Origin of the sequence: Psychromarinibacter sediminicola, from assembly GCF_029168335.1 — a bacterium.
Taxonomy (GTDB): domain Bacteria; phylum Pseudomonadota; class Alphaproteobacteria; order Rhodobacterales; family Rhodobacteraceae; genus Psychromarinibacter; species Psychromarinibacter sediminicola.
In genome coordinates, this window is the sequence record NZ_JARGYC010000001.1 from 1 (window position 1) to 56,821 (window position 56,821).

The window sequence follows — 56,821 nt, forward strand, 5'->3', positions numbered from 1 at the left end:
ATCGGCGAACTCATCGACTGCTTCACGCACCAGGAATGCGAAAACTACTTCGCCGCCTGCGGATACGATGCAGATTGATCGGAAAACGCTCTAACCGTGTTCGGGGCAGGGTGGCGCGGCAAAGCGCGGGATCCGCGATGTGAAGCGCCTGAGCGGCCGCGCGGCGTTCATCGAGGAGGGACGAAGGCTCCAGGCTGTCGAGAACGGGAGGCTTTTCATTGTCGTCAGCACCGCCGAACCCGTCTGAAACCGTCGCCTGAGCGCCGCGCACGGACCCTCGACGGGTCTTGCGTGGTCAGAGGGCGTCAGCGGCGATCCCGGCGAAGCGGGTCAGCAGGATGCGGGCGGCGGTGCGGACGCGGGGCACGAAGCCGCCCTTCGGCACGGCGCGGTCGGTGACCAGCGGGACCACCGCCTCGGGCATGTCTGGCAGCCGGATCACCAGCTGGCCCACCGCCTGACCCTCTTCCAGCGGCGCCTGCAGCGGCGCGCGGTAGCGGAGCTCGCCCTCGATGTCGCCCTGTACCAGCGCCGGCACCAGAAGCGAGACGTCGTCGGCCACGGTCAGGCCGACCTGCTCGATCTCGCCCAGCCAGACCGGCGCCGAGGTCAGCACGCGGCCCTTCTCGGCCAGCGTCTTCTGGACGAACTGGCGGAAGGCCCAGCTGACCATGCGCTCGGCCTCCTCGGCGCGGGCCTCTTCCGAATCCATCCCCGTCAGGACGAAGACGATGCGGCGGTCGCCCTGCAGCGCCGAGCCGACGAGGCCGTAGCCCGCCTCGGAGGTATGGCCGGTCTTCAGCCCGTCGGCGCCGATCCCCAGCTTCAGCAGCGGATTGCGGTTGAACCGGTTCTGCGGCGCGCGGCCGTCCCAGGCGAATTCCTTCATCCCGAAATAGCCGTAATATTCGGGGAATTCCTCGATCAGCCGCGCGGCGAGGTGGCCGAGATCGCGCATCGACATGCGCTGGTTCGGGTCGGGCCAACCGCTGGCATTGGCGAAGGTCGAGTTGTCCAGCCCCAGCGCGCGGGCCCGCTCGTTCATCATCCGGGCGAAGGCCTCTTCGGTCCCCGCCAGCCCCTCGGCCACCACGACGCAGGCATCGTTGCCCGACAGCACGACGATGCCCTTGATCAGCTCTTCGACCGTCGGCCGGTCGGTCTCGTTCAGGAACATGGTCGAGCCGCCCATGTTCTTGGCCTTGGTCGAGACGCGGAACTGGGTGTCGAGCGTCACGCGGCCGTCGCGCAGCGCCTCGAACAGCATGTTGAGCGTCATCAGCTTCGACATCGACGCCGGCGGCAGCGGCACGTCGGCGCGCTTTTCCATCAGCACCGTGTCGGTGGTCATGTCATAGACAAAGGCCGCCTCCGCCCGCGTCTCGAAAGCGCGGGCGGGCAGGGCGGCGGCCAGGATCAGGGCGAGCGTTGCGAGCAGACGGGCAGGGCGCATGGGCGGATTCGGCCTTGTTCTCTGGGTGTCAGTTCCTCACGAAGTAGGCATCGGAATACCCGAGCTTCTTCACCTTGGCTAGCAGCGACCGGCGGTCGGACACGGACGGCGCCGGGCCGGCGAGAACCCGCCAGTAGGTCTTGCCGTTGCTTTCCTCCTTGCGGATCGTCGGCAGGATGCCGGCGTTGCGCAGCGCCGTGCCGTTGCGGTCGGCGTTGTCCTGGACGCTGAACAGGCCGATCTGGATGAAGGGCTTCTCCAGCGCGGAGGCCGGGCGCTTGGGTGGTGCGGCGGGGGCGGCGGGGGCGGCGCTGTCGGCCGGCGCGGAGGTCGGCTCGACCTCGGTCAGCGGCGCCTCTCCCTCGACTTCGGTCAGCGCGGCGGCGGCCAGGGCGGTGGGATCGCCGGCTGTCTCCGGCTTGGGCGCGGCCGGATCGCCCAGCGTCGCCGTCTCGATCGCTTCCGGCGCTTCGAGGTCGGTCGTCTCGGGCTCCGCCGGCGTCTCGGGCGAGATCGGCACTTCCTGCCGGCGCAGGGCGGTCACGTTCAGCTCCGACGGCGCGCCTGCCAGCATGCCCAGCGCCGCCGCCGCGTCGGAGGAGACCTGGAAGGCCGGGCCGGGATTCTCGCGCTCGCGCTTGAACAGGGCGCCGATGACGAACTTGTCGTTCTCGGCGTTGCGGATGATCACCCGCTCGGGTTCGGCCACGTCCGGATGCGCGACCCAGACGCCGCCCAGCGACGGCCGCCCGTCCCACAGCCCCTTGTCGGAGACCTGGAACACCTCGGGCGCCTCGACGTCGCGCTCGACGAGCTTGGTGGTGGATGTGTCGGCGTCCGAGGTCACCTCTGCATCCGCACCGGATTTCTTCTTGAAAAGCGAGAAGTCCTTGCCTTCGCCGCAGCCCGCCAGAATCGCCGCGCTGCACAGCATCAAGGCCCATCGCCCTGTCTGCGTCCTTGCCATGTCTGCCCCATACCTTGGCGGTTTTTACCGCGTTATGCCTGCTCGCACCCCGGCCGCGGGCATGCGGCCGGAATAGAGGAATCGTAGCGGCAATTTCGCCACATGGGAAGTGTCAAGGCGGACCGCGCCGAATTCGGCGGGCCGTTGTGGCCTTGGCGCCGGCCTTGCACTTGTCCCGGGGGAGGCGATAGGCAGACTTGGCGCGGAGAAGTGGCAGAGCGGTCGAATGCGGCGGTCTTGAAAACCGTTGAGGGTGAAAGCCCTCCGTGGGTTCGAATCCCACCTTCTCCGCCACGGGCGTAAGGCATTGATAAATATCAACTTTCTTGGGGAAATTGGTCTGGAGGTTCCCGTGCCTTCTCCGGTTTCCCAGTAACTGGAGACCCATTGCGGCGACGCACTGGGCCGGATTTCGGTTACGATGGCATCTCGACAGGGTGTTCGTGTGGATCGGTGGCGAGAGGCATTACCTCTGACGAGCTGTCGACCACGAGGGCGAGATCCTAAAGAGCTTCGTGACGAAAACGCGCGACAAGACGGCGGCGCTGAGGTTTCTCAGGATGTCAAACGAGCGCTGCGGTCGGTTGGACTCCATCGTGACCGGCTGATTCCAGTGCGGCGGCGCGGCAGTCCAAGCTGAAGCTTCAGAAAGGTTCTCGATCTAACGTCGGTTCGACGTTCCACGCATCCCTCGAAAGACGAGCATCAAGGCCAGCGTCGTGATGATCAGTCCGACAAGGTCGCCAATGGCATAGGTCGAGAGCACCGCGAAGGAGAACCCGGGAAGAAACGTCCCGGAGAATACGATGGACTGGCCGACCGAGTTGATTACCGAGGCCAGGATGCCGACGAGAAGCAGCCATTTCCAGTGCACCTGAAACGTCTGGCCGGCATAAAGGTTCTTTCCGAAAAGCCTGAACATCTCGAAGGCGGCAATCGCCGAGGCCGCCCCGACCGCGATCGACACGAGGATCACCGCATCCATGGCACTGCTTGTCTCGGCCGGGGTGAAGATGACCTCTGACAGGAAGGCGCCGATACAGAGCGGAACGAACGCCACGCGGCCAAGCAGCCATGTCGCCAGCACCCGAACGCCATGGGGCAGGTAGACCAGGCTGGCGAACGCCGTGATGTCCGGGATGATGCGCGCCTGCAGCGGTGTGATCAGCATGGCGGTCAGGCCGTGGGCCAGGATGTAGGCCAAGATCAGCACGATGAAGCTCGGTAGATAGGTCAGGTTGAACTCGTCCCCTGTTTCTTCGTATCGCGTTGAACGGTTTTCGGAACGCGGTCCGGACAGCGGAACGTCTATTGTAGCTCCTGCGGGTTCTTGCCGATCAGATCGCTCCGCACGACGTAGGATCGCGCCTTGGTTTCCGCGGCCCGTTCCAGCAGGCCGTGGCCGAGAAGCGTGCGAATGGCGCGGTAGAAGGTCGCCTGCGCCACGGATTGCACGAGCGTATGGTTGCGAATCTGCTCCGAGCTGATGACGTCCCCCGGACGCTTACAGATGCTGTGGGCCGCCAGCAGCACGTCACGTTCGGTCCGGCTTAGTTCCCCGAGGCCCACGTCCCGTTCAAGCTGTCTAAGCATTTCGCGTAGCTCGAAAATTGAACCCAGTTTGTCCATTTCCTGTTTATTCCATCGCTCTGCGCGTTCCGTCAATTGGGGGAGGAAGACGATCCACGGAGCAAATTATCATAATGATAAATTCTTGGCGTCCAAGTCGCCCCGTGGTAACGTCCCCAAGGCGCCGTTCGTGAGTGGTGGTGCCGCCTTGTATTTCGATCAGCTTTCGCCTTGGCGGCTACGGTCGCCAAGGCTTTTTCGTGCTTACAGGACTATGTTGCTTGACGCCAGCTTGCGATGTGGCGCGGTGCGGCGGCGAATAGACAACGCGACCCTCCCACCGCCTCGGTCCCCACCCGGTTTACGTGACAGTGCCCCTCTGTGAGGGGTCTCTTCTGTCAGATTCCGCCCCTCGCGTCGCAGCCCCCGCCATCAGGCGTCGAGATCGCCATCGAGCACCGAGGGGCTGTCGGCCATCTGAGCCAGTTTCACCTGCATCAGCAGCGACATCTCGTCGTAGTTTGTCCATTCGTCGACGATGCGGCCGTCCCGAACGTGGAGATGGGTCATGCCCATGACCTGCACCCGCTTGCCCGTCGGAGCGCCCAGCTCCTCCAGAACGCCCCAGCCGAGGTGGTGCCCCTCGACGATCCAGCGGATCGCGACCTTGGTGCCGCCCTCCTCGCAGGGGACCGAGCAGATGTGCTGCGGCATGAAGAAGCCGTCCGGGATCGAGGCGTAAAGGCCGACGGTCTGGTGCGTCACGGCGCCATGGCCGTAGAGCTCTTTCATCAGGGGCCCGTGATACTGAACCGTGGGGGCGTAGACCTCCTTGATCTTGCCGAACATCCGCTTGTTGTGGATCTCGTGCAGCCAGATCAGCACCTCGCGTTCCAGGTCGTTGTTGGCGATGGCGGTGTCCGGTTCGCTCTCCGGCGGGTACTGGCCGATCAAGCGGCGGTTCTCGCCCATGTCCACGGCCAGGAGCCCCTTGTCGAAATAGCTCCTGGCCAGGGACTCGGCGAAGGCCTGCGGGTCCAGGCCGATCTGTTTGACCTGCGCCATCGTGTCGACCACCAGCCACTCGCGGTAGATCATGTTCTCGTAGATCATGCAGTCGGCGATGGTGCGGGCGACGAAGGTGCGGCCGGTGGGCTTGCCGTAGATGCCCGGCTGCGTGTGGCGGCCGGTGCCGGTGACGAGGTGCGAGGTGTAGAAGCCATCCTCCTCGTTGCCGTTCCAGATCACCTGGGTGGCCATGCCGCGGCGTTCGGGCAGCATGAACATGCGCTGGATCGTGTTCTGGACGACTTCCTCGCGCGTGTAGGTCGTGCCGAGCGCGCTGTAGACCACGCAGTCATGCGTGTAGTGCGTATAGATCAGGCCGACATCGCGCTCGTCCCAGATGCGGTGGGTGCAGCGGATGATGTAATCCACGATGTCGGTGTAGATCGGGTCGAAGCCCTTCATCGGCTGAACCCGTTCGCGGTTTTCCGGAACGAGGTCGACGAAGTCGCGCCGTTCGGCCTGCAGGACCTTGCCCGCTGCGCCCTTGGACGTCCCGTTGCCCGTGCCGTTGGTTCCCTGATCCTTCGCAGCCATGATGCTTTCCCGATAATTGACGTTGCTGGCGCCCATCCTGACGCAGATAGCATACGTTTGCAAGATGGGCCGCGAAGGCCTCGCTTCAGCCGCGTGTCGCGAGCAATGCGCGCATACGTCCAAGCACGTCCACCCCCATCTGCAGAAGCAGATCCAGGATGTCGAGCGGCACCCAGTTCTCGCGAATAAGCCCCTCGTGGTGGAGGTAGAAATCCATCACGCGCATGGTCACGGGGCGATTCGTCGGGCCGATTCCAAGGAAGTCGGGGCCGGTGTGCATGGCGAAGACGCTCGGCCAGCCGGCGGTGACGGAATAGGGGCCGTCCCCCACCCGGACGTAATGGCCGCCGCCATGTTTCTCTTTCAACTCGGCGACCTCGTCCCACTGGCCGCCGCCCTTGCGCCCGGGAAAGGCGGTGCGGAAGGGCAGCTGATGGTGATCGACGAAGCCGGAAAGCCCGCGCGCCGTGCCGATGCCGGAGGGGCCGTACCACATCATCTTCGGGTGCCAGTGGTCCTTCTGGGGCATGTTCAGCAGGCCTTCGCGACCGCCTTCGGCCTCGTCGCCATAGGCGCCGAGCGTTGCCTGCATGGCCAGGGTCTGCGCGAGGCTGGCCCGCGATTGCGCAGGATCCTGCGGCGTAAGCACGACGCCATCTTGGGTGATCGGGCCGGGCCACATGCCCTCGGCGCCGAGGCTGGGCGCGAGCGGCCAGTGCCCGGCCTGCCGAATCACGTCGAGGATGTCCCATAGGCAGTTGGTCTGGACGATTCGCCCGTCGCGGACCTCGTGCACCTCGCCGTAGCGGATGTATGTGGCGCGGCCCGTGGCCGGGATGCCCAACCAGTCGCCGTGGAAGGTGCCGCAGTAGTGCCCCATCGTGGCGACGTAGCGGCGGCCCTCATAACTGCCGCCGACGACGATGAGGTCGCGCCGCTCGAGATCGGGGAAGGCGGCGAGGGCGGGGCCGTAGAGCGCGTCGGCGAGGAATTCCAGGCCCTTGCCTTCGTTGACCGGGTGGGCGGCGCGCACCTCGACCTGCGGGTCGTAGAGGTCGGCTGCGTGGCGCTCGAACCCCGTCGCGCCGGCATCGCAGAGCGTGGCCAGGCCGCTGTAGAGTCTCTTCTTGGTCTCGATCATGGGAGCGCTCCGGTTTTGGGGAGTCATGCGCTTCCGACAAAAATATTGCAAGCGTATTCAATACGGCCTATGGTTTGCCCAGGTTTGGCGGCCGCTGCGGCCGGCAGACGAACGAAAACAAGCGTTGCCGCCCGGACGGACAGGGTCATGGCGCACGCACTTCAGCGGAGGAATTCCGGAATGAAATTCACCACCATGACATCCGCGACCGCGGCGATGATCGTTTCGGCGGGGGCCGCTTCGGCCGCTTGCGGTATCGAGAGCGGCTCGGTCCGTATTCTCTCCAACGACTTCGCGGCGCTGCACGCCGTGGCCGATTTCGCCGCGAAATGCGAAAGTGACGGGGTCGAGGTCACGCGCAACGCGACCGAGGAGCACAAGTCGATCCAGGTGCCGGCGCTGACGATCGACCCGGCGACCTACACCGTGGCCGTCATCGCGACGAACTCGATCGTGCCGCTTCTGAACAACAACCTGATCCGCCCGCTCGACGACTACATCGCCGAGTACGGCGAGCAGCTGCAGCCGAGCCAGCTCATCAAGGTGGGCGGCGAAACGATGGCGATCGCCTTCATGGCCAACGCCCAGCATCTCGTCTACCGCGAGGATCTCCTGGCGGAGAACGACATCGCGGTTCCGACGGACTATGACGAGCTTCTGGCCGCCGCCGAAACGCTGCGCGCCAACGGCGTTATGGAATACCCGATCGCGTCGAACTTCATGCCGGGCTGGAACATCGCCGCGGAATTCGTGAACGCCTATCTCTCCACCGGCGCGGATTTCTTCGAGCCGGGCACGGCGGAGCTGGCGATCCAGAACGAGCACGGCATGGAAGTGCTCGAGACGCTCAAGGCGATGACCGAATACATGAACCCCGAGTGGGTGACCTACGACTCCAACTCCGTCCTGCCGATCTACGAGGCCGGCGACATCGCCTTCTCGATCACCTGGGGGTCGCGTGCGGGCGCCTATCTCGACGAGGAGGGCCCGGCGCCCGCGATAGCGGCCAATTCCGGCGTCGCCGCGGCACTCGCCGTGGGCGACAGTGACATCCCCGGCGCTGCGCTTTGGTGGGACGGCTTCACCATCGCGTCGAACATCTCGGACGAGGATGCCGAGGCCTCCTTCCAGGCGATGATGAACGGCGTTTCTCCGGAAATGATGGCCGAGCACCCGACCGAGGCCGTGTGGTTGATCGAGGGCTACGAGCCGACCGAGGCCGCCGAGGGCGTGATCGCCAACCTGCAGGGCGGGGCGCGTCCCTACCCGATGCTGCCCTATATGGGCCTGCTGCACACCGCCCTCGGGGATAACCTGACCGAGTACCTGCAGGGCGACGAGAGCGCGGAACAGGCGCTGGCCGACGTAGCCGCGGCCTACGAGACCGCTGCGCGCGAAGCCGGGTTCCTCAACTGACCTGATCTCCGGGGGGAGCCGTGCCCCCCGGACCGTCCGCCCGCCGAGACATCAGACCGCGCCGGGACACCTCTCGCGCCGCGGAAGGGGGAGAGACATGCCGCACAAGACCTTTCTGGCCTTCATCTGGCCGTCACTCTTCGCGATGATCCTCTTCATCGCGATCCCGATCGTCTCGGTTGGTTTCCAGTCGCTCTATGTCGAGCACGAGCAGATCATGATCGAGGCCGAGAACTGCGGCCCCTTCGGCTGCAACTCCGAGGTTCGCGTCGATCGCGAGGCGATGGAGCAACTCCGCGAAGAGCAGCCCGCCGGCCGGTTCCACGGTCTCGGCACCTACACGAACCCCAGCCACCTGGCGATAGACGACATCCGCGAAATCGTCGCCACGTCCGAGAATTTCGGCGAGATCCGCAACCGGATCATGAACCTGCCGTTCTACAAGGCCCTGATCTTCACGCTGGCCTATACCTTCATCGTCACGCCGCTGGTGATCGTGCTGGGCTTCATCATCGCGGTGGTGGTCAATTCGATCCCGAATGTCCTGAAGGGGCCGGTGATCTTCTTCTCGCTCCTGCCGATGATCGTGACGCCGCTGGTGGGCTCGCTGGTGCTGTTCTGGATGATCAACTCCCGCGGCATCCTGGGCGCGGCGCTCCAGTCGATCTTCGGCGACCCGACGCTGTCGCTCACGGCCTCGCCCGCGCTGACCTGGGTCACGCTTTTCGTCTACGGGGTCTGGCATTCCGCGCCCTTCGCGTTCGTCGTGTTCTACGCCGGCCTGCAGACCGTACCACGGGATACGCTGGAATCGGCCATGGTGGACGGGGCGAACCGACTGGAGCGGATCCGCTTCGTCGTGATCCCCTACCTTCTGCCGCTGGCCACGTTCATCGGGCTGATGCAGCTGATGGACAATTTCCGGATCTTCGAACCGATCATCGGCTTCTCGGCCGCGGCCAGCGCCACCTCGCTGAGCTATCTGATCTACAACGACCTGCGCCTGTCGGACACGCCGTTGTTCGGCTCGGCGGCGGCGACCTCGATGCTCACGATCGTCGGGGTGCTGATCCTTCTCACACCGGTGCTGCGCCGCAACTGGCGCGAGTTCAACCGCAAGCCGAGCTGAGGGGAGCAGGCCATGTCCAATCCGGCAACGAAGAAACCGATGCCGCTGGTCGCCCTGTCGATCGCGTTCATCGTCATCTGGCTCATGATCGCGGCCTTTCCGTTCCTCTGGACGATGTGGGGCTCGTTCAAGGTGGAGGGGGACTTCTTTTCCCGCGCCGACTGGATGAACGCGATCACCGGACCGGCGACGCAGCTGCAGACCGGCGGGCGTTTCACGCTCGAGGGCTATTATGGCGCCTGGGTGGAGCAGGCGTTCTGGCGCAACGCGCTGAACACGCTGATCGTGGTTGTCTTCACGGTCCTGATCTCGCTCACGCTGGGCACGCTGGGCGGATACGCTCTGGCGCGGTCGGGGTTCAAATACACGTTCTGGATTCTGATGGCGGCGCTGGTGTTCCGCGCCATGCCGCATGTCACGCTCGTGTCGGGCTACCTGCTGCCCTTCTTCGAGCTGAACATCTGGGGTCACCTGACCACGACGATCGTCGTCCTGGTGGCGATCAACCAGCCCTTCACCCTGTGGATGCTGCACAGCTTCTTCCTGTCGATCCCCAAGGATCTCGATGAGGCGGCGATGGTCGACGGATGCACGCGGTTCCAGGCGTTCCGGTTGGCGGTGATTCCGGTGATGTGGCCGGGAGTGATCACCACGGGGCTGTTCAGCTTCTTGCTGGCCTATAACGACTTCACGGTGACCGCGATGCTGCTGTCGGAGGAGAACACCACCATGGTGCCCCAGATCGACAGCTTCCTTGGGTCGACGCAGGAAAAGGGCAAGGTGATGTACGCGGTCGCCGCGGTGGTCTCTGCGATCCTGCCGCTCTTCCTGCTCATTCTGTTCTTCCAACGCCAGATCGTGTCCGGCCTGACCGCCGGCGCGGTGAAGGGATAAGGGGCCGGTTCGATGTCCAGACTGCAACTCAAGAACGTCAGCAAGCGCTGGGGCTCCTTCGTCGGGGTAGACAATTTCGACCTCGACATCGCGGATCAGGAATTTCTCGTGCTGCTGGGGCCGTCAGGCTGCGGCAAGTCCACCACGATGCGGATGATCGCGGGGCTGGAATCGGTCACGGAGGGCGAGATCTGGCTCGGCGAGAAGATGGTCAACAAGCTCGACCCGAAGGACCGCGACATCTCGATGGTGTTCCAGTCCTACGGTCTCTACCCGAACCTCACGGTCTACGAAAACATCCGTTTCCCGTTGCGGGTGCGGAAGGTGCCCAAGGAACAGCATCGCGAGATGGTCATGAAGGCCATCGAGATGGTGGAGCTCGAAGAGTTCATGGACCGACGCCCCGCCGAACTGTCTGGCGGTCAGCGCCAGCGCGTCGCGCTCGGCCGGGCCATCGTGCGCAAGCCGACGGTGTTCCTGATGGACGAGCCGCTGTCGAACCTCGACGCCAAACTCCGCGTCTCGACCCGGGCGCAGATCAAGAACCTGCAGTCCAAGTTGAAGGTCACGACGGTCTACGTGACGCATGATCAGATCGAGGCGATGACCCTGGCCGAGCGGGTGGTGGTGATGAACAGCGGCCGGATCCAGCAGGTCGGCACGCCCACGGATATCTACAACGACCCCGCCAACACCTTCGTGGCAAGCTTCATCGGGTCGCCGGCGATGAACCTGGTGGAAGGCAAGCTGCAGGACGGCCTTTTCAAGGGGCCGGGCATCCGTGTCGAGGGGCTGCCGAAGCACGCCTCCGGCAATGTCACGCTCGGTTTCCGGGCCGAGGACGCCGAGATCGTGCCGTCGGGCGGCCAGATCGCCGCGCCGATGTATTCCATCGAGCTGCTCGGCGAGGCCTCGATGATCACCTGGCGGATCGGCGCCGGCCTGGTCTCGGTCAAGACCAACAAGGACTACCGCGCCGAGATCGGCGATGTCGTCGAGGCCCGGATCCCGGCCGAGATCTGCCACCTTTTCGATACCGCGAGCGGAGAAAGGATCAAGACTTGATGAGCCCGCAGGAGAAGGCCGAGGCAACCCGGGCGGTCGTGCGGCGCATGGAAGAGGCGCTGGCGGCCAACTCGAACGATATGGCCGACCATTTCCATGAGGATTTCCGCTGGATGGGCAACTACGGGTGCGGCACCAAGCCGGATCTCGCCGCGTTCCGCCGCAACTGGCAGTTGCCGCTTCGCGCCGCCTTCACCGAACGCGACTACAAGACCGAGCAGTTCGTCTGCGAAGGCGACTGGGCGTCCTGTTTCGGCCATATCGAGGCGACGCATTCGGGGCCTTTCATGGGTATCGCGGCGACCGGGAAGCGGGTGCGCATTCCCTACATGGATTTCTGGAAGATCGAGGACGGGCGCATCCGGGACAACTGGGTCTCGGTCGATTTCGCCGCGGTCCTGGCGCAGCTCGGCCGCGATGTGTTCGACGGCCAGGGCTGGGAACACTACGACGACGGAACAGCGGTCCCGCCGCATCCCGAGCGAGGAGAGACGAAATGAGCGTGAGATACCTCAAGCGAGGCAAGCCCGAAGCCGAGCGCGCGGAAGACGACGCCAAGGTGCGGGGCGCCGTCGAAGCCGCGCTCGCCGAGATCGGTGCGCGGGGCGACGCGGCCGTCCGCGAAATGGCGGAGAAGTTCGACGGCTACAGCCGGGAAACCTACCGCCTGAGCGACGGCGAGATCGAGGCGATCATCGCCAAGGTAAGCGATCGCGAGATGGCCGATATCCGCTTCGCGCAGGAGCAGGTCCGCGTCTTCGCCCAGGCGCAGCGGGAGTCGATGAAGGACATCGAGGTCGAAACCCTGCCGGGTGTCGTCCTGGGCCACCGCAACATTCCGGTCCAGTCCGTCGGCTGCTACGTGCCCGGCGGCAAGTTTCCCATGGTCGCCTCGGCCCACATGTCGGTGGCCACGGCCTCTGTCGCCGGGGTGCCGCGCATCATCGCCGCGACGCCCCCCTTCAAGGGCGAGCCCAACCCGGGCGTGATCGCCGCGATGCATCTGGGCGGGGCGCACGAGATCTACGTGCTCGGCGGGATCCAGGCGATCGGCGCCATGGCGCTCGGCACCGAGACGATCGAGCCGGTGCATATGCTGGTCGGGCCGGGCAACGCCTTTGTGGCCGAGGCGAAGCGCCAGCTTTTCGGGCGCGTCGGAATCGACCTGTTCGCCGGGCCGACCGAGACCATGGTCATCGCCGACGAGACCGCGGCGGACGCGGAACTCTGCGCCACCGACCTGCTGGGACAGGCAGAGCATGGCTATAACAGCCCCTGTGTTCTTCTAACGAATTCGGAGCGGCTGGCGAAAGACACCATGGCCGAGGTCGATCGCCTGCTACAGATATTGCCCACCGCCGAGACCGCGCGCGTCAGCTGGGAGGATTTCGGAGAGGTCATCGTCTGCGACAGCTACGACGAGATGCTCGCGGTCGCCGACGACATCGCCTCCGAGCATGTGCAGGTGATGACCGACCGGGACGACTGGTTCCTCGACAACATGACCTGCTACGGTGCCCTGTTCCTCGGCCCGCGCACCAACGTGGCCAACGGCGACAAGGTGATCGGCACGAACCACACTCTGCCCACCAAGAAGGCCGGGCGCTATACGGGCGGTCTGTGGGTCGGTAAATACCTGAAGACGCACAGCTACCAGAAGATTCTCACCGACGAGGCCGCGGCAATGATCGGCGAATACGGATCGCGCCTGTGCCTTCTGGAAGGCTTCGTGGCGCATGCCGAGCAGTGCAACCTGCGGGTGCGCCGCTATGGCGGCGCGAACGTGCCCTATGGCGAGGCGGCGCCCTACCGCGAGGCCGCGACATGAGCCTGCCGCGCACCCCATCCATGCGGCTCGACGGGCGGCGGGCGCTGGTGACCGGCGCGTCCTCCGGCATCGGGCAGGCCTGCGCCGCGGCGCTGGCGCAGGCGGGCGCGCATGTCGTGTGTCTCGCGCGCGGTGCGGAGAAGCTTCAGGCGACGGTGGACCTGATCGCGGAGGAAGGGGGCGCCGCCGAAGCCTGCGTGCTCGACATGAGCGATATCGGCGCGCTGGCGGAGATGCTGGAGACATACGATCCGTTCGACGTGGTCGTGAATTCCGCGGGTCTTGCCCGGCATTCTCCCGCGCTGGAAACCACGCCCGAGGATTTCGATGCGGCAATGGGGCTGAACCTGCGGTCGGCCTACTTCCTGTCCACTGGCGCGGCGCGGCGCATGATCGCTGCGGGCCGCTCCGGCTCGATCATCCATATCGGCAGTCAGATGGGCCATGTCGGAGGCATCGACCGCGCGGTCTATTGCGCCACCAAGCACGGGCTCGAGGGCATGGTGAAATCCATGGCCATCGAGTGGGGCCCGAAGCAGGTGCGGGTGAACACCATCTGCCCGACCTTCATCCGGACGCCTCTGACCGCCGCGACCTTCGACAACCCCGAGCGCGCGGCCTGGGTTGCGGAGAAGATCAAGCTTGGCCGCGTGGGCGAAGTAGAGGACATCATGGGCGCAGTGCTGTACCTCGCCTCGGATGCCGCCGGGCTGGTCACGGGCACGTCGTTACTGATCGACGGGGGCTGGACGGCAGACTGATGGGCAACGACCACGTGACATCCCTGCAGGTCGCCCGCCGCGCCGGCGTCAGCCAGTCCGCGGTCTCGCGCGTCTTCACGCCGGGGGCCAGCGTCTCGGGCAAGACGCGCGAAAAGGTGCTCGCCGCGGCAGAGGAGCTGGGCTACCGGCCCAATGTGCTCGCCCGGGCGATGATCACCGGCAAGAGCCGGATCATCGGCCTCGTGGTCGCCTACCTCGAAAACCAGTTCTATCCCGAGGCGGTCGAGCGCCTTTCGGTCGCGCTGCAGCAGAAGGGCTATCACGTCCTGGTGTTCATGGCCTCGCCCACCAAGGGCGACGTGCAGGACGTGATGCGCGAGATCCTCGACTACCAGGTCGACGGGATCATCCTGGCCTCGGTCTCGATGTCCTCGGTCCTGGCCAGGCGCTGCCACGAGCACGGCATCCCGGTGCTGTTGTTCAACCGCGCGCAGGACGACGACCGGATGTCCTCTGTAACGACGGACAATTATCAGGGCGGGCGTGCCATCGCCGCGCATATCGCGAGCCTTGGCCACACCCGCATCGGCTATATCGCGGGGCTGGAAGAGGCCTCGACACAACGCGATCGCGAGCGCGGCTTTCGCGAGGGGCTGGAGGAGGCCGGACTGTCGCTCGCCGCGCGGGAGCTGGGGAACTTCGAATACGCCAGGGCGCGAGTCGCCGCGCTGGAGATGTTCGCAGGGCCGGCCCGGCCCGAGGCGGTCTTCGTCTGCAACGATCACATGGCCTTCGCGGTGATGGACGTGATCCGCTCGAAGCTCGGTCTGCGTATTCCCGAGGATGTCGCCGTCGCCGCGTTCGACGACACCCCGATTGCCGCATGGCCCGCCTATGATCTGACGAGCTACCGCCAGCCGATCAACCGGATGGTGGCGCAGACCGTGGACGCTCTCTTGCAGCGCATCGAGGACCGGGACGCACCGGCGCGCCGCGTGGTGCTGGAGGGCGAGCTGATCATCCGGGGCTCCACGACGCCCCGCCAGGAGGGCTGAATGCGCGGCTTCGCACCCGAATGGCGGGACGTTCCGCATTTCGTCATCGGGATCACCAAGGAGATCTGGGAAGACCGCAAGATCGGCTCGCTCCGGCGGCGCTATGCCGACGGGCTGGTGGTGCGCTCGCCGGCCTCGGTCGTCGTGGACAATTCCGGCGTGATCGCCGCCACCATGGCCACGCTGGCCGAACTGCCCGACCGGGAGCTTCTGGGCGAAGACGTCATCTGGTGCGAGGATCCCGAGGGAGCGACCGAGACCTCGGACGCATACCTGTCGTCACACCGGCTCCTCTGCACGGCGACCCACACCCATCCCGGCATGTACGGCGCGGCCAGCGGCACGCGGCTGCGCTACCGGATCCTTGCGGACTGCGCGATCCGCGACGACGCCGTCTATGACGAGTGGCTGGTGCGCGACCAGTCGGCGATCGTCCGGCAGATGGGTCTGGGCGTGGTGGACTGGACCCGCGACCTGATCCGGCGCGAGGGCGGGCCGGACGCCTGCGTGAAGCCCCTGACGCCAGACACGGATGTCGCCGGGCCCTATGACCGGCACGGCAACGACAGCGCCTGGGCCCAGCGGCTGTCCGACACGCTCTCGTCGATCATGGCGGCCGATTTCGACGTGATCCCGCGCGCCTATGACCGCGCGGCGGCGCTGCACTACGCCGGCGGGCAAGAGGCCGAGGGCTGGGCCGAGGCGGACAGGTTCTGGATGGGGCTGCGCGCGGCCTTCCCCGGCGCGGAATTCACGATCGAGCATGCCGTGGGGCGCGACGATCCGCTGGTGCCGCCCCGGGCCGCGATAGGCTGGTCGCTGCACGGCACTCATTCCGGCTGGGGCCGCTTCGGCATGCCGACCGGGGCGGAGGTCTATGTCATGGGCATCACCCATGCAGAGTTCGGCCCGTTCGGCGGTGGCGATCCGACGATCCGGCGCGAGTACACGCTCATCGACGAAACGGCGATCTGGAAGCAGATCCTTCTGCAGACGGGACAGCACGAATGAAGGGGTTCTCTCCCAGGTTCAGCGACTTGCCGGACTACATCCTGAAGATCACGCACGAGATCTGGGAAGAGCGCGGCCTCGCCACGCTGCACCATTACTACGGCAAGGACATTCCGATGCGGTTTCCCTCGGGCCTGGTGCGCGGCAATGCCGGGGTGATCGACGGCACGCTGGCAACGCTGGCGGAGTTTCCAGACCGGCAACTTCTGGGCGAAGACGTGATCTGGTCCGAGGACCCGGCGGAGGCGGGGCGCTACCTGTCGTCCCACCGGTTGGTCACCACGGGCACGCATACAGGCCATGGCGCCTTCGGGGCGCCGACCGGCAAACGGTTCGAGATCCGCGCCATCGCCGATTGCGCCGCGAAGGCGGACGTGATCGACGACGAGTGGCTGATCCGCGACGTGGGCGGCATGGCCCGGCAGCTGGGGTGGGAGCCGTCCGACTACGCGCTCTACCAGATCGAGCGCGAAGGCGGCCCCGAGGCCTGCGTGCAGCCGTTCCATCCCGATCATGACATGCAGGGGCCCTACACCGGGCGCGGCAACGACAACGCTTGGGGCGCGAAGCTCGCGGGTATCCTGCGGCGGATCATGGAGAAGAACTTCACCGTGATCCGCGCGGAATACGACCGGGCGGTGCGGACCGAACACTGGGGCAGTCGCGGCGGCTGGTCCTGGGAGTTCGCCGAGACCGACTGGATGCGGCTGCGCTCCTCCTTTCCGACCGCGACCTTCGATATCCACCACGTGATCGGCCGCTCCGATCCCGGCACGCCGACCCGCGCCGCCGTGCGCTGGTCGCTGACGGGGGAACATGCCGGTGCGGGATATTTCGGCGCGCCGACCGGCGCCGAGGTGCATGTGATGGGCATCACCCACGCCGAATGGGGCGAATGGGGGCTGAGGCGGGAATTCACGCTGATCGACGAAGTCGCAGTCTGGAAGCAGATCCTGCTCCGTAAGGGAGGGGTCTGATGGCCCGCATCGCCCGCCTCTGGTCGCCGTATCACGGCTATCTGGCCAGCCGCCGCGCCCGGCGGCTCAACCTGCGCCCGCCCGGGCGCGTCCTCTGCTGAGACGAGAGCAATCTTTCACACGAATTCAGGATCAGACAGATGACACCCCAGGATATGGAACCCCGCATCGTTCGCTATGGCGAGCTGCAACCCTGCAAGACCGCCTTCATCGACGCCCACACGCCGGGCTCGAACCAGAAGGAGAACTTCACGATCATCGGCGGCGGCGTTTCGGAAAGCCCCGACCAGCACGTCCACATCTCCATCCCGCACGGCTTCAACATCGGCGCGGCGGGGCAGCCGCCGAAATGCCGCAACTCGCTGCACGACCACCACACGGCCGAAGTGTTCTTCGTCCTGTCCGGGCGCTGGCGCTTCTTCTGGGGTCGCTGGGGCACGGCGGGCGAGGTCACGCTGGAGCCCGGCGACATCTTCAACATCCCCACCGGGATCTTCCGCGGCTTCGAGAACATCGGCACCGATTACGGGATGATCATGGCGATCCTCGGCGGTGACGATGCCGGGGGCGGCGTGATGTGGGCCCCCCAGGTGATCGAGGAGGCCGCCGATCACGGGCTGGTCCTGGGCGACAACGGCAAGCTCTATGACAGCAAGAAGGGTCAGCACCTGCCCGATGGCGTCAAGCCGATGCCGGTGATGAACGAGGACGAGCTCGCCAAGCGGCCCGAGCCTACGACGGCGGATGTGCTGCCGAACCACGTGGCCCGCTACTGGGACCTGGTGGCGCTGGCGGACCGCAAGCCCGTGACCGTGATCGGCGAGACCGGCCTGCTGCGCGACCGGCCGGGCTTCGAGGTGGATTTCGTCACCCGCGAAAGCGCCACGGAGGAGATGCACAGCTACGATCATCCGTCGGTTCTGATGCCGGTGAAGGGCCACTGGCGCGTGGATTGGGACGGCGGCTCGGTCGTGCTGGCCCCCGGCGACACCATGAGCGTGCCGGAAAACCTGGCCCATTCTGCGGTCCCGTCGATGACGGGCGAGGCGGCGCTGTATCGCGTCGTCGGCACCGACGATCCCGCCGGGGCGACCTGGAGAGGCTGAGACGTCAGCGGGCGCGCGGTGGCGGCCCGCGTCCGCCGCGCCCCGGCAACAGACCGAAAAGGCAGCAATATGACCCGAGTTCTGACCACCCATGTCGGCTCGCTCCCTCGGACGCAGGAAGTGGTCGACTTCATCTTCGCCCGCGAACGCGGCGAGGCGCATGACGCCGACGCCTTCGACGCCTGCATGACCCGCGCGGTCTCGGACACGGTCCGCAAGCAGAAGGAGGCGGGGATCGACATCGTGTCCGATGGCGAAACCTCGAAGATCTCCTACGCGACCTATGTGAAAGACCGCTATACCGGCTTCGACGGGGACAGCCCGCGCAACGCGCCGGCCGATCTCAAGGCCTTCCCGAGCTTTCTCAAACGCATCGCCGACGAGGGCGGGACACCGCAATACGCCCGCCCGATGTGCGTGGGCGAGGTGAAATCCAAGGGGCAGGACGCGCTGCGAAAGGACATCGACAACCTGAAGGCGGCGATGGACGAGCACGGGGTCGAGCGTGGGTTCATGAACGCGGCGAGCCCCGGGGTGATCTCGCTCTTCCTGCAGAACGATCACTACCCGACGCGGGACGCCTATCTCGCCGCCCTGGCCGACGCCATGGCCGAGGAATACCGCACCATCGTCGATGCCGGCCTCGACTTGCAACTCGACTGTCCGGACCTCGCCCTGTCGCGGCACATGCTGTTCACCGATCTCTCGGACGAGGCCTTCGTCAAGGTCGCCGCTGCCCATGTGGAGGCGCTGAACCACGCGCTGGACGGCATACCGGAAGAGAAGGTCCGCATCCACATCTGCTGGGGCAATTACGAGGGACCGCATGTCTGCGACATCCCGATGTCCCGGATGTTCGACACGCTGATGTCGGCCCGCGCGCGCTATGTCCTGTTCGAAACCTCGAACCCGCGGCATGGCCACGAATGGTCCGTGTTCCGCGACCGCAAGGCAGACATTCCCGAGGACAAGGTGCTGGTGCCTGGCGTGGTGGACACGACCACGAATTTCGTCGAGCACCCGGACCTCGTGGCGCAGCGCATCGCGCGCTTCGTCGACATCGTCGGGGCGGATCGCGTGATCGCCGGGTCGGATTGCGGCTTTGGCACCTTCGCGGGCTATGGCGCCGTGGATCCGGACATCGCCTATGCCAAGCTCGCGGCCATGGCCGAGGGAGCGGCGCGGGTGGCATGACGCCGCTTGTCCTTCTCCCGGGCATGATGTGCGACGCGCGGCTCTTCGGGCCGCAGTTCGCCGCGTTCTCCGGGAGCCGGGCCATGCAGTGCGCGCCGATCGGCGGGGCGGCGACCATGACGGAGCTCGCGGCGCAGGTGCTGGCCGACGCCCCGCCGCGCTTTGCGCTGGCGGGGCTGTCCATGGGCGGGATCGTGGCGATGGAGATCGCCGCGCAGGCGCCGGAGCGGCTGGCCGGCCTGGCGCTTCTGGACACGAACCCGTTGGCCGAACGGCCCGAGGTGCAGGCCCGCCGCGCCCCGCAGATGGACAAGGCGCGCGCCGGGGCGCTGCACGCCGTCATGCGCGACGAGATGAAGCCCAACTATCTGACCGAGGGGCCGAACCGCACCGCGATCCTCGACCTCTGCATGGAGATGGCGATGGCGCTGGGCCCCGAGCAATTCGTGAACCAGTCGCTTGCGCTGCGCGACCGGCCGGACCGGCAGGAGACATTGCGGTCGGTGACATGCCCCACGCTGATCCTCTGCGGATGGGACGACGCGCTTTGCCCGGTGGAGCGGCACGCGCTGATGCATGATCTGGTGGCCGATAGCCGCCTGGTCGTGATCGAGAGGGCGGGGCACCTGCCCACGCTGGAACAACCCGAAAAGACCAATGCCGCCCTGGCGGACTGGCTGGAGACAACCGATGAATGACGAGCTTCTGACGCTCCTGCAAAGCGTCGACACGCCCACGATCTGCAACGCCATCGAGACCGCGCAGGGCACGCGCGGCTTCGACGCCTATACCCGCGGCACCGTGCAATGCTCCGACCCCGAAGCGCCTGCGATCGTGGGGTATGCCGTGACTGCGCGGATCGCCGCTCTGGCCCCACCGGAAGACCCGGCCGAGGAGGTCCGGGCCCGCCGCATGGCCTATTACAAGGCGATGGCCGAGGGGACGAAGCCGTCGGTCGCGGTGGTCGAGGACCAGGATTACCCGAACTGCGTGGGCGCATACTGGGGCGAGGTGAACACGAGCGTGCACAAGGGCTTCGGCATGTCCGGAGCGGTGACCAACGGGGTGATGCGGGATCTGGGCGACCTCGCCCCCGGCTTTCCGGTGATCGCGGGGTCGATCGGGCCCAGTCATGCCTTCGTGCATGTCACGGAGATCGATGTCCCGGTCACGCTCTTCGGCCTGACGGTGCGGCCGGGCGACCTGGTACATGCCGACCGGCACGGCGCGGTGGTCATCCCGCCGGAGCTGCTCGAGGCGCTGCCTGCGGCCATCGACAAGATGCGACGCACGGAAGACCTGGTCCTCGGTCCCGCCCGCGAGGACGGCTTCGATTTCGAGACGTTCGAGGCGGCATGGAGCGCTTTCGAGAAGGCCCGTACATGACGGACAGCCCGTGCGACCTGACCCTCGCGGAGGCCGGCAGAGCGCTCCGCAGTGGACGGTTGACCAGCGAAGCACTGACGCGCGCCCATGTCGACCGGATAGAGGCACAGGACGGACGGATCGGCGCCTTCGTCCATGTCGCGGCGGAGGAGGCCCTGGCCGCGGCGCGTGTGGCGGATACGCGGATGCAGGCAGGAACGGATCTCGGACCGCTGCACGGAATTCCTTTCGCGGTGAAGGACGTGATCGACGTCGCCGGCTGGCCGGTTCGCTGGGGCTCGCGCCTGCAGGCGACGCGGCGGGCGCGCGAGACGGCGCCGGCGGTGCAACGCCTGATCGATGGCGGGGCCGTGCCGCTCGGCCTCGTGGCAAGCTATGAGATGGCGACCGTCGGACCCGACGCCGAAAGCCTCTATCCACAGCCGAAGAACCCATGGAACAGGGATCACGTGACGGGCGGTTCTTCCTCCGGGTCGGCGGCCGCGGTGGCGGCAGGGCTGGTGCGGCTGTCCCTTGGCACGGATACCGGCGGATCGGTGCGCAGCCCGGCGTCCTATTGCGGCGTCGTAGGGTTGAAGCCGACCGCAGGTGCAGTGCCGCGGGACGGCGTCATGGAATTGTCGGGGACAATGGATCACGTCGGAGTCGTCGCGCGAACGGCCGCGGACGCAGCCGCCGCGGCGGCCGTGCTGTCGGGGCAGGTGGCCGGGTCGGAGCGCGCGGTCGCCGGGCTGCGTCTCGCCTACGGACGCGGCTGGGCCGAGGACGAGGCGGCCCACGCGGACCTGATGCCGCTGCTCGATGCCGCGGCCTCGGTGCTCAGCCTGTGTGGCGCGACGGTACAGATCCGCGCACTGCCGGACTATGCGGGGATCGAGACGGTCGGCTCGGACATCCTGCTGTCGGAAGGCTTTGCCGCGCATGGGGCCGATGTGGCGGCGGCCGATGCCGAGGCGGTCGGACCGATGGCGCGGGCCAGTATCCTGTCGGGCGGCGAGATCGGAGTGGCGCGGCTGAAGGCGGCGCGCGCGCGGGTCGAAACGCTTCGGACGCAGATCGAGGCGCTGCTGGCCGACCACGATGCGCTGATCCTGCCCACGACGTTGACGCCCGCCCCGGCCTTTTCGGCCTTCCGGGCCGGGGTTCCGGTCTGGACGCCGATGCGTACCATACCCTTCAACCTGACCGGGCATCCGGCGCTTTCCGTGCCGATGGGATATGCCGACGGTCTGCCGATGGGATTGCAGATCGTCGGACGGCATGGCGACGACGCGACGGTGCTGGCGATCGGCGCCGCCTTCGAGGCGGCGACCGATCATTCCGTGCTTCAGCCGGCCTTCGCCTGAAGGCGGTCGAGCCGCAGCTGCGCGGCACGGCGATGCCCGTCGAGCCCCTCGCTGGCGCTCTGGCGCACGGCGGGGGGCGCGACCGCCTTCACGCCCTCGGCATCCATCCACTGATGCGTGACCGTCTTGACGTAGCTGCCGACCCAAAGCCCGCCGGTGTAACGGGCCGCCGCCATGGTGGGCAGCGTGTGGTTCGTGCCGCAGCACTTGTCGGAGTAAACGACGCTGGCCATCTCGCCGATGAACAGAGAACCGTAGTTCCGCAGCTCTCTGGCCGTCGCCTGCGGGTCGGCGGTGTGGACCTGCAGGTGTTCGGCGGCGATATGATCGGAATAGGCGATCATCGCGGTCGTATCCTCGCAGATCGCGATCTCGCCCTTGGCCTCCCAGGCCTCCCGCGCGGTCTCGGCTGTCGCGAGTTCGGTGAGCTGGCGGGCGACCTCTGCCTCGACGGCTTCGGCCAGCTTGGCATCGGTGGTGATCAGGCCGACCCGGGTTTTCACGTCATGCTCGGCCTGAGCAAGCAGGTCGGTCGCGATCATCTCGGCGTCGCCGGTCTGGTCGGCGACAACGTAGATCTCGGACGGACCTGCGAGCTGGTCGATACCGACGGGGCCGAAGACCTGCCGTTTCGCCTCGTTCACGAAGGCATTGCCGGGGCCGACGATCTTGTCCGTCGCCGGCACCGTCTCGGTGCCATAGGCCATGGCTGCGATGGCCTGCGCGCCGCCGATCAGGAAGATCCGGTCGGCGCCGGACAGGTGGCAACCGGCGATCATCGCGCGGTGGGCGTTGGGCGGTAGGCAGGCGATCACCTCGTCCACGCCGGCGACCTTGGCCGGGACGATGGTCATGATCGGCGCGGACAAAAGCGGGTAACGCCCGCCAGGGACGTAGCAGCCCACGCGCCCGATGGGGATGATGCGGTGGCCCAGATGCACGCCGGGGCGGATCTCGACGTCGAGCGGCAGCATCGTCTCAAGCTGCGCCTCGGCAAATCTGCGTACGTTTGCAATCGCGAATTCGGTATCTTCCCGGGTCTGCGGATCGAGCTCTGCCAGGGCAGCTTCGCGCGCCTCCGGTCCGACCTCGAAGGACGTCAGGTCGCTCCGGTCGAACTTCTGCGCGTATTCGGTGACGGCCGCATCGCCGCGCTCCCGCACGGCAGAGAGGATCTCGGATACGGTCTTTTCCAGATTGGAGGCTTCCGCGCCCGCGGTCTCGGACGGGCGGCGGAGATGGCGGACGCCCTGGAAGCTGGCGGCATGGGTAAGCAAGACGATCCCTTTCGGATAGAGCGTTGTCAAACGCGAGTCTTGTAGCAAGCCCAGCCGAAATTGCAAACGTATTCACTTCGGCGGGAAGGTGCGGACGGATCCTGTTTCCAAGGGTTTCATGAGTGACGTGGATCGAAGCAGGTTGCGGCCATGTGTCCGGCGCGGTGCGCTGCTCTCGGTGACCCGACATTGCATGCGGTCCAATGACGGCGACCAATGCAGCTGACCGGTTCGTCTTCCGGCGCCCTCTATGGCTGTCCTGTCTCTGCCGTCACGAAGGGAAACCAGCCCGTTTCACCGACGAGCACGGACGGGGTGCCTGCCCCGTCTCGCATGACAAGCTGGCAATTCTCGATCTCGGTTTCCTCCCAGACCCACCTGTCGCAGAGGCGCGCGTCGACGACGCGGCTTCGTCCCTCTCTCGCGCGCGGCAGCGGACCGAAGGCGCCGTCCTGGAACAGCACGCCGTCGGCCGTGCGCACCTGGGTCCAGTCCTGCAGGACGAGCCATGTCCGGCGACCGGCAATCCGGCGGTCGAACAGGCGCTCCTCGATCTCCGCCCCCGAGAGCGGGACCGCCCGCGCCATGTTCTGCGCGTCCTCCGCCTCGCCGGAGGCCTCGAACAGTCGGTTGCGGAACCGCGCATCGACCGCCGCGTCCGCGAAACGGATCAGGGTCGCGGCCTCTGCCGCGGTCGGCCGCCGCCATGTCGCGGCACGCGGGTTCTCATAGGTCACATCGCCCATCCGCCAGGCGCCGAAGGGGCGGCTTTCCAGGGCCGCGACAAGCTCCCGGAACGCGGCGCGCGACGCCGCTTCGTCCGCGCCGGCGAGGATGGCGGACCGCAGGGCGAGGAGCTGCAGCGGACGGCCCCGCGCTGTCAGGAACGCCGTCTCGACCGCCTCGCGGGCGCGGTCCATCTCATCGTCGGCAAAGGCCGCGAGTCCCAGCGACAGGTATCCGTCCTCCGGCGCGGCCGGCGACAGCACGATCGCCCGGGTCGCAAGACGCCTCGCGGCATCCGTCTCGCCGGTGAGCGCGAGGCTTCGCGACAGAACCGCGAGCGCGCCGACATGAGCGCTGTCCAGGTCGAGTGCCCGCCGGGCGAGATCCTGCGCCGCAAGATGGTCGAGGCGGCGCAGCGCGAGCCTTGACCGTGCGGCCAGGATATCGGGGTGTTCCACATTGGCCGCGGCAAGCTCCCGTTTCAGCCGCAAGTAACCTTCCAGCCAATGCAGCCCCGCGGCGCGGGCGAAATCGTCCGCCCCGAAGGCGACCCGTTCGTAGGCGATGGCCAATCCTGCAACGGGTTCGGGGGCGTCGGGATGCGCCTCGGCCAGCTCGGTCAGCCGTTCGATGGCCTCTGCATTGCCCTCGGGCGCGCCGGAATGCAGCCGGCCGAGGGCGGCCAGATAGGCCGGTACGGCGGCCTCGGGAAGTGCGACCGGCTCGGTCGCGGGCAAGGGTGTCAGCGCGATGCCGATCCCCTCGGAGATCCGGGTGACGGTCGCGTCGCGCACGGCGCGAAGCGCGTCTTCCGATCCGGCGAAGCGGTCGGCCCAGATCTCGCGCCCGCCATCGGTTTCGGTGATCCAGACGTTAAGCACCCACCGGTCCTCGTCGCTCCGCATGCGTCCGCGCAGGACGTGACTGGCGCCGCTCGACGCCTCGTCCCCATCCGCCACGAGGCGCCCGCTTTCGCGCGACAGCACGTCGATGTCGGACCGCCGGACGAGCGCTGTCGAGAGGTCGTCGGAAAACCCGCGCGCAAGGTCCGGCGCCACCCCGTCGCCCGCGTCAAAGGGGCGGACGAGCAGCCGGACGATATCCGGGTCGGGCCGGGGGCCGGGGGCCAGCGTCGCCCACAGGAGCGCCGCGCCGAGAAGGACGGCGCCTGCCATCGCGATGACGACGGGCCGGAGCGCCGGGACAGGCCGGCGGGGGCGGCTGGCGTTCGAGGCCGCGTCGTCGAAGGCGCCGGCGCGGATCCGCGCCGCGAGGTCGGCAAGCGCGTCGGACGGCGCGATGCCGAGATCCGTGGAAAGCAGCGTGGCGAAGGCGTCCGCGGCCTCGATGGCCGCGGCGGGGCGTCCGGCGCGGGCAAGCAGCAGCATCCGGACGCGCAGGGCCGGTTCGTTGTAGGGGTCGATCGACAGGAGCCGGTCGACGAGCGGCATCTCCGCCGCCTCCGGCGCACGCTCCCAGGCCGCCATCAGGGCGGTGCCGCCGTCGACAGCATAGCCCTCAAGCCGCGCGCGTTCGGCCGCGCGCCATTCCGCGTAGCCCTCCTCCGTGTCGATGGAGAGATCGTCGAGGAACGGGCCTTCATACAGGTTCAGGCAACACCTCTGCCCGGCCTCGCCGCCTTCCGTGAATGCTGCTTCGAGCTCCCAGGCGTCGGCCGATAGGAGATCGGCGTCGAGCGCCACGGTGTCGGGCCGGGCCTTGATGAGATCCGGGGCCGTCCCGTTAAGGGCGCGGCGCAGGCTGTAGAGCGCCTGGCTGAGCGAGGCCAGCGACTGGCGCGTATCGACGCGGGACCACAGAAGGTTGGCAAGCTGCTCGCGCCGGAGCGGCTGACCCTTGGCCATGACGAGAACGGCCAGGAGCGCGCGCGCCTTCCGTGTCTCGATGGGGATCGGACGGCGATCGCCGGTGGCAAGCGCGAACGTGCCGAGAAGGGTAGCCTGAAGCCGCGTCATCCCATCGAGCATCCGGCCAAGCCGGAGGCCGGGTCAAGCGGCTGCGTGGGACGGTTCCGACCCCGACGGCGCCCACGACGCCACTTTTGAGAGCGTCTTGAGACCGGATTGGCCCGAATCTGAGAGGCGCCGGGCAAGCAGTCCCCATTGCAACGCAGCGCATGGGAGCCTGTCCGATGACCATTCTCAAATCCAGCCTGATCGCCTTGATCCTCGCCGCCCCCGCGGGCGCGGCCCCGCTGATCGAGGGCCACGAGGCGCCCTACGAGCAACGCATGATCCTCGACACGATGGAGGAACTGAACCTCTGGCTCGACGGCTACACCGACCTGCCGCGGTCGGACGTGCCGCTGGCCCGCGTCGAATTCGTCCAGCCCGGGGCCGACATCCTCTATGACGGGCACATGACCCAGATCGACCAGACCGTGCGGGGCGTTTACGATGCCGACACGGCGACGATCTACCTCGTGCGGCAGTGGTACGGCGTGACCGCCTTCGACCGCAGCGTGCTCCTGCACGAAATGGTGCACCACCGTCAGGCGAACGCGAAGCACTGGTATTGCCCGCAGGCGATGGAGTGGGACGCCTACCTGATCCAGGAGGACTATCTGAACGCGCATGGCGAAACGGGGGATTTCAACTGGGCCTGGGTGCTGCTTGCGTCGAGCTGCGCGGTGCGCGACCATCACCCCGACTGATCACAGGCCAAGCCCCCTGCGCCAGATGGCGAACCGCTCGGTGAGGTCCGGCCCGTGCTCGGCCCAGAATTGCGGATCGAGCACGAGCGCGTTCTCGATCCGGTCTTCGCGCGACGGGATATGCGGCAGAACCGGCACGCCGGTGTGAAACCAGGGTTCTCCCGCCGCGATGATGTCGAGCGCCGACTTCCGCATCGGGCCATAGGGTATCCACCGCGCCTGCGCCGCCTGCTGCTCGGGCTCGGCCACGTGGCGGAGGAAGTCGAGCGCGGCCGCTTCGTTCGGGGCCCCTGCGACGACAACGAACCATTCCTCGTCGAGGATCTGCCCGTCGTAGATGGTGCCGATGCGTGTTTCGCCGGACAGTTCCGCGGCCGCCACACGCCCGTTATAGGCCGTGGTCATTGCGACCTCGCCGTTCTGCAGAAGACGGATGGGCTCCTCTCCGGACGACCACAGATGCAGATCCGCCGCGATGCCGTTCAGCACCGAGAATGCGCGGTCCTGCCCGTCTTCTGTCGCAAGCAGGTCGTACACGTCCTTCGCGGCCACGCCGTCGGCCAGGAGGGCCATCTCCAGGTTAGCCTGCGGAAAGGCGGCGATCGCGCGCGGACCGGGGAATGTATCGGTGTCGAAGAAATCGGCGACCGACGCCGGGGCCTCGTCGGAAAAGCGCGCCGTGTCGTAGGCCGTCACCCAGGACCAGGTGATGTTCGGGCCCACGCAGTCGTTGGGCCGCGGGATCACCAGATCGCCGGCCATCTCCTCGGGAAAGAGGTCGTCGGGAAGACGCAGGAAATACCCCTCGTCACAGCCGATGCGCGCGTCATGGGCAAGCACGTCCACGACGTCCCATGTGATCTCGCCGGCTTCGACCTGCGCGCGGATCTCGTCGAGGCCGCCGCGATACTCGATCCATTCGATCTCGGGCCCGAAGCCGGGGGCGTAGGCGTTCTCCTGGCTCGTCTGGTAGGTGCCGCCCCAGGTGACGACCCTCAGATCGTCGGCCCAGGTCCAGCCAGGCGCCAGCGCGGCGAACAGGAGTGCGGGAGCGAGGCGGGCCCTGTGTCTGCTGTCGGTCATCGTTCGATGTTACGTCCCGCCCGTCGGATCAATCAACCTCCGGCCGTTCGCGGCGCTGCTGAGCCGGTCACGGTCTCCGGCGCCAAACGCCGTCCGTCAGCGTGCAGGAGCGCTGCGAGCATTCGTTCAAACCCGCACCTATTTGTCGCTCTCGGCGGTCGCCTCGCGGCCCGCCTCGGCCTGTTCCGCAGCCCATGCCCCGGCCGCTTCGACGGCCACGGGCGACGCGGTCGGCACCACGCCGAGGTAGCTCTCGGTCTCGCCTGCATGGACCGAGGGACGCCGGGTCATGCGATAGAGCGAATAGAGCGCGATTGCGGCGAATGTCGCCCCCAGGGCAGGCCAGAACGCAAACGGCCCGAACCGCTGCATGGCCCCGCCCGTCACCAGGGGCCCCAGGATCGCGCCGACCCCGAAGGTCAGCACGAGGCCCCCGGACGCGGCCGGCATGTCCTCGGCGGAGAGGGCGTCGTTGGTGTAGGCCAGGAAGAGGGCGTAGAGTGGCGTCGTGACACCGCCTGCGAAGAACGCCGCGGCCATCAGGGCCCACAGAAGGTCTCCGGCCATCCATGCCAGACCGCAGCAGACCGCGCCCAGAACGGCGGAGCCGAAGATCAGCTTGCGCCGGTCCATCCGGTCCGACAGCCATCCGATCGGATATTGCAGGACCAGCGCGCCGGCGAAGAGCATGGCCACGAACAGCGAGATCTGCGCGGCGCTCATCTCGATCTCGGAGCCGAAGACCGCGCCCATGCCCGATTGGGTCGCATAGACACCGCCGAGCAGGAAGATCCCCACCGTGCCCAGAGGCGAGCCGGCAAAGAGCTTTCGCAGCGGCATCGGCCGCGCGACTTCCGCAGCCGGCACCGGAGAGACCGAAAGAAGGATCGGCGCGAAGGAAATCGAGACAAGGATCGACGCGCCGATGAAAAGCGCCGAGGTCGCGGCGTCGCCGAGGTTCAGCAGCGCCTGCGCCCCGATGATGCCCAGGGTCTGAGCGATCATGTAGGCCGCCAGCACCTTGCCACGGGTCTCGTTCGTGGAGGCGTCGTTCAACCAGCTCTCGGCGGTGACGTAGATGCCCGACATGCAGAAGCCCACGAGCAGCCGCAGGAGCGTCCAGGCCCAGGGTTCGGTCACCAGCGGGAAGGCGATGAGCCCCGCCGACATGAAGCTGCCGAGCGCAGCAAAGACCCGCACATGCCCGACCCGCTTGATCATGACCGGGCTGAGCCGCGCCCCGGCGAGAAACCCGGCGAAATAGCCGGAGGTGACGATGGCCAGTTCGGTGGCCGAAAAGCCCTCGATGCCGCCGCGAAGCCCGATCAGCGTGAAATGCATGCCGTTGCCCAGCATGATCAGCACGATACCGAGCAACAGGGGCCAGACCCCCGACAACACCTGGTTCAAGTCGCATCCTCGTCATGTGGGGCGGGACCGCCGCCGTCTTCCTGCATGACAGATGCGCATCTCCCGGCCGCCCGTGTCAATGTTGTCGGGTCGTTTCCGACAAACCGCCGTCGGAGCGACGCAGCGCGTACGGTGCGCGCCGGCGAGCGGGATCGCCCGCTCCTTCGCCTTTGCTATTCGCCGTGCACCGCTGCCTTCGGGCCTTCGGGCTTCGCCCAAAGCGGCCGATCCTCGTCCGCCACGCGGGCCGTCCGGTTGGTCAGGATCTCGCGGATCTCTTCCGGCGAATACCCGAGGTCGCCCAGAACCTCGGCGCTGTGCTCGCCCAGAAGGGGAGGGGCGTCGCGGAGCCCGTCCTGTCGCACCTGCGCCGGCAGCGGCAGGTCGGGGCCGTGAAAGGCATAGTCGCCGAAGTCGAAGTCAGAGCATTTGCCGGCCTCCTGCGCCTGCGGGGCGTCCAGCACGCGGTCCAGCGAAAGCACCTCGTTGAACCCGACGCGGGCCGTGGTCAGCCGCGCGGCCAGGTCGTCGTAGCGGACGGCGCCGACGGCACCGGACACGATCTCTTCCACCTCTGGGCGGGCGCGGCGACGCTGGCGCAGCGTGGCGAGGTCGGGGTCCGCTGCGATGCCGAGCGCCGTGCAGAACCGTCGCCAATGCTCGTCGGTCAGCATGACCAGATAGATCCACCGCCCGTCCGCCGTCTCGTAGGCGCCGTAACCGGGAATGCTAAACTCGGCCGAGGGCTCCTGCTCCGGCCGTCCCAGCAGCTGCGATTTGAGTTGTACGCCCAGCAGGTCGCGCGCGGCGATGTGCAGGCCGGTCTCGTAGAGCCCCAGCTCGATGTTGCGCTTCGCGGGGTCGTCGGAGAGCAGGGCGGACAGAACCGAGATCACCGCGTAGCAGCCGGCGAACTGGTCGTGATAGGACGGCCCGAGCCGCGACGGGCGGCCGTCGACCCGGTTCGAGAACATGACGCCCGTCGCTGCTTCGGCGATGGGGTTCGAGGCGACCTCCTCCGCCATCGGCCCGGCGCCGTAGCCCTTGATGTGGCAGAACACGATCCCGGGATTCGCCGCGCGGCAGTCCTCGTAGGTCGCGCCGAGCTTACGGGCGGCGGAGGGCGACAGGTTCTGCACGACGATATCGGCCTTCGCGACGATTTTGCGGAAGATCTCCTGCCCGGCGTCCGATTGCAGGTCGAGGCACAGGCTCTTCTTGCCGCGGTTGAAGGCGAGGTAGCTGCCGCTCGGCCCGCCGCGCACCAGCTTGCGCGTCGTCTCGCCGCCCGGCGGCTCGATCTTGACGACCTCGGCGCCGAGCTGTTGCAGGATGTGCGTTGCGAAGGGGGCGGCGATCATGCTGCCGAGTTCGATGACCGTCTTGCCGGCCAGCACACCGTTCTGCATCCGAACCTCCTCTGTCTGCCGCGCGTCCCCGCGTGGTCGGAACCGCCCGACTGATGGCAAATCCGCGAGGGTGGGGCAAGCGTAAAATGCATTATATTGCCGCTCATTCGGCCGAGAGGAGGTCAAGCACCTTAGCCGGAGAGCTAATTTTATTGCGAAATTACAAAGGTTCGGGCCATTTGCCGTCGCCCGGTCTCCGATAAAAAATGCATTTTGCATTGACCGGCAGCCGAGATGCCCCTACCGTCCCGGGAAACGCGGAATCTCAAGGGAGGAGAAGAAATGCCATTGGACTATGGAAAGGGGCTCTTCGCGGGCCTGATGCTGTCGGTCGCCGGGCTGGCGAGCCCGGCCGCTGCGCAGGACGTGGGGATCGACCCCGAGAACAAGACCGTCACCATCGGGGCCTTCACGCCCGTCACCGGGCCGGTTCCGTTCTACGCGATCCTGACCCACGCGGCGGAAGCCTATTACCGCAACCTGAACGAAAACGGCGGGATCGACGGCTGGACGATCAACTATGTCACCAAGGACGACGGCTATGACCCGGCGCGCTCGGTGGCGGTGACCCGCCAGATGGTCGACGACGACGGCATCTTCGCCCTGTCCGCGTCCATCGGCACCGCGACCAACGTTGCGGTGATCCCCTATGCCAAGGAAGTCGGCCTGCCCATGGTCGGCCCGATCGGCGGGGCGAGCGCGTTCTTCGTGGAGCCCAACATCTTCCCGCTGCTGCCGGACTACGGCTGGTCCGCGGCGTCGAACCTCGACTACGCGGTGAACGATCTCGGCCTGACCAAGGTCGCGCTGCTGTGGGAGAACGACGAACTCGGCAAGTCGGCCAAGCGGGGCTTCGACGCCTACATGGCCGAGATGGGCATGGAGCCCGCCGCATCGGTGCCGTTCGACGTGAAGACCACCAGTTTCAGCCCGCATATCCGCCGCGTGGCGAATTCGGGCGCCGAGGCGGTGATCCTGTTCGGCTCGAACGCCAACCTGGCGGCCGCGCTGAAGGCGGCCGATCTGCAGGGCGTCGACGTGGAATGGTTCGCGCCGTTCTTCACCGCCGACCCCTCGACGCTGAAGCTCCCGGGTGACCTGCTGGACGGCGTCCACTTCTCGTCCTGGCTGCTGCCGGTGTCGAGCGACGCGCCCGAGGTCGCGGCCTATCGCGACGCGATCGCCGAATACTACCCCGACGACCCCGTCGGCGTGTTCGGGCTGAACGGCTGGAGCAACGCGGCGATCTTCCACAAGGGTTTCGAGGCGCTGCTGGCCTCCGGCGACGAGCTGACGCGCGAGAACCTGGTGAAGGCGCTGGAGACGCTGGAGGATGCCTCGGTCGGCGGCGCGCGTGGCGTGACCTTCGAGCCGGGCGACCATCGCGGCACCCGGCAGGAGGGGATCATCCAGGCGCAGGGCGACGAATTCGTTCTGGTCAAGGAGTTCCGGCCCTACCCCGAAGTCGTCTTTGACGGCGCGAAGACGCAGTAGTCTGATGCCGATCGCGGTGGCCGGAGGAGGAGCCGGCCACCGTTTCCGACGACTGCACCAGAAACTTGGGAGGAAAGATGAGCAGTATTCCGATCAGCGGACCCGCGCGCCTTGACGGTCAGATCGCCCTCATCACGGGCGCGGCCGGCGGCATTGGACGGGCAACGGCCCTGGCGTTCGCCGAGGCGGGGGCCACCGTGATCGCCACTGACATCACCGAGGCGCCGGATTTCGGCACCGCAGACATCCACTACCGCACGTACGACGTCACCTCGCGGGACGAGACGAAGGCGCTGATCGACGCGGTGAAGGCAGAGCACGGCCGCATCGACGCGCTGGTGCTCTGCGCCGGCACGATCTCGCACCGCCCGCTGATCGAGTCGACCGACGACGAATGGCAGCAGATGCTGGACGTGAACCTGATGGGCGTCGTGAACCCGGTGCGCGAGGTCTTTCCGGTCATGGCCGAGCAGGGGATGGGCAAGATCGTCGCCCTGGGCTCGATCGCGTCGAAGATCGGCGGCGTGGCGTCGGGCCCGTCCTATGTCGCCGCGAAAGCGGCGGTCCACGGGCTGATGAAATGGGTCGCCAAGAACGGCGCGGCGCACGGGGTCTATGCCTCGACGGTGGCGCCCGGCCCGGTCGAGACCCCGATGTGGGAGACGGTCACCCAGCGCGCGGCCCCGTCGCCCAACGGCAGTGTCCCGCTCGGCCGTTTCGGCCAGCCCGAGGACATCGCGCAGGCGATCCTGTTCCTCGCCTCTCCGCAATCGCACTGGATAACCGGCACCGTTCTCGACGTGAACGGCGGCATGTTGATGGACTGAGACAATGGCCAAGACAGAGACAATCGGATTCATCGGCCTCGGCGTCATGGGCGGCCCCATGAGCCGGAACATGGCGGTGAAGCATCCCGGCCGCGTGCTGGTGTTCGACCTGTCGGAAGAGGCGCTCGCGGCGCTGTCCGACACCAAGGCGGAGCGCGCGGCCTCGGTCGAGGCGCTGACGGCGGAGGCGGACGTGATCTTCCTGTCGCTGCCGGGCGGCGCGCAGGTCGAGACGGTCGCCGGGCTCATCGCCGACGCGGCGGCGCCGGGCACGGCGGTGGTGGACCTGTCGACCACCCCCGTCGCGACGGCCCGCAAGGTGGGCGAGGCGCTGGCGGCGAAGGAGATCGCCTTCGCCGACGCTCCGGTCGCGCGGACCCGCGAGGCGGCCCAGAAGGGCGCGCTGTCCATCATGGTCGGCGCGACGGAGGAAGTATACGCCCGCATCCGCCCGATGCTGGACTATGTCGCCACCGACGTGACGCATGGCGGCGCGGTCGGTGCAGGCCAGGTGCTGAAACTCGTCAACAACATGCTGGTCTTCGCCAACACGGTCGCGCTGTCCGAGATGATGGTGCTGGGCGAGAAGGCCGGCGTCGATGCCGAGACGCTGCTGGATGCGGTGTCCAAGGGGTCGGGCGACAGCTTTGTCCTGCGCAACCACGGCCGCAAGGCGATGGCCCCGCGCGAGTTCCCGGCCAAGGCGTTCTCGCCGGCCTATGCCGTGAAGGACATCGGCTATGTCTTCGAGCTGGCGGGGCAGCTCGGGCTTGACCTGCCGGCCGCGGAAACCGCCCGCAGCTACTATGCCCGCGCGGTCGAACGCGGCTTCGGCGACCGCTACTTTCCCTGCGTGATCCAGCTGGTGGAGGACGGATCGATGTCCGTTGAGCCGGCATGAGCGACATTCTCCGGGATCTCTTTCCGCTCGTCTGGTCGGGGATGATCACCGGCTGCCTCTATGCGCTGGGGGCGCTGGGGCTGGTGATGATCTTCAAGTGCTCGCGGGTGGTGAATTTCAGCCACGGCAACGTTGCGGGCTTCGCCGCTTTCCTGATCTACGGATTTTCCAGCGGCGTGCTGCTGGAGCTGTCCTGGGGCGCGGCGGTGCTGCTGACCATAATCGCGATCATCGCCATCGCCTTCCTGAGCTATGCCGTCGTGTCGCCGCTGGTGTTCGAGTCCGACCTGACGGCCACCATCGCGACGCTGGGGATCGGCCTGATCGCCCAGGGCGCGACGCTGCTGATCTTCGGGGCCGATATCGTCAGCCTCGACCTGCCGGTGCCACGGTTCAGTACCGCGGTGCTGGGGCTGCGCATTACCGGCTACGATCTGACGGTGCTTGCCGTGGCGGTCGTGACCATCGGGGCGCTGTTCTTCGTGATCGACTTCACCAAGCTCGGCATCGCCTTCCGCGCCATCTCGGAGAACCCGTTCGCGGCGGAAGTCTGCGGCCTGAACCTGCGGTCGGTTCACCTGTTCGCCTGGATCGTCGCGGCGATCCTCGGGGTGGTCGGCGCGCTGTTGATCGTGCCGACGACGTTCCTGAGCGTGACGACCGTGGCGGCCTTCATGCTGCAGGCCTTCGCGGCCGCGGTGATCGGCGGCTTCGCCAGCCTGCCGGGCGCGCTGGTCGGCGGCATCCTGGTGGGGGTGCTGATGAACCTCTTCACCTTCTACGTATCGCCGGAATACTCCAGCACCTTCCTGCTGGGCCTGATCATGCTGGCGCTGAACATCTTCCCGAACGGCATTCTCGCGCGTGTGGAGGGCTTCCGTGTCTGATCAGAACGTATCCCTTCCGCTGTCGCCCGTGGACCAGGCCGGATGGCGTAGCCTGATCTCGGCGCAGGTCGGCACCTGGCTGCTGATCGCCGTCGCGCTCTGCCTGCCGCTGGTGGTCGCCGGATCCTGGGTCTTCGCCCTCGGCATCTGCTTCGCCAATGCCATCGGCGTGCTGTCGGTCAGCGTGCTCGTTCGCTACGGCGGCGAGGTCTCGATCGGTCACACGTTCTTCTCGGCGGTGGGGGCCTATACCGTCGCCATCCTCGACACCCGCTTCGGCATCCCGTTGTGGCTGAGCGTGCCGCCGGCCCTGGCGCTGGGCGTGGTCGCGGGCATCCTCTTCGCCTGGCCCTCGCGCCGGCTGTCGGGGATCTACCTTGCCGTCTCGACACTGGCGCTGGCGCTGGCAGTGCCGGAGATCATCAACAACGCCGACGGCCTGACCGGCGGCTACGAGGGGCTTTATGTCTCGGAACCGCTGGTGCCGGGGGTGAAGATGTCGCTGCAGCGCTACTACGCCGCGCTGGCGGTGCTGCTGGCGGTGACCTACGGGCTGGCGCGGCTGCGGCGGTCGCGGCAGGGCCTGGCGCTCTTGCTGTCGAAATCGCATCCCGCCGCCGCCGACGCCTTCGGGGCCCGCCAGGTCTGGGCGCGGGTCGCGGTCATGGGCATCTCGGGCGGCATCGCCGCGCTCTGCGGCGCGATGCTGGCCTTCGCGGGCTCGACGGTCTCGCCCTCGGGTTTCACCTTCTGGGCCGCGATCTTCCTGCTCGTGGGCTCGGTGGTCAGCGTCTACGGCCTGACCTTCCCGCGCGCGCTGATCGGCGGGGCCTTCCTGACGCTGATCCCGCAGTTCCTGTCGGCATCGGGCGCCTGGATCCCGGTGCTCTACGGGGTGGCGCTCTTGGGGGTGATCCTCGCCGGGCACTACCTGCCGCGGCTGACGCAGGCGATGGGCCGCCGGAAGGGAGGTGCGTGATGGACGCCGCGACCAATGCGCTGACGGGACAGGGAATCTCGCTGTCCTTCGGCGGCATCAAGGTGCTCAAGGGGCTGGATGTCACGTTCCGGGCCGGCGAGATCACCGGCCTCATCGGCCCGAACGGCGCCGGAAAGACCAGCCTCTTCAACTGCCTGACCGGCGCCTATTCCCCGCAGGAGGGGCAGATCGCCTATGCGGGGCAAAGCCTGGACGGCCTGTCGCCCGCCGCCCGTGCGGGCAAGGGGATTGTCCGCAGCTTCCAGCATGTGGCGCTGAGCCTCGACCTGACGGTGCTGGAGAACGTGATGATCGGCGTCGCGCGCAACCACCACGCGGGCTGGCTGAACGCCTTCCTGCCCCTGCCGCGCGGCCGGGCCGAACGCGCCGAGATGGAGCGTGCCGCGATGGGCGCGCTGACCGATCTCGGCCTCGCCGATGCCGCCCACAGCCTGCCCGACGCGCTGCCGCCGGGGATGCTGCGGCTGGTCGAGATCGCCCGCGCCATCGTCGGCAAGCCTGACGTGCTGTTGCTGGACGAACCGGCGGCGGGGCTGAACAACTCCGAAACCCGCGACCTGATGCAGACCCTGCGCAAGCTCCGCTCCGGCGGGCTGGTGATGGTCGTGGTGGAACACGACATGGATCTCGTCATGTCGATCTGCGACCGGATCTACGTCATGAATTTCGGCGAGTTCGTCGCCTGCGGCACCGCCGACGAGGTGCGCCGCGACCCCGACGTGATCCGCATCTACCTGGGGAGCGACGATGACTGACGTGCTGACGGTGAACGGCCTGTCCGTGTTCTACGGCGCGCGGGCGCAGGCGGTGGAGGACGTGTCCTTCTCGGTCGGGCAGGGGCGCGTCGTGGCCCTGCTGGGCGCGAACGGGGCGGGCAAGAGCTCGATCATGAAGGCGGTGGCCGGTCTGATCCCGGCGGTAGGCACGGTGACGCTCCGCGGCGCCGACATCTCGGGCATGCCTGCCAGAAAGCGGGTGGCGCGGGGCGTCGTCTACGTGCCCGAGGGACGGCAGATCGTCGGCCACATGACGGTGCGCGAGAACCTCGTGCTGGGGGGCTACCAGCTGACGGGTCCGCGGCGGAAGAGCCGGATGGAGATGGTGCTCGACCTGTTCCCCGAGATCGCCGAGAAGGCCGACCGCTCGGCCTGGCGGCTGTCGGGCGGCGAGCAGCAGATGCTGGCCATCGGCCGCGGCCTGATGGCCGAGCCGCGCTTGCTGCTGCTGGACGAGCCCTCGCTCGGTCTGGCTCCGCTCCTGGTGCGCCGGGTGTTCGACCGGCTGGGCGCGATCCGGCAGGAGAGCGACCTGTCCATCGTGCTGGTCGAGCAGAACCTCGCCATGACGATCCGCCTTTGCGACGAGGTGCATTTCCTGCGCTCGGGCCGGATCGTCGGGCATCAGGACGCCGAAAGCCTGCGCGACCCGGCGGCGCGGCAGGCGGCGATCGACGCCTATCTCGGCGCCAGCGCAACGGCGGCGTAGAGGCGGCGATGACGGACCCTGCGACATACGAGGTCTACGCGATCCGCCACGCGGTGAACGACACACGGACGCGCGGCAACAACTTCATCCTCGAGGCCGATCCGACCGCACCGCTGGTGCTGGATTTCTACTCCTGGGTGCTGATCGGGCGCGACCGGACGATTGTGGTCGACACCGGCATGGACCCGGCGAAGTCCGCGAAACACGGTCACCGCCACCTGCTGAGCCCGGTCGATGCGCTGGCCGTGCTGGGGATCGACGCGGCGACGGCGGACACGGTGATCCTGACCCACGCGCATTACGACCACCTCGGCTTTCTCGACGCTTTCCCGGCGGCGCATTTCTACATGCAGGCCGAGGAGATGGCCTATGTCACCGGCCCGTGGATGGAGAAGCCGTGGTTCCGCCGCGCCTACGAGCCGGACGAGATCAACCGGCTGGTCAACCTGTTGCACGCCGACCGCCTGACGCTTCACGGCCGCGACGCCGAGATCGCGGACGGCGTGACCGTCCACTGGGTCGGCGGCCATTGCGCGGGCCAGGAGGTGGTGCGCGTCAGGACCGAGCGGGGCTGGGTCGTGCTCGCCTCGGACGCGCTGCATTACTACGAGGAATACGAGCGCGGCGTGCCCTTTGCCGTCGCATTCAACCTGTCTGACATGATCGCGGCGCACGACCGCATCCGCGCGCTGGCCGACAGCGACGACCATGTCCTTCCCGCCCACGACCCGCGCCTGGCCGAGCTTTACCCGCCGCTCGACGCGACCCGCGCGGGGCAGATCCTGCGGCTCGATGTGGCGCCCGCGCGGCGTCGGGAGGCGGCGCAGTGATATATTGCATCATCCCGCGAGGGGCGTGCTATACATGTCTGCCACAAGGCATGGAAGGTCAGCCGTTTGAAGTCACAGACCAAGGAAGAGCAGGTTGCGGATTTCCTGCGGGAAGGCATCATTTCCGGCCAGTTCGCGCGGGGATCGAAGCTGAAACAGGCGCAGATCGCCGAGATGACGGGGATGAGCATCACCCCGGTCCGCGAGGCGATCAAGCTGCTGGAAGCCGAGGGCTTCGTGCTGGCCTCGTCGCATCGCGGTGCGGTAGTGGCGCCCTTCGACATGAACGCGACGGAAGAGATCGTCGACCTGCGCGTCACGCTGGAATGCAAGCTGGCGCTCAAGGCGATGTCTCGCCTCACCCAGAAGGATCTGGAGGAGCTGACCGCGCTGCAGGGCGAGTTGGAGGCCGCGTCGGAGACGGGCGACCGGGACGCGGTGCGCTCGATCAACTACCGCTTCCACGAGTTGCTGTACCAGGCCGCGGACCTGCCTCAGACGCTGCGCTTCGTCCGGGCGCTCTGGGCGCGCTACCCGTTCGACCTGATCAACAAGCTGGACAACCGGATCGACCGCGCCTCGGCCGAGCATCGCGCGATGCTGAGCGCGATCCTCGCGCGGGACGAGGGCGAGATGCTGAGCGCGCTGCGCAGCCACATCCGCGCCGGCTGGGAAGAATTCAAGGAAAGCTACACCGAGTAGTCCGGGCACCTGTCTCCGGTTCCGGTGTGGCTTTGGCACCGGAACGCTGAAAGCAAGGAGACAGCGATGGCCCCGAAAAGCATTCTTCTGGTCATGGACATGCTGAATGACCTTGTCCATCCCGACGGAATGGGCGGCAAGAGCTACGTGCCGCTGTGCGAAGAGCGCGGCGTGTACGATGCGACGAAACTCGCGATCCGCCGCGCGCGCGAGGCGGGGGTGATGGTGGGCTATGTGCGGGTCGGCTTTTCGCCGGACTACGCCGAATGCCCGCCCGGCTCCCCGGTCTTCTCCAAGGCGCGCGACAACGGCGTCTTCACCCTGGGCGGCTGGGGCACCGAGGTCTACGAGGGCTTCGCGCCCGAAGACGGCGATCCCGACATCGTCAAGCACCGCGTCAGCCCGTTCTACGGCACCAAGCTGGAACCGCTGCTGCGCGCGCAGGGAATCGGCCGGCTGATTCTCTCCGGCGTTTCGACCAACGGCGTCGTCTCGGCGGCGGTGCGGGAAGGGCACGACCGGGATTACGACTGCGTTCTGCTCGAGGATTGCTGCGCCGGCGCGACCCGGGAGGAGCATGAGCACGCGCTGTCGGGGCTGAAGCGCTTCTCGCGGATCACCACGGCGGCCGAGGTCGAATTCTGAAGCCAAAGAATGCATTATAATGTCGAGCAGCGTGCCTTTGCTCGGCATTTTGATGCCGTTTCTCACCGAAATGCGGAGAAATTCACGAAAAAAATGCATTATGTGGCGCATCCGGCTTGACCCTAGCCATTAAATAATGCATCAAAACTGCGAACCAACGGATCCGAGCGGCCATCGCGCGCCCGGATCCATGCACACCTGGATACCGAATGGGAGGCGAGTCTCGTGACCAGCGCAGACGCTATGGACAAGAAGAACGCGGATGTCGGCGGCGCGCCGGCAGAGGGCAAGATCACCGACGAGGCCGTCGCGGCCGCAAAGGACATGATCGGCCTGCAGCTGCGCCCCGAGGGGCCGTATCTGCAGGACGCCACCGCAGACACGCTCCGCAACTGGTGCAACGGCATCGGTGACCTGAACCCGCTGTATCGCGACCCGGGCTACGGCGCGGCCTCCCGCTACGGCACCCAGCTGGGCCATCCGATGTTCCCCATGGCGCTGGGCTGGATCGGTCGCACCCGCTGGGGTCTGCCTGGCGTTCACGGCTTCTATGCAGGCAATGACTGGGAGATTTTCCGCCACATCCGACCAGGCGACCGTATCAACGCCATCGAGCGCGTGATCGGCATCGAGGAGAAGGAATCCAAGTTCTCCGGCCGGCTCGTCCTGCAATATGTCGAGGCGACATATTATAACCAGCATGGCGACATGCTGTCCCGCGCCCTCGGCACCTGCACCCGGCACGAGCGCAAGGCGGCGCGCGACGCGGGCAAGTACAAGGATATCAAGACCTACGAATACACCCAGGAAGAATATGAAGAACTCGATGCCTGCATCATGGAAGAACCGCAGAAGATCCGCGGATCCAAGGTGCGCTACTGGGAAGATGTGACCGAGGGCGAGACGCTCGACACCATCGTGCGCGGCCCGCTGTCCTTGATGGACACGATGGGCTTTCTCGTCGGCTCCGGGCGTGGCCACACGCATGGCGTAGTGTTCCAGAACGCGATGAAGCACCCCGGCCACTTCTTCCGCAATCCCGAGGCGGGTGGCGGCATCGAATATACCGGCATCGGCCACCACCGCGAATCCACCGCCAAGGAAGTCGGCGTCCCCGGCGTCTACGACTACGGTCCGCAGCGGTCGTCCTGGATGGCATCGCTGGTCACCAACTGGATGGGCGACGCGGCCTTCCTCAAGCGGGTGCGCACCGAGATGCGGCGCTTCAACACGATGGGCGACAGCACCTGGTGCAAAGGCAAGGTGTCCAAGAAGTACATCAAGGACGGCCACGCGCTTGTCGATATCGAGATCTGGGGCGAAAATCAGCGCGGCGAGATCACGACGCCGGGGATCGCCACGGTCGCCCTGCAGTCCCGCAATCCCGAGCTTCGGGTCTTCTTCGACGGTTCCGCGCTCGACCTCGAGCTGCCGGTCGTTCGCTGAGCAAGAGGCCGCGGGGCGATCGGAATGCAGGATCTGAAACCACTCGACGGCATCAGGGTGGTGGAGCGCGCCTCGGGCGTGGCCGCCGCCTATGCCGGCCGGCTTCTCGCCGCCATGGGGGCCGAGGTCTTCATGGCGGAACCGCCGGAGCACAGCCCGCTGCGGCGCGAGGCGCCGTTCCTGCCCGGAGGCGGCAGCGCGCTGTTCGCCTACCTCGCGGCCGACAAGCGCAGCGTCCTGTGCGACCTCGGCGACCCCGAGGGGCGCGAAGCGTTCCACGGTCTTGTCGCGGCGGCGCAGATCCTGATCGACGACACGCCGGTCGCGGATCGCGCGGCGCAGGGGCTCGACCCGGCCGGCATCGTCGAGCGGCATCCGCATCTCGTGCATCTGTCGGTGCTTCCCTTCGGCGCCGAGGGGCCCAAGGCGGGCTGGGCCGGCGCCGAGATCAACCTGATCCACGCGGGCGGCGAGGGGTTCCTGCTGCCCAACGGGCTGTCGGCGGACCTGTTCCCGGACCGCCCGCCGCTGAAGATCGCGGGCCACTTCGCCGAGATGCAGGGCGGCGTCACCGCGGCGCTGGCCGCGCTCTCGGCCCTCTGGTCGGGGCAGGGGCAGTTCGTCGACGTCTCGGTCCAGGACGCCAATGTCGCCATCGGCGCCTTCGCGGTGCAACGCTATGGCGACGGCGCGGTCGAGCACCGGACGACCCGGTCGTTCCGCTATGGCGGCGTCATCGAGTGCCGCGACGGGTTCGTCGAGCTTCTGACGCTGGAGGAGCGCCAGTGGCAGCGTCTGGTGGACCTGCTCGGGCGGCCGGACTGGGCCACCGATCCGGCCCTGACCGACAGCGCCGAACGCAGCGCGCGGGGCGACATGATCAACGCCAACATCCGGGCCTGGGCCAAGGATCAGTCCGTCGCCGATCTTGTCGCGCGGGCGCAGGAGCTCGGCGTGCCGATGGCGCCCTACAACACGCCGCAGGACATCCTGGAAGGCGGCCAGGAGACGGCGCGCGAGATTTTCCGCGAGGTCGCGATGCCGGGCGAGGGCCGGGTGCAGATCCAGTCGGCCCCCTTCCGCTTCGGCCCCGAGCCGCTGTCAGTGACGCGCGGCGCCCCGAAGCCCGGCGCGGACCAGCAGCTTCTGATGTCCTGCGTCCCGCCCGAGGCGCGGAGGGTCCAGGCATGACCAGGCCGCTGGAAGGCATCCGTATCGCCGATTTCACGGTCCACGCGGCCGGGCCGTTCTGTACCCACATGCTGTCGCAGCTCGGGGCGGAATGCATCAAGATCGAGACCGCGCTGCGCCCCGACATCTTCCGCAAGCCGCATGCCGTCTACGGCCGCGCCGGCCCCGCGACCTTCGACCAGGTCGCGTCGAACAAGCTGTCGGTGCGGCTGAACCTGAAGCACCCCGAGGGGGTCGCCTTGGCGAAACGGCTCGTGGCCGTCTCGGACGTCGCCGCCGAAAGCTTCCGCGCCGGCGTGATGGAGCGGCTGGGGCTGGGCTATGAGGCGCTGCGCGAGGTGCGGCGCGACATCGTGATGGTCTTGGTGTCGTCCTCCGGCCAGACCGGCCCGGATTCCCACTTTGCCGGCTACGCCCCGCTGTTCGGCGCGTGGGGCGGGCTGGGCTATCTGTCGGGCTACCGCGACGGTCCGCCGCTCGAGATGCGGCACGTGATGGACCACTCGGTCGGCATGAACGCCGCGCTCGCCACGGTCGCCGCGCTGCACAAGCGCCGCCGCACGGGCGAGGGGAGCCATGTCGACGTCGCCGCGCGCGAGGTCGCGTCCTCGCTGGTCGGCGATGCCCTGACCGCGGCCGGTGCCGGCGTCGCGCCCGAACGCATGGGCAACGAGGACCCGCAGCGCGCGCCGCACGGTCTGTACCCTACTGCGGAGGCCGACCGGTGGCTCAGCATCGCGGTCGATACCGATGCCGGATGGCGCAGGCTCGCCGCCCTGACGGGCCGCCAACATCTCGCGTCCGATCCCCGCTTTGCCACCGCCGCCGCCCGCGTTGCCAACCGCGCCGAGGTGGATGGCGTCGTCGCGGACTGGACCGCGACCCAGGCCCCCGACGCCGCCGCCGCGGCGCTGCAGGAGGCGGGCATCGCGGCACATCTGTCGTGGCGCGCCTCCGATATCGCGGCCGACCCGCACATGCGGGCCCGCGGCGCGATCGTCGACGTGGCCGAGACCGGCGACACCACGCGCGCCGCGGTCGGCTTCCCGGCGCGGTTCTCGGGCAGCGATCAGCCGGGCATGACGCGCGGCACGCCCGAACTGGGCGCGCATGAAGAGTACGTTTTCGGCGAACTGCTCGGGCTGGGACAGGCCCGCATCGGCGACCTGATCGCCGACCGCGCGATCTACTGACGCCGCCGACTGACACCGCAGACCCGAACCCGAGGGGAGAGAGAACCTTGAACGACGCGATGGACCCGTCCCCGGCCCAGGCCATCGGCCGCCGGCAGTCGGCCGAGGCGCCGATCCGGACCGAGCCGGCGGCGCAGCTTGCCGCGACGCTGGACCTTGACGATGCCCCGTCGGACGGGGCGCCGCTGCCGCCGGGCTGGCACTGGATGTACTTCAATCCGTTCCCCGCGTGCAGCGAACTGGGCCCCGACGGCCACCCGAAGCGTGGCGGCTTCCTGCCAGAGACAGGGCTGCCGCGGCGCATGTGGGCCGGCGGGCGGATCTTCTATCCAGGCCAGTTGCGCATCGGCGCGGCGGCGCGGAAGGACAGCCGCATCCTGAACGTCGCCGAGAAATCCGGCCGCGCGGGGCGGCTGTGCTTCGTGACGGTACAGCACCGGATCTCGCAGGACGGCGAGCTCTGCATCGAGGAAGAGCAGGATATCGTCTATCGCGAGCCGCCCGATCCCGCCGCCACGCCCCCCGCGCCGAGCGCGGCCCCGGACGGCGCGGAGTGGTCGGAAGAGATCGTGCCCGACCCGGTCCTGCTGTTTCGCTATTCCGCCCTGACCTCGAACGGGCATCGCATCCACTACGATCAGCCCTATGCGACGCGCGAGGAGGGCTATCCCGACCTCGTCGTCCACGGCCCGCTCATCGCGACCCTCCTGCAAGGGCTCGCAACGCGCTGCCGTCCCGGTCTGCACCTGCAGCATTTCAGCTTCCGGGGCATGGCGCCGCTCTTCGTGACTCGCCCGTTCCGGATCGAGGCGAAGCGTGGCGAAGCCCCCGACGACCTGTCGCTCTGGGCGCGCGGCCCCGAGGGCGAACTGGCCATGCGCGCCGAAGCGCTGTTCTGAAGCAGGCGGCCATGCGCGACCCCAGAAGCTACCTTTTCGTTCCGGGCAATCGCCCCGACCGCTTCGCCAAGGCGGCGGCCGCGGGGGCCGATGCCCTGATCCTCGACCTCGAGGATGCGGTCGGCCCGTCCGAGAAGGACGATGCGCGCGTATCGGTGCGGCGCTGGTTCGAGGGTGGCGGCGCCGGGCTCGTCCGGGTCAACGGGACCGATACGCCGTGGTTCGCGGACGATGTCGCCGCACTCGCCGAGCTTGGTCCGGCGGCCGTCATGGTGCCGAAAGCCGACCGGGCGAGCCTTGCCCTTGCAGCGCGGAAGCTGCCGGGCCGCGCCCTGCTGGCTTTGGTCGAGACGGTCGCGGGCCTGGCGGAGCTGCGCGAGGCCGCGCGAATGCCCGGCGTGGCGCGGCTCGCCTTCGGCAATCTCGACTTCGGCACGGATGCCCGGGTGCCGCCGGAAAGCCCGGTCCTCGACGCCGCGCGCGTCGAACTCGCGCTGGCCTCGCGGCTGGCGGACCTTCCGCCGCCGGTTGACGGCGTGACCATGGCGCTGAAGGACGACGCGGTCCTCCGCGCCGACATTCAGCGCGCCTGTCTCTCGGGCTTCTCGGCCAAACTGTGCATCCACCCGGCGCAGGTCGAACCGGTGAACAGCGGCTTCCTGCCTTCGGCGGACGAGCTCGACTGGGCCCGCCGGGTGCTTGCCGCCCTTCAGACGGCGGGCGGATCGGTCGTTCAACTGGACGGCAAGATGGTGGACAAGCCGCTGATCGAACGCGCCGAAAGGATTGTGGCGGCCATGCCGGACGAACCCGTGCCGCAGCCGGGCCTGGGCTGATCGCGCGAGGTCAGACGGACTCCGGTTGAGCGGGGCGGGGTCGTCGCGCTGGGCGAAACGCGACCCGAGCAGGTCCTGCCAGAGCGGCCTTGCGACACCGCCGAAGAGCCGCGCCTCCCCCTCCCTGGCTGACGCTGGCACGTTCGGTGACGCCGACCGAGATCGACCTGTCCTGTACCGTGAACGGGATGGAGGTTCAGTCGGCAACGACCGCCCCCATGGCGCTCGCCGTCGCCCGGCGGATCTCGGAGCTTTCCGGCGGCATGACGCGCGGGTCCCGGTCTGGCGAAGAAGGTGCGGCAAGACACGCCGGCACGGCTCTATCAGGACTGAGGGCCCTGTCGGGGCGGGCCGGGTGGCTGGCGCCCACGATCCCGGCCGGCGCGCTCATGCGGTCGCCGGCCGGCACGTCCGTTCCGCCCTTCGACGGCCTCACGCCAGGCTCCAGAGCTGGAACAGGAGCCCCGCCGCGAAGGCGCCCGTCAGCGACAGCGCGATGTAGAGCGCGAAGACCGGCGGCCGGGCCAGCGCCCAGACGGCCATCGCGGCGGGGATCGAGGTGACGCCGCCGGCCACCAGGAACGCCATGCCGGCGCCGGGGGCCATGCCCTGCTCGATCAGCCCGCCGACCAGCGGCAGCGCGGCGTAGCCGTTCAGATAGGCCGGCACGCCCACCAGCGTCGCCGTCGCGATCGGCAAGAGCCCCTCGCCACCCAGCGCGGCGGTCACCGTCTCGGCCGGGATCCAGGCGAGCATCAAGCTTTCCAGCGTGAAGGCCAGCAGCAGCCATTTGGCGAGGAACAGCGTGGTGGAGATGGCGGTCTTCGCGAAGGTCGCGCGCCGCTCCGGCTCGGTCCAGAAGCGCCAGACGACCGGTTTCGGCGCACGCACCCGCGCCCCGCCGCAGCCGCCGTTGCCGACGCCCTCGCGCAGCGGGTTCGACAGCCCGCCGCCTTGCGCCAGGAGATGCACGACAAAACCGCCGACCAGGCCCAGCCCGATGGCGGCGAACGTCTTGGCGATCGCGAATTCCAGGTCCAGCACGCCCGTCGTCAGGACGAACATCGAGGGGTCCATGATCGGCGAGGCCAGCCAGAAGGCCATGACGGCCGACAGCGGCACGCCCATCGCCAGAAGCGCCGCGATCAGCGGGATCACCCCGCAGGAGCAGAACGGCGACAGCCCCCCGGCCAGCGCGCCCAGCCCGATCATCAACAGCGGCGCGCCGGTAAACGCCCGCGCGACGAGATTGTCGGCGCCCGTCGCCCCGGCGCCGGCGGCTATGCCGATGGACAGAAGCAGGTAGGGCGCCGTGTGCAAGAGCGACGCGCCGGCGAAGCGCGCGCTTTCGACCGCCTGCAGCGGGTCGAAGACCGCCAGCAGCAGCAGGATCGTGGCGGTCGTCAGGCAGACCCGGTGATCCCGCCAGAGAGAGCGCAGGAGGGTGCGAGGGCCGTTCGGCGAGAGGGTCGTGTCTGTCATCACTAAATCTCCGGAATTCCGGTTGTATCAGGGCAAAGAAAAGCGCGCCCGGGCATCAGGCCGCGCCCTCTTCGGTGCGGAGCGTGACGCCGGCGCAGCATTCCGAGGTCAGGAAGGACAGGACACGGTGCATCGCGTCATAGTCCACCCGGTTGAACACCTCGCGCCCGCGCTTGTCCTGAACCACCAGGCCGGCATCGACGAGCGTCGACAGGTGGTGGGCCAGGGTCGACGGCGCGAGCCCCAGATGCCCGCCGATATCGCTGACGCGCAACCCGTCCTCGCCCGCCTTCACCAGGATGCGGAAGATCGCCAGACGCGCGTCATGGCCAAGGGCGGCAAGGGCTCGGGCAGTGGGGCTGGTCGTTGTCATGGGGTCATGATACAACTACAATTCTGGTTTTGTAAACCCTTTCGAAAGGAGGCGCGTCTTTCGGGGCACGGCCCGGCGCCCATTGGGCCGGCCCGGACTCCGGCCGCGAGCGTCTCGGATATGCGTCTCGATATGCGGAAGTGGGCGACACGCCTTGGAGCCTCCGAAGCGAATGCTTCGGAAACGCATTCGTTATCAATGCCTTGTTGGGGTGGCGGAGACGAAGTCCGAAAGACAAAGTCCTCAACATACTGAAAACAATTACCACTTCGAAAAGCATCAAGCCCTCAACCCACTTTCTACCCCACATTTCGAGAAGCATCGATCGACGGTGCCATGGAGTGCTATCCTGCTATCCTCCGACCCCGGCGAACCGGCCCGCTTTTTTCCAGCGGGCCGAGCTCGATCATACAACATCGACGATGTTGGGGTTCACGATGAACGCTTCTGCCCGCTTCGAGCCGCTTACAACAGTGCCTTTCGGCAGCATCTTGATCCATCCATGATCCACGAGGGTCCGCATCGCCTGCTGCCGATCTCCTTTCTTCCGGAACTCGCTCGGTCCATGCTGTGAAACATGCTGGTCGTGTCCGATGCCGCCCGCCCCATACTCGCGAGCCATCCAGGCACCCAGCGCTCCGGTCTTGCTCAGGTCCTTCTGCGACCTGCCGAGGGCCAGAACATGCCGAAACTCTTCGAGGTAAAAGGTCATCAGCTTGCGCCCGCTGAGCGCTGCCTGCTCCGAGACCTCGCTGGCCTCGATGTCATCGAACAGCGAGATGATGGCGGCGAGACGAGTGGCGTTCTCGGCGGCCCGATTAGCGAAACCAGTGATCTGCGCATATCGACCATTTGCTTGAAGCTCTGCCTCGACCTCGTTGAAGAAGTCGATAAGGGCCTTCCGCGCCTCGGTCGACAGTTTCAGCGATGGAATTCGAGCGGCGAAGATGTCCTTCGGTTCAACCCGGGCCTCTCGGATGAGAATCACATGTTCAAGACGCTCAAAGATGCCACGCGAAAAGTCCTCGATGATTTGTGATGCATTTGCTGACGGCTCCCTGAAGAAGCGCGTTCCCATCGTCGACGGCGGGAAACAGGGCAAGACACGGGGGAGCAGACCTTGCTCCACCAATTCGCGGTCGCCGTATACGGCCGGGATCAAGTAAGGCTGGAACATCAGGCTCATAGTCAACGGAACGCCAGAGATGAACTGGTCCTGACCATGAACGCGCGCTCGCCGCACATCGCTACCACTCCAAATCTGTGAGAGGCCTGCGATGGTCTTTTGGCGCTGATCGCGGCTCATAGCATGCCCACCGAAGAAACCGGCTGCGTCGTCATTGCTTAACGAGCAGAAGCCCGGCCCGTTTGACATTGTGCGAAGAAGGCCTTCCCAGGTGGGATCATTCACGATGATGTCCGCGCTCGTCCTGTCCTGTGCGGCCTCCGCCTCATCCATTCCGGCTCGCTGTTCAGCCAAGGATGCGCGCAACTGGCCTTCAAAGACCTTGATGCCCTTCTGTGCGGCCCCGTCCACGGTGGACTTCCGCTCACCGCTCTGCGCGACGGTCGCGAGGTAGACTGCCATGGGCATATCTGCACCATGGATGGTTTGGACATTACCCCAGCCGCTTACGGTTGCGGACATCGCGCTGATCACGGCTTGGCCGCAGAGGCCCGCCGGGGCTTGGAACTGTTCGCAGAAAGCATCTGCTACTTTGCTACCTTCTTCGCCGAGGGCGTCGAGTGGAAAATCCGCTTCCCGACCAGCGACGCAGCCCAACGCTTTCGGGATGGGAGCACCAGGCCAAATGTTTCCATTTTCGAAATTGCCTTCTGGCCTGTCGTCGATAAGTGGCTGACTATCGCGTCCAAGTAATAAGTCGCCGGGGTTCATGACTTTTTCCATGTCGTTCTCCTATGCTGGGGTTTCGTCATGGAAGGGAGATGGTTCCCCCTTTGTTCGCACGGAAAGAAAAAGTTGGTTTCTGTTTTGACGACAATCCATTTGGGTCTTCGGCTCCGCCTGGAGCGGCTTTTGCAGCAGATCGGCGCATGTCAGGGAGGCGTTCCTCGAACGCGTCAAGCAGGTCGGAAACGGTTTCGAGCACCCTGTCGAGATCAAGTTCGCCCTCATCGACCTTCACGAGCCGAAACCGTCCGAGATGGTGAAGGATTGCCAGCGCAACCCGCAGCCGTGTTTTCTCGTTTTTCGTAAGCTGCCGCATTTCCCTATCTCCGTTTTGAAGGCGCACAACGGACAAAATAGGCATTTTGTCCCACCTCCAAGAACGGCAGACCATGGCACTCTTTTCGTTCCGACACTCCGTGAAAACCTTCTCGCCGAAGTGCGAGAGCGCTGACCGCGTGGCGAGGGAAGGTCAAACGGCATCGCACTTGCGATACATCACGCGAGAGGCAGCGGCGCGAGTGGTGCTTCGGGAGCGGTTGGATCATCTCGACGATACCGAACAAGCACGCAGCGCCGAGCGCGCCGCGATGAAACGCCGGGGGCGCGTCTGTGAGCGCTTCATCATCGCGCTGCCCGCTGAGGCGTCCGAAACCCAGAGAGAAGAACTGGCCCGAAGGTTCGCCGAAGAGCTCTCACAAGGCAAGGCTGGGTTCGTCCTGGCGATCCACGACAAAGCCGGAAACGACATCCGAAACCCGCACTTCCACCTTGTGGCCTTTGATCACCATGAGCGGTCGGGCCGTCGCGGTCGGCCTCGCAGTGTCCTCGGCATGGCCAGGAAGAACGCAGTAGAGCAGAAGGCAAAGCTCTGGGCGGACATCCACAATGAGATGATGCGCACCTGGGGATTTCGACAGGACAGCATGATCTCGCACCTGTCCTTTTCGGATCGCGGCGTCCATCAGATTCCGCAGATACACGAAGGCCCTGCGGCACGATACATCGCCGCGCGGGGGGATGCGGTCCAGTCAAAACCGGAATGGCGTCATGTCGATGCTGGCCACAGCCGGGCGGAAGCGAACCAAGTCATCAAAGAGATCAATCAGCTGAAAAGGAAAGCAAGCCATGACATTCGATTGGGAAGCAGAAATGAAGGAGGTCCGGTCGAAGGCGACAGCAGCCGCCCGCCATGGCGAAAGGACACTTGGCGGGGTGGCAGAGGCATTGATGGCCATTCAATCGCAAGACAAGCACCTGAGCGATATGAGCAAAACGGTCAAAGCGACAGAAGCCCGCCTTGGGTCGCTGGAAGCCACTTTGCGGGCCACTCAGGCGCGGCAGGTGAACAACCCCGCCGAAGCACCGCTCCGCCTTTCTGTGCCCCTGTGGAGCGGCGCAGTCGGCCTTTTCGTCGGCGTCGCTCTATCAGGCGTGTTTTTCTGGAACTGATCTTCTTGCGCGACACCCTCCGGGCGCGGCTTGCGACTCTTGGTGGTCGCCGCCACGCCCTGCCGAGTAGCAAAATAGCAGACGCAGAAAGATCAACCGGCGACGGCCTCGGAGCCTTGCAGCAACATCCCCACCAATCCCGCGCCAATGCGCCGGAGATCGGTGAGCGTTAAAGCCCGCTCCTCTCTCGAACTTGCTGAATCGTCCGTCTCACAAGATCGACGAATCTGCGATTGCCGCGCCGCTCATTGATTTCAAGCGAGCGCGCCAGCAGATCCAATGCCTCTTGCGGTGAGCGCCCTTCGATGGCGAGGGCGTAGCTCCGAAGCGTCTGCGCCACTCCGTTGTCGTCGCGCAGCTTTTCAAGAATACTGATGCTGTTTTCGTAGGTGGATACGGCGTCGTCCAAGCGCCCTTCTCGTTGGCTCAGTAGGTTCGCAAGACTATGAAGCGTTTGGGCGACATGATGCGGGCGGTCGATACTCTCACCGATCTCAATGCTCTCACGATAGGCCTTCTCTGCCTCGTCCAAGCGCCCATCCTGCTTGCTCAGGAGGTTGGCGAGGCTGTGAAGGGCCTGTGCGACACCGAAACGGTTGCCGAGGCTGCCGTCGATCTCGATGCTCTCACGATAGGCCTTCTCTGCCTCGTCCAAGCGCCCATCCTGCTTGCTCAGGAGGTTGGCGAGGCTGTGAAGGGCCTGAGCGACACCGAAACGGTTGCCGAGGCTGCCGTCGATCTCGATGCTCTCACGATAGGCCTTCTCCGCCTCGTCCCAGCGCCCGTCCTGCTTGCTCAGGAGGTTGGCGAGGCTGTGAAGGGTCTGGGCAACATGGAAGCGGTTGCCGACGCTCTCGCCGATCTCGATGCTCTCACGATAGGCCTTCTCCGCCTCGTCCCAGCGCCGATCCTGTTTTTGCAGCAGATTGGCAAGGCTGTGCAGAACCTGAGCGACGCCCAGCCGGTCGCCGGTGCTTTCGCCGATCTCGATGCTTCGCCGAAGCTCCGCTTCCGCTTGTTCCGAGCGCCGTGGAGGGCGGTCGTTGCCCAGCAAGTGGAGGGAAATCGCGACTTCGCGCTTTGGCTCATCCGTTTCGGCTATCCTCGCGAAAAGGGGCATTGCCTCTTTCTTGCGACCTTGCCGCAGCATTACCCAAGCGCGCAGGAAGGTCGATTCGATCTGCCCTTTTGGAATGACGCCGGTCTCTTCCTGTTCTTCGACAAGCTTCGCACCAAGCCATTGCGCCCCATTGAATGGACCAAGAGAGGCGCGGCTGTAATGCTCCAAGGCGGCTTCGGTTTTTCCGGCCCCGGCCAGATGGTAGGCAAGGCCTGCCTCGGAGAACAGGTAAGTCGGAACAGTTCGGCCCGCCGTCTCGCGGAAGTCTGCTTTCTCTCCCAGCTCCGCCAGATAGCGGTGAACCGAGTGCTTTTCGTCCGAGGGCAAGAAATCCGAACGGACGAGTTCATCCCGCAGTTCGTGATTGAGATTCCATTCGCTGTTTCGCGGCTCCGTCAGGCCAGAATATTTGAAAGCGGACAGAAACTGCTCTGCATCCAATCCGGGCACAGGCACCGTTTTGTAAATCGCGCGCGCGACATCATCCGTGAGGCTCTCTGCACAAGCCAATGCCGCCAGCGTCGGCCCTACGCCGTCTGGTGCACCTGCGAGGAAGTCGTCAAGCAAGCTCACAATAAATCATCGCTTTAAGTTGTTGAACATGATCGTCTTGGAAAGACCCATATGCAGTCTCAATACAGAGTCGCAGTTACTTGCAACAAGCCCACCCGCAGTTTTGCTTGCTTCGTCGTCGGAATATCCTGCATGAGATTTTAATATCTCGATAATGTCGTCATAGACTTCGTCCTGTCTTGCATCGTCACTTTCAATGCTGTGAGGAAGCGTAAACTGAACTTCCGGCGCAGGCGCGTCGCCATGCGGTTCTCGCCCACACTTTGGGCCAACATAGTAGACCAAAGCTATGCGGTCTCCTACCGCGTCCCGCAGCCCCGCGTTCCAAATCATCTGCCAGAACTTGCCTTGGTTATGGCTCTGCATGTCATTTATGATCAACATGAAGTGCCCACCGTTCCCGACAAACTTCGCCATGGCTTCGCAGACGAGAAGTAAGAGCTTTTGAATGCCCACTGGCGAGACATCTACACCATTTACAAAATATGAATTTTCAATATTGATGATGTTATCGCGTCCAGCTTGGTTTCCAGACGCTGTGTCGCCTGAACCGTTCTGCACTTGCGACCAGTCGATCTCAACATTCGCTTCTTCAAGTTTTCTTGCGATTGCGACAATCTGATCGTATCCAGGAAAAGTTGTGCTCCACGCATCGTCCAGCCGAAGCGACAACCATTGACCGTTGCCGGTTTTGTTTTGAAACTTCTCCTTGAGGAAATGATTGAACTTGTCCTCCGCTGCATCATCCGAAGCGAAGTCAATCCGAACCACGCCTGGGTTTCCGTCGAAAAGCGGATTGAGTTTCTTTTCTTCTCTCAACCAATCAAGGCGAAAATGTGCGTGACTCATTTTGTCAAAGATCGCTATCGGAAATCTTGATCTTCGTGTTGCCACCGGATTCATTTTCCGAGGCAATATTCCCAGAGCCATCTTTCGCCTTCACATTTTTCATTTCTATATCGAGGTCTTTTTTGGACTTGTTTCTCATGGCGATGGAGCGCGGCTCTTTCGAACTTCCAGAAGTGCGCCAATGCAAATAGAAGGTGATGCCGATCACGACAACGAAAACGATTACCGCAGCAATCGTTCTCCAAGTTTCGCTGAGCCCCAGCAGCATCGGCTCGACCAGAAAAAACAGCAGAGCTGCCGCGAAGCTTATGAACACCCCGATAATGACTTGCATATTTCCCCCAGCCTCTGCTCGCAGCAGAGTAGCCGGAGCTTTTCCTGATGACAACGGGGCAAGACTGATAGAAGATGCCCCGAGATCAAGCGCTTTCCATCCATCTGCCTCGAATGATCGCTTCCACATCATTACCATTGGAAAACGGTTCAAGGTCGCCGTAGGCCCATAAGCCCCATTTCTCCATCAACATCAGCCTGTGGTCCAGCAACTCCGCCTGATTGTATATCTGCGCTACACGCGAGCCCACCTTGTGGGCGAGGCAAAGCTCGGCGACATCATGATCGGCGCGAACGATTTCAGCGGCCCAGGTTCGGAAGCTGGTCCGCATGCCGTGGACCGTTGCCCCCGGGTGCTTCGATTGCAGGAGTTTCCGCATGGTTGCATCGCTGATCATCTTTGCGGGCCTCGAAGGCGAAGGGAAGACGAGATCACTGGCCTTTGTGCGGTGCTTCTGGGCCCTGAGCAGGACTGAACGGGCAGGCATCGAGAGCGGCACCGTAAACTCTTTCCTCGTTTTCATCTTCTCTGCCGGAATGGTCCAAGCTTGAAGACCGCTGTCGAACTCCGACCAGCATGCCGCGCGGATCGGCCCCGACCGCATTGCGGTAAGTGTGGCAAACAGCAGCGCGAGTGCTCCGACATCGTTTGACTGGTCGACGTCCAACACGAGATCGCTGATCTCCATATACGGGACTGCCGAAAAGTGCTTGGTATCTGCCCTTTGGTCTCGCATCAATGACCGCATGCCGGTCGCCGGGTTCCCCTTCGTTCGCAAACCGCGACCACACGCATGGTCGAAAACAGTTTTCATCCGTTGAAGAACACGACGAGCCGTTTCGGGCTTGGTAGTCCAGATCGGATCAAGCACTTGCTCCAAGTCGTCTTGGTGAATGTCCTCTACTGACAGGTTTCCGATGAGCGGAAAAGCATATGTTTCGAGCGTGTTGATCCACTGAGCGATGTGTTTGCCGTTGTTTGCCCTTTCCTTGAACTTCCGCTCGTGCACCGTTCGAGCGAGTTCTGCAAATGTCGTTGCCTTGCCCTCGACTGCGCGCTCTCGGACCACGGGATTGCCTCCTGTGCGGGCGAGCTTTCGATACTCATAGGCCTTCTCGCGAGCTTCCGCCAAAGACACGAGACTTGCCGACCCCAGCCCGAAGTCTCTGCGTTTTCCGCGAACAACAATGCGCAGCAACCAACGACGAGCACCCGAATGATCGACCTGAAGATAGAGCCCGCCGCCGTCAGTGTGCCGTCCCGGCGGTGCTTTCCGCACGAAGGCAGCGTTCAACCGTTTTTCAACATGTGGTCCGGGCTGCTTTCCGCGTGCTTCATGATCTAAGGACGGGCCATCCATTCTTCACCCCACATTTTACCCCACAAAGCTTGCGGGTGGTTTGGAACCAGATGTTGGGCTTTCGATGGACAAACTGCGGAAAACTTGGGGCATCCCGCGCAGTCGTGTGCCAAAAACGAGGTTTCTGGCGGAGACGAAGGGATTCGAACCCTCGAGACGGTTTCCCGTCTACTCCCTTAGCAGGGGAGCGCCTTCGACCACTCGGCCACGTCTCCGCCGACCGTCCTATCGGCCCGGGCCCAGGGAGACAAGCGATAACTTGAAACGGCGCGGCGGTTGCGTAGCATGCGCCGGGGCCCCACCCCGAGCCCGAAAACGCAGGAGGCAGGTCACGCTGTCCGATCCGCGCGGCTGTGCCGGCCGCGTCGGAGGCCGGCGTTATTCCGGCCAATGACAGCGGCATCCGCAAGGCCCGCGCGAGCGGCGGCCCGGACGGCGCCGGGGGACACCGGGGAACCCGGCGCGGCCTGCGGCGTTCCGCCTGCGCAAACAGGCCACGGAGGGATGCAGAAATGGATTGGCTGGCGGCGCACGGACCGGTTGTGAACCTTATCGTCAACCTGGGCATGCTGGTTGTCTGGGTGGCCTATCTGCAGCTGTTCCTGATCACCTATCTTCGGTCCAGGAAGCCGCGGCTGATCATCAATCGCGGGTCGGGGCGCGACATCGGCTCGGTCATCCTGGTGTCGAACATGAGCCAGGAGCCGGTCTACCCGCAGAATGCCTATTGCACGATCCACCACGCCGACGCCTCCTATTCGGCGACGATCACCGACCGGGAGGAGCTTCTGCCGACGGACGCGGCCGAGCGGCCGGAGGGCGTCACCAGCCATGGCCCGCTGGGCCGGGGCGAGTTCATGAGCATCGGCACCTTCCGCAACATCCTGGAGATCACCGCCGCCGCCGCCGAGGGGTGCCCCGACGAACTGGACGCGCATGCCGACAGGATACGAAGCGTCGAGATCATGGTCGTCGGCGCCTTCGGGGGCGACGACCTGGAGATCGCGGCCAAGCGGGAATACCGCATCGATACCGGGCACGATCCCTGGCGGGTGATCCCGGTCGGGCCGGCGACGCGGCAGATCTCCAGCCGCCGCGAGCGCAAGCGCATCCGCAGGATGATCACCGACGAGCTGCGGCAGGGCTGATCCGGCCGGCGCGCTCTACCCGCGGCCGCCGGCGAACCGTTCCTGCCACGCGGCGCGTTCGTCGTCGGTGATCTTGCGGAACAGGTTCTCCGGCACGTCGAAGGCATGGCCCGCGGGCAGGGCGGACAGGGCCGCGTCCACGTCCTGGGGCCAGGCGGCGTCTTCGGCCTTCAGCGCCTTCAGCAGCGTGGCCGAGGCATCGGGGATGAACGGCTCGGACAGCACCGCATAAAACCGGGCGAGGTTCAGCGAGAAGCGGATGATCGCGGCGGCGCGGTCGGGGTCTTCCTTGAACACCGCCCAGGGCGCGGCCTCCTGCAGGTATTCGTTCCCGGCGACCCAGATCGCGCGCAGCTCGGCCGCGGCCTTGCGGATGTCGATGGCCTCCATATGGGCGGCATAGGCCGCCAGCCGCTCGGTCAGCTCGGCCGCGACGACCGCCTCGCCGGGGCCGTAGCTGCCGGCCTCCGGCACCGCCTCGCCGAAGCGGGAGCGGCAGAACTTGGTGACCCGGCTGACGAAGTTGCCCAGCACGTCGGCGAGGTCCTTGTTGACCGAGCTCTGGAAGTTCTCCCAGGTGAACTCGCTGTCGGAATTCTCGGGGGCATGCGACAGCAGCCACCAGCGCCAGTAGTCGGCCGGCAGGATCTCCAGCGCCTGGTCCATGAACACGCCGCGGCCCTGCGAGGTCGAGAACTGGCCGCCGTCGTAGTTGAGGTAGTTGAACGACTTGATGTAGTCGACGAGCTTCCACGGGTCGCCCGAGCCGATGATCGTGGCCGGGAAGGACAGGGTGTGGAAGGGCACGTTGTCCTTGCCCATGAACTGGACGTAGCGCACCTCGTCCGCGCCCTCGTCGGTGCGCCACCAGCGGCGCCAGGCGGCCTCGCCCAGCCCTTCGGCATCGGCCCATTCCCGGGTGGCGGCGATGTATTCGATGGGGGCGTCGAACCAGACGTAGAAGACCTTGCCCTCCATCCCCGGCCAGTCCGCGTCGCCGCGCTTGACCGGCACGCCCCAGTCGAGGTCGCGGGTAATGCCGCGGTCGCGCAGCCCGTCGCCGTCGTGCAGCCACTTGCGGGCGATCGAGGTGGTCAGCACGGGCCAGTCGGTCTTCGACGCGATCCATTCGTCGAGCCGGTCCTTCAGGAGCGACTGGCGCAGGTAGAGGTGCTTGGTCTCGCGCACCTCCAGGTCGGTGGAGCCGGAGATCGCCGAGCGCGGGTCGATCAGGTCGGTCGGGTCGAGCTGTTTGGTGCAGTTCTCGCACTGGTCGCCGCGGGCCTTCTCGTAGCCGCAGTTGGGGCAGGTGCCCTCGATGTAGCGGTCGGGCAGGAACCGGCCGTCGGCATTGGAATAGACCTGCTTCTCGGTGACTTCCTCGATATAGCCGTTCTCGGCCAGCCGGCCGGCGAAGTACTGGGTCAGCGCGTGGTTCTGCGGGC

53 protein-coding genes, 2 tRNA genes and 2 pseudogenes (1 of these 57 cut by a window edge) are annotated in these 56,821 nt (G+C 66.2%); 36 read left to right on the top strand and 21 right to left on the bottom strand.

The features are described from left to right. Positions 1–295 precede the first annotated feature (295 nt). Together P1J78_RS00005 and P1J78_RS00010 are read right to left on the bottom strand one after the other, a co-directional pair. On the bottom strand, positions 296–1,453 hold the full coding sequence (locus P1J78_RS00005) for a D-alanyl-D-alanine carboxypeptidase family protein (protein WP_275565251.1): 1,158 nt from the start codon (positions 1,451–1,453) through the stop codon (positions 296–298). Between the two features lie 28 nt (positions 1,454–1,481). Next, positions 1,482–2,420 (bottom strand): SPOR domain-containing protein, encoded by a 939-nt coding sequence (locus tag P1J78_RS00010; protein ID WP_275565252.1) that lies wholly within the window; start codon positions 2,418–2,420, stop codon positions 1,482–1,484. 204 nt (positions 2,421–2,624) lie between these two features. Between P1J78_RS00010 and P1J78_RS00015 the strand changes: the two genes are divergently transcribed. Continuing rightward, positions 2,625–2,714 (top strand) — tRNA-Ser (locus P1J78_RS00015). Positions 2,715–2,839: 125 nt separating this feature from the next. Beyond that, positions 2,840–3,022, top strand: a pseudogene (locus tag P1J78_RS25575) (DDE-type integrase/transposase/recombinase); the annotation flags it as partial. Positions 3,023–3,081: 59 nt separating this feature from the next. On the opposite strand, the gene P1J78_RS00020 reads toward P1J78_RS25575, so the two are convergent. From P1J78_RS00020 to P1J78_RS00035, 4 genes are all read right to left on the bottom strand, one after another. Continuing rightward, the gene (locus tag P1J78_RS00020; RefSeq protein WP_275565253.1) at positions 3,082–3,633 is read right to left on the bottom strand and encodes a hypothetical protein; all 552 of its coding nucleotides are present in this window, start codon (positions 3,631–3,633) and stop codon (positions 3,082–3,084) included. Between the two features lie 95 nt (positions 3,634–3,728). Continuing rightward, complete coding sequence (locus tag P1J78_RS00025) at positions 3,729–4,049, bottom strand: hypothetical protein (RefSeq protein WP_275565254.1); 321 nt, start codon at positions 4,047–4,049, stop codon at positions 3,729–3,731. 372 nt (positions 4,050–4,421) lie between these two features. Further along, positions 4,422–5,591, bottom strand: coding sequence for a nuclear transport factor 2 family protein (locus P1J78_RS00030; protein ID WP_275565255.1), 1,170 nt, complete (start codon positions 5,589–5,591; stop codon positions 4,422–4,424). An 85-nt stretch (positions 5,592–5,676) separates the two neighbouring features. Continuing rightward, complete coding sequence (locus P1J78_RS00035; RefSeq protein ID WP_275565256.1) at positions 5,677–6,732, bottom strand: nuclear transport factor 2 family protein; 1,056 nt, start codon at positions 6,730–6,732, stop codon at positions 5,677–5,679. A gap of 180 nt (positions 6,733–6,912) precedes the next feature. Between P1J78_RS00035 and P1J78_RS00040 the strand changes: the two genes are divergently transcribed. The 15 genes from P1J78_RS00040 (at position 6,913) to P1J78_RS00110 (ending at position 21,861) form a co-directional block, all read left to right on the top strand. Then, positions 6,913–8,148, top strand: a complete 1,236-nt coding sequence (locus P1J78_RS00040; RefSeq protein WP_275565257.1) for an ABC transporter substrate-binding protein — start codon at positions 6,913–6,915, stop codon at positions 8,146–8,148. 97 nt (positions 8,149–8,245) lie between these two features. Continuing rightward, entirely contained in the window at positions 8,246–9,277 is a 1,032-nt protein-coding gene (locus tag P1J78_RS00045) for a carbohydrate ABC transporter permease (protein WP_275565258.1), read from the top strand. 12 nt (positions 9,278–9,289) lie between these two features. Next, positions 9,290–10,171: a carbohydrate ABC transporter permease gene (locus P1J78_RS00050; protein WP_275565259.1), complete on the top strand. Its 882-nt coding sequence runs from the start codon at positions 9,290–9,292 to the stop codon at positions 10,169–10,171. 12 nt (positions 10,172–10,183) lie between these two features. Next, on the top strand, positions 10,184–11,236 hold the full coding sequence (locus P1J78_RS00055; RefSeq protein WP_275565260.1) for an ABC transporter ATP-binding protein: 1,053 nt from the start codon (positions 10,184–10,186) through the stop codon (positions 11,234–11,236). After that, positions 11,236–11,736, top strand: coding sequence for an ester cyclase (locus P1J78_RS00060; RefSeq protein WP_275565261.1), 501 nt, complete (start codon positions 11,236–11,238; stop codon positions 11,734–11,736). Before P1J78_RS00055 ends, P1J78_RS00060 begins: the two co-directional genes overlap by 1 nt. Further along, on the top strand, positions 11,733–13,064 hold the full coding sequence (gene hisD / locus P1J78_RS00065; protein WP_275565262.1) for a histidinol dehydrogenase: 1,332 nt from the start codon (positions 11,733–11,735) through the stop codon (positions 13,062–13,064). Before P1J78_RS00060 ends, hisD (P1J78_RS00065) begins: the two co-directional genes overlap by 4 nt. Further along, positions 13,061–13,825 carry an SDR family NAD(P)-dependent oxidoreductase gene (locus P1J78_RS00070; protein ID WP_275565263.1) on the top strand — a complete coding sequence of 255 codons (765 nt, stop codon included), beginning with the start codon at positions 13,061–13,063 and terminating at the stop codon, positions 13,823–13,825. The genes hisD (P1J78_RS00065) and P1J78_RS00070 overlap by 4 nt, the downstream gene beginning before the upstream one ends. Then, complete coding sequence (locus P1J78_RS00075; RefSeq protein WP_275565264.1) at positions 13,825–14,841, top strand: LacI family DNA-binding transcriptional regulator; 1,017 nt, start codon at positions 13,825–13,827, stop codon at positions 14,839–14,841. Before P1J78_RS00070 ends, P1J78_RS00075 begins: the two co-directional genes overlap by 1 nt. Beyond that, on the top strand, positions 14,842–15,852 hold the full coding sequence (locus P1J78_RS00080) for a nuclear transport factor 2 family protein (protein ID WP_275565265.1): 1,011 nt from the start codon (positions 14,842–14,844) through the stop codon (positions 15,850–15,852). It begins immediately after the preceding gene. Then, complete coding sequence (locus P1J78_RS00085) at positions 15,849–16,829, top strand: nuclear transport factor 2 family protein (protein WP_275565266.1); 981 nt, start codon at positions 15,849–15,851, stop codon at positions 16,827–16,829. Before P1J78_RS00080 ends, P1J78_RS00085 begins: the two co-directional genes overlap by 4 nt. A 140-nt stretch (positions 16,830–16,969) precedes the next feature. Beyond that, the gene (locus P1J78_RS00090; RefSeq protein WP_275565267.1) at positions 16,970–17,935 is read left to right on the top strand and encodes a cupin domain-containing protein; all 966 of its coding nucleotides are present in this window, start codon (positions 16,970–16,972) and stop codon (positions 17,933–17,935) included. A gap of 69 nt (positions 17,936–18,004) precedes the next feature. Then, positions 18,005–19,129: a cobalamin-independent methionine synthase II family protein gene (locus P1J78_RS00095; protein WP_275565268.1), complete on the top strand. Its 1,125-nt coding sequence runs from the start codon at positions 18,005–18,007 to the stop codon at positions 19,127–19,129. Beyond that, on the top strand, positions 19,126–19,827 hold the full coding sequence (locus P1J78_RS00100) for an alpha/beta fold hydrolase (RefSeq protein ID WP_275565269.1): 702 nt from the start codon (positions 19,126–19,128) through the stop codon (positions 19,825–19,827). Before P1J78_RS00095 ends, P1J78_RS00100 begins: the two co-directional genes overlap by 4 nt. Further along, the gene (locus P1J78_RS00105) at positions 19,820–20,515 is read left to right on the top strand and encodes an RraA family protein (protein ID WP_275565270.1); all 696 of its coding nucleotides are present in this window, start codon (positions 19,820–19,822) and stop codon (positions 20,513–20,515) included. Before P1J78_RS00100 ends, P1J78_RS00105 begins: the two co-directional genes overlap by 8 nt. After that, a complete protein-coding gene (locus P1J78_RS00110; RefSeq protein ID WP_275565271.1) occupies positions 20,512–21,861 on the top strand; it encodes an amidase in 1,350 nt (449 codons plus the stop codon). Before P1J78_RS00105 ends, P1J78_RS00110 begins: the two co-directional genes overlap by 4 nt. Here P1J78_RS00110 and hisD (P1J78_RS00115) read toward each other — a convergent pair. Together hisD (P1J78_RS00115) and P1J78_RS00120 are read right to left on the bottom strand one after the other, a co-directional pair. Then, entirely contained in the window at positions 21,843–23,168 is a 1,326-nt protein-coding gene (gene hisD / locus P1J78_RS00115) for a histidinol dehydrogenase (protein ID WP_275565272.1), read from the bottom strand. The two genes, P1J78_RS00110 and hisD (P1J78_RS00115), sit on opposite strands and share 19 nt — an antisense overlap. A 218-nt stretch (positions 23,169–23,386) precedes the next feature. Beyond that, the gene (locus P1J78_RS00120; protein ID WP_275565273.1) at positions 23,387–25,840 is read right to left on the bottom strand and encodes an AfsR/SARP family transcriptional regulator; all 2,454 of its coding nucleotides are present in this window, start codon (positions 25,838–25,840) and stop codon (positions 23,387–23,389) included. Positions 25,841–26,016: 176 nt separating this feature from the next. On the opposite strand from P1J78_RS00120, the gene P1J78_RS00125 reads away from it, so the two are divergent. Further along, positions 26,017–26,538, top strand: a complete 522-nt coding sequence (locus tag P1J78_RS00125) for a DUF6647 family protein (protein WP_275565274.1) — start codon at positions 26,017–26,019, stop codon at positions 26,536–26,538. Here the strand turns inward: P1J78_RS00125 and P1J78_RS00130 are convergent, their stop codons facing one another. The 3 genes from P1J78_RS00130 to P1J78_RS00140 form a co-directional block, all read right to left on the bottom strand. Then, complete coding sequence (locus tag P1J78_RS00130) at positions 26,539–27,621, bottom strand: extracellular solute-binding protein (RefSeq protein WP_275565275.1); 1,083 nt, start codon at positions 27,619–27,621, stop codon at positions 26,539–26,541. 138 nt (positions 27,622–27,759) lie between these two features. Then, entirely contained in the window at positions 27,760–29,031 is a 1,272-nt protein-coding gene (locus P1J78_RS00135; protein ID WP_275565276.1) for an MFS transporter, read from the bottom strand. Positions 29,032–29,204: 173 nt separating this feature from the next. Further along, the gene (locus P1J78_RS00140; protein ID WP_275565277.1) at positions 29,205–30,440 is read right to left on the bottom strand and encodes a CaiB/BaiF CoA transferase family protein; all 1,236 of its coding nucleotides are present in this window, start codon (positions 30,438–30,440) and stop codon (positions 29,205–29,207) included. Positions 30,441–30,722: 282 nt separating this feature from the next. Between P1J78_RS00140 and P1J78_RS00145 the strand changes: the two genes are divergently transcribed. From P1J78_RS00145 to P1J78_RS00215, 15 genes are all read left to right on the top strand, one after another. Then, a complete protein-coding gene (locus tag P1J78_RS00145; protein ID WP_275565278.1) occupies positions 30,723–31,934 on the top strand; it encodes an ABC transporter substrate-binding protein in 1,212 nt (403 codons plus the stop codon). A gap of 77 nt (positions 31,935–32,011) precedes the next feature. Next, positions 32,012–32,761, top strand: a complete 750-nt coding sequence (locus P1J78_RS00150) for an SDR family NAD(P)-dependent oxidoreductase (RefSeq protein ID WP_275565279.1) — start codon at positions 32,012–32,014, stop codon at positions 32,759–32,761. A gap of 4 nt (positions 32,762–32,765) precedes the next feature. Then, a complete protein-coding gene (locus tag P1J78_RS00155; protein ID WP_275565280.1) occupies positions 32,766–33,662 on the top strand; it encodes an NAD(P)-dependent oxidoreductase in 897 nt (298 codons plus the stop codon). Continuing rightward, positions 33,659–34,549, top strand: coding sequence for a branched-chain amino acid ABC transporter permease (locus P1J78_RS00160; protein WP_275565281.1), 891 nt, complete (start codon positions 33,659–33,661; stop codon positions 34,547–34,549). The genes P1J78_RS00155 and P1J78_RS00160 overlap by 4 nt, the downstream gene beginning before the upstream one ends. After that, a complete protein-coding gene (locus tag P1J78_RS00165; protein WP_275565282.1) occupies positions 34,542–35,528 on the top strand; it encodes a branched-chain amino acid ABC transporter permease in 987 nt (328 codons plus the stop codon). Before P1J78_RS00160 ends, P1J78_RS00165 begins: the two co-directional genes overlap by 8 nt. After that, a complete protein-coding gene (locus tag P1J78_RS00170; RefSeq protein ID WP_275565283.1) occupies positions 35,528–36,304 on the top strand; it encodes an ABC transporter ATP-binding protein in 777 nt (258 codons plus the stop codon). Before P1J78_RS00165 ends, P1J78_RS00170 begins: the two co-directional genes overlap by 1 nt. Next, entirely contained in the window at positions 36,297–37,034 is a 738-nt protein-coding gene (locus P1J78_RS00175; protein WP_275565284.1) for an ABC transporter ATP-binding protein, read from the top strand. The genes P1J78_RS00170 and P1J78_RS00175 overlap by 8 nt, the downstream gene beginning before the upstream one ends. Positions 37,035–37,042: 8 nt before the next feature. Next, complete coding sequence (locus P1J78_RS00180) at positions 37,043–37,864, top strand: N-acyl homoserine lactonase family protein (protein ID WP_275565285.1); 822 nt, start codon at positions 37,043–37,045, stop codon at positions 37,862–37,864. 66 nt (positions 37,865–37,930) lie between these two features. Next, entirely contained in the window at positions 37,931–38,566 is a 636-nt protein-coding gene (locus P1J78_RS00185) for a GntR family transcriptional regulator (protein WP_275565286.1), read from the top strand. Between the two features lie 66 nt (positions 38,567–38,632). After that, positions 38,633–39,211: a cysteine hydrolase family protein gene (locus tag P1J78_RS00190; RefSeq protein ID WP_275565287.1), complete on the top strand. Its 579-nt coding sequence runs from the start codon at positions 38,633–38,635 to the stop codon at positions 39,209–39,211. A 225-nt stretch (positions 39,212–39,436) separates the two neighbouring features. After that, positions 39,437–40,657 carry an FAS1-like dehydratase domain-containing protein gene (locus P1J78_RS00195; RefSeq protein WP_275565288.1) on the top strand — a complete coding sequence of 407 codons (1,221 nt, stop codon included), beginning with the start codon at positions 39,437–39,439 and terminating at the stop codon, positions 40,655–40,657. 24 nt (positions 40,658–40,681) lie between these two features. After that, complete coding sequence (locus P1J78_RS00200; RefSeq protein ID WP_275565289.1) at positions 40,682–41,848, top strand: CaiB/BaiF CoA transferase family protein; 1,167 nt, start codon at positions 40,682–40,684, stop codon at positions 41,846–41,848. After that, positions 41,845–43,041 (top strand): CaiB/BaiF CoA transferase family protein, encoded by a 1,197-nt coding sequence (locus P1J78_RS00205; protein ID WP_275565290.1) that lies wholly within the window; start codon positions 41,845–41,847, stop codon positions 43,039–43,041. The genes P1J78_RS00200 and P1J78_RS00205 overlap by 4 nt, the downstream gene beginning before the upstream one ends. A 47-nt stretch (positions 43,042–43,088) precedes the next feature. Continuing rightward, complete coding sequence (locus P1J78_RS00210; RefSeq protein ID WP_275565291.1) at positions 43,089–43,940, top strand: HTD2 family dehydratase; 852 nt, start codon at positions 43,089–43,091, stop codon at positions 43,938–43,940. Positions 43,941–43,951: 11 nt separating this feature from the next. Beyond that, the gene (locus P1J78_RS00215; RefSeq protein WP_275565292.1) at positions 43,952–44,776 is read left to right on the top strand and encodes an HpcH/HpaI aldolase/citrate lyase family protein; all 825 of its coding nucleotides are present in this window, start codon (positions 43,952–43,954) and stop codon (positions 44,774–44,776) included. 432 nt (positions 44,777–45,208) lie between these two features. On the opposite strand, the gene P1J78_RS00220 is transcribed toward P1J78_RS00215, so the two are convergent. From P1J78_RS00220 to P1J78_RS00235, 4 genes are all read right to left on the bottom strand, one after another. Then, a complete protein-coding gene (locus tag P1J78_RS00220; protein ID WP_275565293.1) occupies positions 45,209–46,258 on the bottom strand; it encodes a permease in 1,050 nt (349 codons plus the stop codon). A gap of 55 nt (positions 46,259–46,313) precedes the next feature. Then, positions 46,314–46,631, bottom strand: a complete 318-nt coding sequence (locus tag P1J78_RS00225; RefSeq protein ID WP_275565294.1) for an ArsR/SmtB family transcription factor — start codon at positions 46,629–46,631, stop codon at positions 46,314–46,316. A 406-nt stretch (positions 46,632–47,037) separates the two neighbouring features. Next, a complete protein-coding gene (locus P1J78_RS00230) occupies positions 47,038–48,540 on the bottom strand; it encodes a DUF3987 domain-containing protein (protein ID WP_275565295.1) in 1,503 nt (500 codons plus the stop codon). Positions 48,541–48,565: 25 nt separating this feature from the next. Then, positions 48,566–48,859 carry a hypothetical protein gene (locus tag P1J78_RS00235; protein WP_275565296.1) on the bottom strand — a complete coding sequence of 98 codons (294 nt, stop codon included), beginning with the start codon at positions 48,857–48,859 and terminating at the stop codon, positions 48,566–48,568. Between the two features lie 271 nt (positions 48,860–49,130). Between P1J78_RS00235 and P1J78_RS25415 the strand changes: the two are divergent. Together P1J78_RS25415 and P1J78_RS00245 are read left to right on the top strand one after the other, a co-directional pair. Beyond that, positions 49,131–49,490, top strand: a pseudogene (locus P1J78_RS25415) (MobA/MobL family protein); the annotation flags it as partial. 178 nt (positions 49,491–49,668) lie between these two features. Next, a complete protein-coding gene (locus P1J78_RS00245) occupies positions 49,669–49,992 on the top strand; it encodes a hypothetical protein (RefSeq protein ID WP_275565298.1) in 324 nt (107 codons plus the stop codon). 169 nt (positions 49,993–50,161) lie between these two features. Here P1J78_RS00245 and P1J78_RS00250 read toward each other — a convergent pair whose 3' ends face one another. The 5 genes from P1J78_RS00250 to P1J78_RS00270 form a co-directional block, all read right to left on the bottom strand. Further along, positions 50,162–51,679, bottom strand: coding sequence for a tetratricopeptide repeat protein (locus tag P1J78_RS00250; protein WP_275565299.1), 1,518 nt, complete (start codon positions 51,677–51,679; stop codon positions 50,162–50,164). Positions 51,680–51,691: 12 nt separating this feature from the next. Next, positions 51,692–52,534, bottom strand: coding sequence for a hypothetical protein (locus tag P1J78_RS00255; protein WP_275565300.1), 843 nt, complete (start codon positions 52,532–52,534; stop codon positions 51,692–51,694). Positions 52,535–52,538: 4 nt separating this feature from the next. Then, a complete protein-coding gene (locus P1J78_RS00260) occupies positions 52,539–53,006 on the bottom strand; it encodes a hypothetical protein (protein WP_275565301.1) in 468 nt (155 codons plus the stop codon). Next, a complete protein-coding gene (locus P1J78_RS00265) occupies positions 52,954–54,228 on the bottom strand; it encodes a tyrosine-type recombinase/integrase (RefSeq protein ID WP_275565302.1) in 1,275 nt (424 codons plus the stop codon). Before P1J78_RS00265 ends, P1J78_RS00260 begins: the two co-directional genes overlap by 53 nt. Positions 54,229–54,353: 125 nt before the next feature. Then, positions 54,354–54,443, bottom strand: a tRNA-Ser gene (locus tag P1J78_RS00270). A gap of 297 nt (positions 54,444–54,740) precedes the next feature. Between P1J78_RS00270 and P1J78_RS00275 the strand changes: the two genes are divergently transcribed. Beyond that, a complete protein-coding gene (locus P1J78_RS00275; RefSeq protein WP_275565303.1) occupies positions 54,741–55,376 on the top strand; it encodes a hypothetical protein in 636 nt (211 codons plus the stop codon). 15 nt (positions 55,377–55,391) lie between these two features. On the opposite strand, the gene metG is transcribed toward P1J78_RS00275, so the two are convergent. After that, positions 55,392–56,821: the 3' portion of a methionine--tRNA ligase gene (gene metG, locus P1J78_RS00280; protein ID WP_275565304.1), read on the bottom strand. 289 nt of this gene lie beyond the right edge of the window; the window shows 1,430 of its 1,719 coding nt (coding positions 290–1,719); the start codon falls outside the window, past its right edge; its stop codon occupies positions 55,392–55,394.

Coding starts and splice junctions, on each gene's coding strand:
- P1J78_RS00005 (WP_275565251.1), bottom strand. CDS start 1,453: ATGCGCCCTGCCCGTCTGCTCGCAACGCTCGCCCTGATCCTGGCCGCC.
- P1J78_RS00010 (WP_275565252.1), bottom strand. CDS start 2,420: ATGGCAAGGACGCAGACAGGGCGATGGGCCTTGATGCTGTGCAGCGCG.
- P1J78_RS00025 (WP_275565254.1), bottom strand. CDS start 4,049: ATGGACAAACTGGGTTCAATTTTCGAGCTACGCGAAATGCTTAGACAG.
- P1J78_RS00030 (WP_275565255.1), bottom strand. CDS start 5,591: ATGGCTGCGAAGGATCAGGGAACCAACGGCACGGGCAACGGGACGTCC.
- P1J78_RS00035 (WP_275565256.1), bottom strand. CDS start 6,732: ATGATCGAGACCAAGAAGAGACTCTACAGCGGCCTGGCCACGCTCTGC.
- P1J78_RS00040 (WP_275565257.1), top strand. CDS start 6,913: ATGAAATTCACCACCATGACATCCGCGACCGCGGCGATGATCGTTTCG.
- P1J78_RS00045 (WP_275565258.1), top strand. CDS start 8,246: ATGCCGCACAAGACCTTTCTGGCCTTCATCTGGCCGTCACTCTTCGCG.
- P1J78_RS00050 (WP_275565259.1), top strand. CDS start 9,290: ATGTCCAATCCGGCAACGAAGAAACCGATGCCGCTGGTCGCCCTGTCG.
- P1J78_RS00055 (WP_275565260.1), top strand. CDS start 10,184: ATGTCCAGACTGCAACTCAAGAACGTCAGCAAGCGCTGGGGCTCCTTC.
- P1J78_RS00060 (WP_275565261.1), top strand. CDS start 11,236: ATGAGCCCGCAGGAGAAGGCCGAGGCAACCCGGGCGGTCGTGCGGCGC.
- hisD (WP_275565262.1), top strand. CDS start 11,733: ATGAGCGTGAGATACCTCAAGCGAGGCAAGCCCGAAGCCGAGCGCGCG.
- P1J78_RS00070 (WP_275565263.1), top strand. CDS start 13,061: ATGAGCCTGCCGCGCACCCCATCCATGCGGCTCGACGGGCGGCGGGCG.
- P1J78_RS00075 (WP_275565264.1), top strand. CDS start 13,825: ATGGGCAACGACCACGTGACATCCCTGCAGGTCGCCCGCCGCGCCGGC.
- P1J78_RS00080 (WP_275565265.1), top strand. CDS start 14,842: ATGCGCGGCTTCGCACCCGAATGGCGGGACGTTCCGCATTTCGTCATC.
- P1J78_RS00085 (WP_275565266.1), top strand. CDS start 15,849: ATGAAGGGGTTCTCTCCCAGGTTCAGCGACTTGCCGGACTACATCCTG.
- P1J78_RS00090 (WP_275565267.1), top strand. CDS start 16,970: ATGACACCCCAGGATATGGAACCCCGCATCGTTCGCTATGGCGAGCTG.
- P1J78_RS00095 (WP_275565268.1), top strand. CDS start 18,005: ATGACCCGAGTTCTGACCACCCATGTCGGCTCGCTCCCTCGGACGCAG.
- P1J78_RS00100 (WP_275565269.1), top strand. CDS start 19,126: ATGACGCCGCTTGTCCTTCTCCCGGGCATGATGTGCGACGCGCGGCTC.
- P1J78_RS00105 (WP_275565270.1), top strand. CDS start 19,820: ATGAATGACGAGCTTCTGACGCTCCTGCAAAGCGTCGACACGCCCACG.
- P1J78_RS00110 (WP_275565271.1), top strand. CDS start 20,512: ATGACGGACAGCCCGTGCGACCTGACCCTCGCGGAGGCCGGCAGAGCG.
- P1J78_RS00120 (WP_275565273.1), bottom strand. CDS start 25,840: ATGACGCGGCTTCAGGCTACCCTTCTCGGCACGTTCGCGCTTGCCACC.
- P1J78_RS00125 (WP_275565274.1), top strand. CDS start 26,017: ATGACCATTCTCAAATCCAGCCTGATCGCCTTGATCCTCGCCGCCCCC.
- P1J78_RS00130 (WP_275565275.1), bottom strand. CDS start 27,621: ATGACCGACAGCAGACACAGGGCCCGCCTCGCTCCCGCACTCCTGTTC.
- P1J78_RS00140 (WP_275565277.1), bottom strand. CDS start 30,440: ATGCAGAACGGTGTGCTGGCCGGCAAGACGGTCATCGAACTCGGCAGC.
- P1J78_RS00145 (WP_275565278.1), top strand. CDS start 30,723: ATGCCATTGGACTATGGAAAGGGGCTCTTCGCGGGCCTGATGCTGTCG.
- P1J78_RS00150 (WP_275565279.1), top strand. CDS start 32,012: ATGAGCAGTATTCCGATCAGCGGACCCGCGCGCCTTGACGGTCAGATC.
- P1J78_RS00155 (WP_275565280.1), top strand. CDS start 32,766: ATGGCCAAGACAGAGACAATCGGATTCATCGGCCTCGGCGTCATGGGC.
- P1J78_RS00160 (WP_275565281.1), top strand. CDS start 33,659: ATGAGCGACATTCTCCGGGATCTCTTTCCGCTCGTCTGGTCGGGGATG.
- P1J78_RS00170 (WP_275565283.1), top strand. CDS start 35,528: ATGGACGCCGCGACCAATGCGCTGACGGGACAGGGAATCTCGCTGTCC.
- P1J78_RS00175 (WP_275565284.1), top strand. CDS start 36,297: ATGACTGACGTGCTGACGGTGAACGGCCTGTCCGTGTTCTACGGCGCG.
- P1J78_RS00180 (WP_275565285.1), top strand. CDS start 37,043: ATGACGGACCCTGCGACATACGAGGTCTACGCGATCCGCCACGCGGTG.
- P1J78_RS00190 (WP_275565287.1), top strand. CDS start 38,633: ATGGCCCCGAAAAGCATTCTTCTGGTCATGGACATGCTGAATGACCTT.
- P1J78_RS00200 (WP_275565289.1), top strand. CDS start 40,682: ATGCAGGATCTGAAACCACTCGACGGCATCAGGGTGGTGGAGCGCGCC.
- P1J78_RS00205 (WP_275565290.1), top strand. CDS start 41,845: ATGACCAGGCCGCTGGAAGGCATCCGTATCGCCGATTTCACGGTCCAC.
- P1J78_RS00215 (WP_275565292.1), top strand. CDS start 43,952: ATGCGCGACCCCAGAAGCTACCTTTTCGTTCCGGGCAATCGCCCCGAC.
- P1J78_RS00220 (WP_275565293.1), bottom strand. CDS start 46,258: ATGACAGACACGACCCTCTCGCCGAACGGCCCTCGCACCCTCCTGCGC.
- P1J78_RS00225 (WP_275565294.1), bottom strand. CDS start 46,631: ATGACAACGACCAGCCCCACTGCCCGAGCCCTTGCCGCCCTTGGCCAT.
- P1J78_RS00230 (WP_275565295.1), bottom strand. CDS start 48,540: ATGGAAAAAGTCATGAACCCCGGCGACTTATTACTTGGACGCGATAGT.
- P1J78_RS00235 (WP_275565296.1), bottom strand. CDS start 48,859: ATGCGGCAGCTTACGAAAAACGAGAAAACACGGCTGCGGGTTGCGCTG.
- P1J78_RS00245 (WP_275565298.1), top strand. CDS start 49,669: ATGACATTCGATTGGGAAGCAGAAATGAAGGAGGTCCGGTCGAAGGCG.
- P1J78_RS00255 (WP_275565300.1), bottom strand. CDS start 52,534: ATGAGTCACGCACATTTTCGCCTTGATTGGTTGAGAGAAGAAAAGAAA.
- P1J78_RS00260 (WP_275565301.1), bottom strand. CDS start 53,006: ATGGTAATGATGTGGAAGCGATCATTCGAGGCAGATGGATGGAAAGCG.
- P1J78_RS00265 (WP_275565302.1), bottom strand. CDS start 54,228: ATGGATGGCCCGTCCTTAGATCATGAAGCACGCGGAAAGCAGCCCGGA.
- P1J78_RS00275 (WP_275565303.1), top strand. CDS start 54,741: ATGGATTGGCTGGCGGCGCACGGACCGGTTGTGAACCTTATCGTCAAC.